The organism is Ligilactobacillus murinus, assembly GCF_003288115.1.
GTDB lineage: Bacteria > Bacillota > Bacilli > Lactobacillales > Lactobacillaceae > Ligilactobacillus > Ligilactobacillus murinus.
The window spans coordinates 982883-1040553 of record NZ_CP023565.1 but is presented as its reverse complement, the minus strand read 5'-3'; the positions used below and the strand labels follow the sequence as shown (position 1 = coordinate 1040553).

Genomic DNA, 57671 nt, shown 5'->3' with positions numbered 1-57671 from the left:
GTTTAGGTCGTGCTAAAGTGGCGATGCCAGGTGGCTGTGCGATCGGTTCACGTCCGATCGACTTACATTTGAAAGGTCTTGAAGCTTTAGGCGCAAAGATCGAGCGACATGACGGTTATATTGAGGCTTTTGCTCCAAATGGACTTCAGGGGGCAAACATCTACCTTGATTTCCCAAGTGTTGGGGCAACCCAAAATATCATGATGGCAGCTACTTTAGCCAAGGGAACTACGATCATCGAAAATGTTGCGCGTGAACCAGAGATCGTTGACTTAGCTAACATTTTGAACAAAATGGGGGCTAAAGTCAAAGGTGCTGGAACTGAAACCTTGAAGATCACAGGGGTCGAGAATTTACACGGTACAGAACATGCGATCATCCAAGATCGGATCGAGGCCGGGACGTTTATGGTCGCTGCGGCTTTGACTAAGGGAAATGTTTTGATCAAAGATGCTGTAGCCGAACATAATAAGCCTTTGATCTCTAAATTAGAAGAGATGGGTGTTCAAGTCTTAGAAGAAGAAAATGGTTTGCGCATCATTGGACCAGAACAATTGAAGCCAACCACGGTCAAGACTTTGCCACATCCAGGTTTCCCAACGGATATGCAACCACAATTTTCGATCTTGCAGCTAGCAGCTAAGGGTACGAGCATCTTGACTGAAACTGTTTTTGAAAATCGTTTCATGCATTTAGAAGAGATGCGTCGTATGAATGCTGACTTTAAGATTGAAGGTAATTCGGTCATTATTTACGGTCCAACTGATTTTTCAGGTGCTGAAGTAGCGGCAACTGATCTACGGGCTGCCGCAGCCTTAGTTTTAGCGGGACTTTTATCACGTGGGATCACTCAAGTTACACATTTACAATATTTGGATCGTGGTTATTATCACTTCCATCAAAAATTAGCTGCTTTAGGGGCAGAGATCAAACGGATCGACGATATTACAAACGAAGAATACGTTATTTCCAAGAAAAAGATCAAATAATAATTTTAAGGGCTGCAAGTTATTTTAGCAGCCTTTTTTAATAAAATATTTTAAAATTAACCTAATTTGATTGGGGAAACACGGTTTTTCAGGTGCAATTAATATGCTATAATTGGCTGTGTGTATTTTAAAATGAATTGAACTGAGATCAACTCTCAGTCCTACTTACATGTGTAATTAAGAACAAAAGGAGAAAATTTTATGGCTAAAGATATCGGTATCGATCTAGGCACGGCAAATGTATTGATCAATGTCAAAGGTAAGGGCATTGTGCTAAATGAGCCTTCAGTTGTAGCTGTCGATACGCAAACTGGCCGAGTCCTAGCAGTGGGTTCGGAAGCCTACAAGATGGTCGGCAGAACACCAAGCAATATTCGTGCGATCCGCCCATTAAAAGATGGGGTCATTGCAGACTTTGACATGACAGAACAGATGTTATCGTATTTCATCAAGAAGTTAAATGTTAAAGGTGTGATGTCTAAGCCGGCCATTCTGATCTGCTGCCCAACTAATACGACTGACATTGAGCGTAAAGCGATCCGCCAAGCGGCTGAAAAGTCTGGCGGTGGTGATGTTTATTTGGAAGAAGAACCTAAAGTAGCGGCTGTCGGTGCTGGGCTTGACATCTTCCAACCTTATGGCAATATGATCATTGATATCGGTGGTGGGACTAGTGATATTGCGGTCCTTTCCTTAGGTGATATCGTGATCAGTCGTTCTTTACGCAGTGCTGGTGATAAGTTGAATGCAAACATTGCTAATTACGTTCGTCAAGAATACAGTTTGATGATCGGTGAACATACGGCTGAAAAGATCAAGATCGAGATCGGCAGTGTGATCAAGGGACATCGCAACAAAGAAATGAATGTACGCGGCCGTGATGTTGTTAGCGGGTTACCAAAATCGATCCGCATCACCTCTGATGAAACGGTAGATGCAATGCGTGACACACTAGATGCCATGATCGCCGCTGCTAAAGAAGTGTTGAGTGAGACTCCACCTGAACTTGCATCTGATGTGATCGATCGTGGGATCGTGATCACTGGTGGGGGCGCCTTGCTTGATGGGCTTGAAACTTTATTTGCCGAAGAATTGACGGTCCCAGTAATGATCGCCGACACACCACTTGATGATGTGGCAGTCGGGTCAGGTCAATTGCTCGAACAGATCGAAAAACTAAAAAAGAGTAAATGATGAAGTTTTTTAGCAAGTTACTTATCTTACCGGTTAAGTTTTACCAAAAGGGGATCTCCCCCTTATTGCCACCGAGTTGTCGTTATTATCCGACCTGCTCAACTTATATGATCCAGGCGATCGAAAAACACGGCGCTTTATTGGGCTTGCTGATGGGATGTGCCCGTATTTTACGGTGTAATCCTTTCGTTAGAGGTGGCTATGATCCGGTTGGCGATCATTTTAGTTTACGTAGAAATAAAAATCCGAAAAAGTGAATTAACATAGGGGGATATACCTTGTCGAAAAAAGAACGTAATATTCAGATCATTGAAAATGAAAAGATGGTGAATGGTAATTTAGTCTTAGAATTGACGATCCAAGATGAAGTGATCGGTAGTGTCAAACAAGACGGAATGCGCTATATTGCCGTTTTATCCAATGGCGAAGAATTAAAGCTCAACTCAAGAAATGAAGCTGTTGACTATCTCTTGCGTGATTACCACTTACACCGCGGATAAGTTAATAAAAAAATAAGTTTGCCGACTGAGCCTTTCTTCAGTCGGCAAATTGTATATAATTAGTAAGAATCAAATAAAAGGAGTGACTTTTAATGGCGCGACAACAGTTCTTACGCCGTGATGAAGACGATGATGCTCGTATCGATTGGGGCATTATCTTTTCGGTCCTCGTGTTAGCTGTGATCGGGATGATCTCGCTTTATGTTGCCTTGACCCATGATATGAGTACGACTAGTGTGACACGTACGATGATCACACAAGCGATGTGGTACGTTTTAGGGATCGGTGCAGTGATCTTTATTATGCAGTTTGATGCTGAGCAGCTATGGAAGATCGCACCACTAGCCTATGGGATCGGGATCTTTTTACTGATCTTAGTGTTGTTTTTTTATAGTCGAAGAATGGCCTATTTGAATGGGGCTAAGAGTTGGTTTGCGATCGGTTCGTTATCATTTCAACCTTCCGAAGTGATGAAGCCTGCCTTTATTTTGATGATGGGGCGGGTCATTTCGCAACATAACAGTGAGTATCCTGAACACACGACGCGTTCGGATTGGTTATTGTTAGGTAAACTCTTTGCTTGGACGATCCCCGTGGCAGTTTTATTGAAGCTACAAAATGACTTTGGGACGATGCTCGTGTTCTTTGCGATCTTAGGAGGGATGATCTTAGTTTCAGGTATCACCTGGAAGATCATTGCACCGGTCGCGGGAGCCGTGACTGTTCTAGGTAGTTTGGCGATCTTTTTAGTTGTTTATGATAGGACTTTACTTGAAAAGATCGGATTTCAGGCCTATCAGTTCAAACGGATCGATTCATGGCTCGACCCTTCTGGGAGCACTAGTGGTAGTAGTTATCAACTCTGGCAAAGTATGAAAGCGATCGGTTCAGGGCAGCTATTAGGTAAAGGTTTCAATGTTTCCAATGTTTACGTGCCGGTACGTCAATCAGATATGATCTTTTCGGTCATTGGAGAAAACTTTGGCTTTATCGGTTGTTGTTTATTGATCTTTATCTACTTATTGTTGATCTTTCAAATGATCCAGGTGACTTTTGATACGAAAAATGAGTTTTATGCTTATATTTCGACTGGGGTCATCATGATGATCTTGTTCCACGTTTTTGAAAATATCGGGATGAATATCGGGCTCTTACCTTTGACAGGTATTCCGTTACCATTTGTCAGTCAGGGGGGCTCAGCGCTGATCGGAAACATGATCGGGATCGGTTTTGTGATGTCGATGCGTTATCACAATAAGAGTTATATGTTTAGTAATGGGACAGATTTTAGATAGGGTGAGTGTAAATGAAAAAATTTTATTGTTATGCACGTTGTAGTACCTGTAAAAAAGCCGAAAAATGGCTCTTGGAAAACCAAGTTCAATTTGACAAGCAAGATCTAGTAGCAGATCCGCCGACTAAAGAAGAGCTCCTAGCGATCTTTGCCAAAAGTGATCGACCATTGCGCTATTTCTTTAATACCAGTGGTCAAGACTATCGCAAGTTGAACTTAAAAGAAAAAGTTCCCACGATGACAAAAGACGAGGCAGCAAAAATGATGTCGGAAAATGGTAAACTCATCAAACGTCCATTGATGGTCGATGAAAATACCGTAACCTGTGGCTTTAAGCCTGAAGTTTATCAAGAAACTTGGCTTTAGTTGCCTAAAATACATAAAAGGCTAAAAATCATGTTAAAATACTGATTTTTAGCCTTTTATATTATCGTTGTTTGGCAAATTTTTTAGCTTCACCGACAAGATGGATGAAGAGCTTTAACGAATTTTCGTGGTCTTGGTAAAGGGTCTCAGGATGCCACTGAACACCTAAGAAATTAAAGTTTTTACCGACTGCTGCTTCCACGATCCCATCTGAGCTGTAAGCTACCGGGATCAATTCAGAAGAGATATCTTTTAACGCTTGATGGTGAAATGAATTGACGCGTGCTGAAGTGCCAAAGAAGTCTTGGATCAAATTGTCTTCTTTGACTTCGATCGAATGGGTCAGTGCTTGCCAAGGAGCCGTTTGATATTGGTTGTGTTTGACGGCTAGCTTATCATAGTCACTTAAGTCTTGGTAAAGACTGCCACCTAAAAAGACATTAGCAAGTTGGAGTCCGCGACAGATACCTAAAGTCGGAAGATCGCGTTCATAAGCTTGGCGTAAAAATTCGATCTCAAAAGCATCAAGGGTCGAATCGATCGCTCCTAATTTTAAGCTTGGCTCTTCATCGTAAAAATAAGGATCGATATCTTTACCGCCGGGAAGTAAAAGACCGTCGATCCGATCGATCAAAGCACTGATGCTCTCAAGCGAGCTTTTAGGGGGGATGATCACAGGTATCCCACCGGCTTTTTTTACGGCATCTAAGTAGCCTTGCCCGATATATGAGATAGGTAAGTTTGCGTGTTCGGGAATCAGAGCGCCGTTGAAATTTCCGATAATGCCAATGATTGGTTGCACGTTTATGCCTTCTTTCGTAATTATATTTTGAACAAGGTTTTCCAATTGAAAGTAATTCTCAATTAGACTACAATGAAGATAGTATATCTATTTAGTTTAGCGGAGGAATGAAAAATGTCAACTCTTGAAGTAAAAAATCTCCACGTTTCGATCGAGGGAAAAGCGATCTTGAAAGGTCTTGATCTCAAGATGCAGACGGGTGAGATCCATGCGATCATGGGCCCAAATGGAACTGGGAAGTCGACTTTATCAGAAGCGATCATGGGCAACCCTGCTTACACGATCACTGAAGGCGAGATCTTATTAGACGGTGAAAATATTTTAGATTGGGCGGTCGATGAACGCGCGCGCGCAGGGCTATTTTTAGCGATGCAATATCCAGCTGAGATCCCAGGGGTCACGAATGCTGAATTTATCCGCAGTGCGATCAATGCTCGTCTACCTAAAGATGAACCGATCTCGATCAGAAAATATCTAAAAGATCTTGAAGAAACGATGGCCTTTTTAGATATGCCATTTTCGATGGCAGAACGTTACCTCAATGAAGGTTTCTCCGGTGGGGAAAAGAAACGCAATGAGATCTTGCAACTGATGATGATCAAACCTAAATTTGCGATCTTAGATGAGATCGATTCTGGTTTGGATATTGATGCCTTAAAGGTCGTTTCTAAAGGGGTAAATGAGATGCGCAGTCCAGACTTTGGTTCATTGATCATCACACACTACCAACGACTTTTGAACTATATCGTGCCTGATGTCGTGCATGTTATGATGGATGGCCGGATCGTAACGACTGGTGGCCCTGATCTAGCTAAGCGTTTGGAAGCTGAAGGGTATGCTGGCCTCCGTGACGAATTAGGGCTTGATATCAAGCTAGCAGAAGACAAAGCTTAGGTGGTGGCAAAAATGAGTGCATTAACAACACAAGCCCAGGCACTAGTAGAGTTTGGTAAGCAAACTAACGAGCCGAACTGGTTTACCCAAAAAAGGACCCAAGCTTTAGAAAAAGCTCAAGAACTTGAGATGCCACGCTTTGAAAAGATCAAATACAAACGTTGGCCGATCGAAGTGACTAAGGCAGTGCAAGTGATCCAAAATAAACTTCCGGAAGCTAAGGCAGCTGAGATCACGATCAACAATAATGTTGTTGTTGAATTCGGGCAAACGACTGCTAAATTAGAGCTTGATCCAAAGTTAAAAGCTCAAGGTGTGATCGTTTGTGACTGGCAAACTGCTTTAAAAGAACATCCAGAATTCATCGAAGAGTACTTCATGGAAGCGATCAAAGATGACGAAAATCGCTTGAATATGCAACATGCTGCTAATGTTACCAGTGGGTTGTTGATCTACGTACCTAAAAATGTCGTAGTAGAAGAACCTTTGACGTCGTATTTCATTCAAGATGCCACGACAAAACAAGACTTTGTACACCATGTTTTATTGATCGCTGATGTCAACAGTGAGGTTTCATATTTGGAGAATTTGCAGACTTGTGGTGAACAAAAGACGACTGCTAGTGTGATCGTGGAAGTCTTTGCCAAGGCGGGCAGCCATGTGAAGTTTGCCAGTGTTGATCGCTTGGGTAAGAATACAACTGCTTATCTCAATCGGCGGGGACATTTGGAGCAAGATGCTAAGATCGACTGGTCGATGGGAATGATGAATGACGGTAATATCGTGGGGGACTTTGACTCTGATCTGATCGGTGATGGTTCTCATGCTGAAACCAAAGTCGTTGCGATCTCGACGGGCAAACAGGTTCAAGGGATCGATACTCGCGTGACTAATTACGGGAAACATTCGATCGGGCATATTCTTCAACATGGAGTTATTTTATCCCGGTCATCGCTGGTCTTTAACGGGATCGGTCACATCATTCATGGTGCTAAAGGAGCCGATGCGCAACAGGAAAGTCGGGTCTTGATGCTTTCGACTAAAGCACGAGGTGATGCTAACCCGATCTTATTGATCGATGATAATGCTGTTACTGCCGGCCACGCAGCCAGTGTTGGGCGGGTCGATCAAGACCAGTTGTATTATTTGATGAGTCGGGGCTTGTCAAAAGAGATCGCTGAGCGTTTAGTGATCCGTGGGTTCTTGGGGCCTGTTTTGACGGCCATTCCAAGCCGGAAAGTCCAAACAGAGCTTTCCGACATGATCGAAAGGAAGCTTATCGATGGACAAGATGAAAAATGAGATCTTGGCTGATTTTAAGATCTTAGATCAAACAGTCAACGGCGAGCCGTTAGTCTATTTGGATAATGCGGCTACGACTCAAAAACCACAAGCTGTGATAAAAAGTTTAGTGGACTATTATGAACATGACAATGCTAACGTCCACCGCGGCGTGCATACTTTGGCCCAACGAGCAACGAATGCCTATGAAGCTACACGCCAAAAGGTCAAAAAGTTGATCAACGCTGATAGTGAACGTGAAGTTGTCTACACTAAAGGTACAACAGAAAGTCTCAATTGGATCGCGCGGGGCTATGCCCAAAAATTCCTGCAGCCGGGAGACGAGATCGTTTTATCCTATGCAGAACACCATTCCAATATTGTTCCCTGGCAACAAGTCTGCGAAAAAACAGGGGCAAAGCTAGTCTATTTAGATCTAAATGCGGATGGTCAAGTTGACTTAAAAAAAGCCGAGCACCTGATCACTGAAAAGACCAAGATCGTATCGCTAGCTCAAGTGTCAAATGTCTTAGGCGCTGTCAATCCGATCAAAGAACTTGCTCAATTAGCGCATCAAAATGGCGCTATCATGGTCGTGGATGGGGCGCAATCAGTTCCGCATATGCCAGTAGACGTCAAAGAATTAGATATTGACTTTTTAGCTTTTTCCGGACATAAGATGCTAGGTCCAACGGGAACTGGGATCTTGTGGGGCAAGCTAGAATTGTTGAACCAGATGGCGCCCCTTGATTTTGGGGGTGAGATGATCGATTTTGTCGAATTAGAGCATTCAACTTTTAAAGAAGTTCCGTGGAAATTTGAAGGTGGGACCCAAAATATTGCGGGAGTGATCGCTTTGGGCAAAGCGATCGACTATCTAAAAGCAATTGGGTTAGCCAATATTGCACAGCATGAGACCGAGTTGATGGAATATGTCTTGCCTAAACTACAAGCGATCGATGGCTTTGAATTGTATGGTTCAGCTGATCCAGCTAAACATGCAGGGATCATTTCATTTAACCTTGCAGGACTTCATCCCCATGATACAGCAACAGCGCTTGATATGGAGGGCGTTGCGATCCGGGCTGGTCATCATTGTGCCCAACCGTTGATGAAAAAATTACAGATCGCAGCTTCAGCCCGGGCTAGTTTTTATCTGTATAACACTAAAGAAGATGCCGATAAATTAGTGGAGGCATTGATCAAAACAAGGGAGTTCTTTCGATGAGTTTATCCAGTTTAGATAATTTATACCGTCAAATGATCTTAGAACATGCTGATCGTCCCCATCATCATGGTAATCTTCCTGCAGCCGATAAGCAGATCGAATTGTGCAATCCGACTTGTGGGGATGTATTAGAGCTAGAAGTCAAACTAGATGATGAAGGTAAGATCGCTGATATTGCCTTTAATGGAACTGGCTGTACGATCTCACAGGCTTCAGCTTCAATGATGACCGATGAAGTGATCGGCAAGACGCCAGCGCAAGTCGGTGAGATGGTCGAGGCATTTTCAGAGATGATCACTAAAAATGAAGATAAGGATTATGAGGACTTATTAGGCGATGCTGTCGTCTTAGAAGGGGTCGCTCAATTTCCAGCCCGGATCAAGTGTGCAACTTTAGCCTGGAAAGCGATCTACCAAGCATTAGAGAAGGAGGGTAAAGCCCATGAGTGAAAATACAATGCCTGAATTGGGTGGCGAATACAAATATGGTTTTAAAGATGATATTGAACCACTTTTTACAACAGGGGAAGGCTTGACCGAAGATATCGTTCGTCAGATCTCAGCTGCTAAAAATGAGCCAGAATGGATGTTAGATTTTCGGTTAAAAGCCTATGAATTATACCGCAAGTTACCAATGCCTGATTTTGGCCCTGACTTGTCACCTCTTGACTTTGAACATATCAATTACTTTAGACGTGATTCTGATCGCGTGGCTCGTGATTGGGATGATGTGCCCGAAGAGATCAAAAAGACGTTTGATCGTCTTGGAGTTCCTGAAGCAGAACGTAAATATTTAGCAGGGTCTTCGGCACAGTACGAATCCGAAGTGGTCTATCACAATATGCGCAAGGATTTTGATAACTTGGGGATCGTCTTTATGGATACTGATTCAGCGGTCCAAGAATATCCCGAATTAGTCAAGAAATACTTTGGAAAATTGATCCCGCCAGCTGATAACAAGATGGCAGCTTTGAATTCAGCTGTTTGGTCAGGTGGGACATTTATTTATGTGCCAAAGGGTGTTAAAGTCTCAGTGCCGATCCAAAGTTATTTCCGGATCAACGCGGGTAATTCAGGGCAGTTTGAACGAACTTTGATCATTGTTGATGAAGGCGCAAGTATCAATTATGTGGAAGGCTGTACTGCGCCAAACTATTCTGAAGATAGCTTGCACGCAGCGGTCGTTGAGGTAAATGTCTTAAAAGATGCTTATTGTCGTTATACTACGATCCAAAATTGGTCCGATAATGTTTATAGTTTAGAGACTAAGCGGGCGCGAGCTTTGGAGAATGCAACGATGGAATGGGTCGATGGTAACTTAGGTTCAAAAGTTACCATGAAATACCCAAGTGTCTACTTAGATGGTCGTGGTGCGCGTGGGACGATGTTATCGATCGCTTTTGCGGGGAAAGATATTGACTCTGATACTGGAGCACGGATGATCCATAATGCTAAAAATACTTCGTCTTCGATCGTTTCGAAGTCACTTTGTAAAGATGGGGGGCGGGTCGATTACCGCGGACAAGTCCGCTTTGGCCGCCACTCAGATGGTTCATTTGCCCATATCGAATGTGATACGATCATCATGGATGATAAATCAGCCAGCGATACGATCCCATTTAATGAGATCTTGAACGGTAATGTTTCAATGGAACATGAAGCCAAAGTATCCAAGATCTCTGAAGAACAGCTCTACTACTTGATGAGTCGTGGGATCTCTGAAGAAAAAGCGACTGAAATGATCATTATGGGCTTTGTTGAGCCATTCACCAAAGAATTACCAATGGAATATGCGGTTGAATTGAACCGCTTGATCGAATATCAAATGGAAGACTCAGTGGGTTAGAGGAAAACACATCTTGGCGTTTAGCTGGGATGTGTTTTTTATATGGCATGATCAACTATAACTGTGCTATGGTATAAATAATATTTCTTGGGAAATACTAGAGGTGAGAAAAATAATAGTAGATGAGATCATGGAAAAGCTAGATACTAGTTTAGCGATAAATGCAAGTATGGAAGATGGTAAAAAGATAATGGATGCTGTTCAAGAAGAAATGGATGCAGTCGCTTGTTTTCAAATTGATGATGGGTTATATGAACAGCTAACGGTCAATACCTATTTAAAAATGTTTGCTAAATTATCAGCTACTTCAACTAAAAATTTGGGTGAAATTGAGAAAAAATATAGTGTGTCAGAGATTAGAAAGAAAAAAATAAAGCAACTTAATAATACTCAAAAGCGACTAGTAAGTTTAGCTAGAATGGATCTTCAAGCTAAAGAGATCTGTTTATTAAGTGAACCATTTCAAGGGCTAGATAAAGCAGGGCTTAATACTTGTTTAACAGGGGTGAAGAATTTAGCTCATAAAACAAAAATTATAGTTTTTTCGGCTTATTTGGATGAATTGCATAATCTAAATATACCAGTATATAGTTACGAGAGTGAAACTCAAAAATTACGGCTTGTAACAAAGAATGAACTTAAACTACTGATCAAAATAGATGGCAAGACGATATGTTTAGCATCGGATGAAATAGAGTATATTGAAAGTATCGCAGGTAAGGTACAGATAGTCGGGAAAGAGACATATAAAGGTAATTTAACGTTACGTGAATTAGAAAGTAAATTACCATATTTTTATCGTTGTCATCGTTCATATTTAGTAAATCTTGCTAGAATAAAAGCGTTAGTCACCTATGGGAAAAATAGCTATGGTGTAGTGTTGAAAAATAGAACAGAAATCCCAGTATCACGAACTAAAGTAAGAGAACTAAAAGAATTGTTGAAGGGTACAATTTAGGATGCTTTTGCTACATTTCAGCTAGAATCTATCAAAAAGCTGATTTTTTTGGTTATACTTTAAGCATCAATAATTTGGATGTGATCAAATGGATGTAGTACAAGTATCTGAGCTATGTAAGAAATATAAAAACAAATATCGAACTAAGATAGCTTTAGATAATATATCTTTTAGTGTAAAAAAAGGGGAGATATTAGGCATAATTGGGCCATCGGGTGTTGGGAAAACAACGCTTTTAAAGATATTAACGGGACAATTATTGCCTGACAGTGGACAGTTTGACATTTTAGGAGGGAAAATATCTCAAAAAACATATGAAAATTTAGGAATAATGATGAGCGATGGGTTGTATGAGACATTGAGCATTAAGTATAATTTGCAGCTATTTGCCGAGATTTTTAATATAAATAGTAAGAGAGTTGATCAATTGCTAAAAATAACTGACCTATATGAGTTACGGAATAAAAAAGTAACTAAACTTTCAAGTGGAGAAAAACAGCGCCTTTTATTGTGTAGAACACTATTACATCAGCCACAGCTACTATTATTAGACGAACCAACGAGTAGGTTAGATCCAAAAAATACCGTAGCTATTCATGAGTTACTAAGTAAATTGAAGCGGGAGGGTAAAACGATCATTTTAACTACTCACGATATGCTGGAAGCTGAACAGATCTGTGATCGTGTTATCTTTTTACATCAAGGCAGAGTAATCGAGATCGGAAGGCCATACGAGTTAAAGCTGAAATATAATCCTAAAGTGAAATATGAGTTGATGCTAAAAAATGGAGAATTTTTGAAGTTTACAGAAACTAGGGGAGACTTACTTCAGATCTCAGCCTTATTGGAAAATAAAAAAGTAGCCACATTACACACCTGTGAACCTACTTTAAATGACATTTTTTTGAAGTTAGTGAAGGGCGGTAAAGATAAATGAGGCAAGTTTTAGCTTTGATGGACCTAAAAATAAGGTTAGTATTTGCAAATATCCCTGTCTGTATGACATTGTTAATGCCAGTGGGGCTAACATTGAGCGCTAGAATGATATCAGGTAGTGATTTTTCAGAAGCTGATGGCTTATTTTCACTAGGAATGTCATTAAGTTTGAGTATAGTAATGGGAGCAGTATTGTTAGGAAGTTCTATGTTAGCTGAAGAAAAGGAAAAACACACTTTGAGGGTTTTGATGACTAGTGGGATTTCAGGAAAACAATATATCATAGGAAGTCTAGTTCCTTATACTTTGATCGTTGAGGGGATCAATTTAGTCTTACTTCCAATTTGTAATGTACGACTTTCTCTAATAAATTTCGTGTATTTTATTGGGATAACGCTTGTTACAACAGCGATCACGATGTTGTTAGGTTTTACGATCGGTATCATTTCTAAAAATACGACCGAAGCAAGTGCGTATGTGACGCCATTATTTTTGCTTCTAGGGATGTTTCCGATATTTGGATCGTTGAATGAATTTGTAAAAATGTTTACTGACTGGGTCTATATGGGAATCTTAGTTGATTACGTAAAAGATATTTATGATTATCATTTAGGTTTGCGCGATATTTTTGTGTTACTAGCCTGGTTTGGAGTAGACATCTGGGTGTTCATCAAAGCGTATCAAAAAAATGGATTAGATGAATAACTGATATATTTTGAAAGGGTCTGCAATGTTGTCAAAGGCATTAATGATCATATTTAAAGAGCTGGTGAGAAACGATTACTCATCAGTTCTTTTTTATTATAGAAGTTGTATTATTTCAATGGAAGTACTGGAGAATATCGAGCTAGCTATTATTTTTGGCTAAAGTTTTCCAATGATCTAAATAGATCGAGAAATATTTTACTGAATTCTTCTGATTTTTCTGTAGGTAAATTTTGAAGCTTCAAAAAGAGAAGTTCGGTATATGGAGTCGAATTGTCAGAGAATTGTGGCTTATCGTTAGTGAGTAATGTTGCAAGGTTTACCTCAAGTGCACTTGCAATATCAGAGAGCTTTTGGATGCTGATATTTTTTGCTGAACCATTTTCTAGTAAAGAGATATATTTAACTGATAACCCGCTACTTTCAGCCACTTGTTCCTGTGTTAGTCCTTGTTTTTTTCGATAAAATTTTATTGTTTGACCGATATCAATACGCTTGGCACTCATTTTAAATACTCTCCTATTATGTTTACTTTTAATAATAGAAAAATATTTCCTAGATTATAACTCAAAATATTTCTGTATTTTACGGAAATATAGTTCTTGATTATAATGATAAAAAGAAATATAATTCTTGTATTGACCAAATTAGAAGCTGTAAGAAGGTGGATACATGTCTAAGAGAAATTACGGTATCGATCTATTAAGGATAGTATCGATGTATATGATCGTTTTAAATCATGTCTTACTTAAAGGCGGTGTGATAGAACAAGCGACTAAGATCGGGATCGGTACTTTAAATTATGATCTAAGTTGGATATTAGATATTATTTGTTATGCAGCTGTAAACTGTTATGCATTGATATCTGGCTATGTTGGGATCAAAGCTAAGTTCAAGACCGTAAATATTATTAAGTTGTGGTTGCAGGTATTATTCTATTCTGTCGTGTTAAATATTGTGGTAGCAGGAGTGGTACCTAGAGCTGAGTTGAGTAAGAGCGAGATGATCCAAATGTTTTTTCCAGTATCTTATCAGAGGTATTGGTATTTTTCTGCTTATTTTGTACTATTTTTCTTTATGCCATTTTTAAATTACCTGTTGAAGAATTTAGATAAGAATATGTTGCAAAAATTGATCTTAGGATCGATCGTGTTTTTTTCGATCGGGGAGACGTTTATTTTTAGGGTCAAAGAATTTTTAGCACTCCAAAGTGGATATAGTTTTTTATGGTTGATGGTTTTGTACTTGATAGGGGGCTATATTAAGCTGTACGATTGGAATTTATGGAAACATGATCGACTGATTTTTATAGAAATGGTAGTACTATCATTTGTCGTTTTACTACTGCTTGGTGGCGAAGAAGGACATGGACGACTACTGATCAATTATCCAGCCCCGACGATGCTATTTATGGCGATCGCACTATTAAACTATTTTAAAGACTTAAGGCTTCAGCCATCTCAGATCAAATGGATAAAGGTATTTGCTCCGTTGACTTTTGGAGTATACCTGATCCATTTACAACCGATGGTGGCTGTATATATTCTCCAAGGAAGGTTAGCGACGCTTGCGTTTGAATCGCCTTGGTTATTAGTTGTTGATGTCATTTTTGTGAGCTTTATGATCTATTTATGTTGTTCAGTGATCGAATGGGGCAGACAAAAGCTATTTTATTTGATGGAAGTAGAGACCTTAGCAGAAAAATTAAATAACATCTTGTTAAAGCTTATATACGCTAGCAAAAAATTATGAGAGGGAGTGTTGTTGTATGAAAACATGGGGTAAAAAAATAAGTGTTTATATCTTTTTTATGTTTTTAAGTGTTTTTTTTGTCTTTTTTCTATATAAAACAAGACAGTTAGGGATCGACTCTGATGGAAGTTTTCATTTTTCTAGAGTCGAGGAAATATATCAAAATTTAAAAGCAGGTGAGTTGTTCACCTTTATTGCAACGCATACATTCCACAATAGTGGTGTTGGTTCATTTTTATTTTATCCAACAGTTTTTTTGTATCCTTGGGCGTGCTTACGATTTTTCCTTGATCCGATAACATCATTTTATGTGTGGTATGGTCTTTTTATGTTTTTAACGCTTAGTATTGCATACTATTCGATGTATGGCTTTTCACGAAGCAAGCTTAGAGCACTCATGTTTGCTCTGTTTTATACAATAGCGATCTACCACCTATATTTGGGTGTTAGAAATTATGTTTTAGGTGAATTTATTGCATATACATTTGTCCCACTGGCATTATATGGATTTTATGAAGTGATCTGGGGGGATCATAAAAAGTGGCCATTATTAGGAATAGGTGTTGCACTATTACTATATAGCCATTTGATAAGTGTCGTGATCACAGTAATACTTATGTTCGTATTATTTACTAGTAAATTGGTCGTTGATATCAAATTTCCTAAAGTCAGATGGATGGCGCTCTTTAAAAGTATCGGTTTAGCATTAATATTATCGCTTTGGATCATTTATCCATTTTTTACAGACTTTATGCATACAAAATTGGGAACACCTAGTTTTGGTTTTGCTTTTTTGTATAGTATGCAAGACCTCTGGGCAGCTTCTTTGGAGAATCATGCTACTAATCGAGGTGTTGGAATAATATTTTTAATGGCAGCGCTCAGTGGTTGGTATTTTGTAAGAAATAAGAAACAAGAATTTTGGATCTATATTCTAGGGTTGATATTTATAGCTTTATCGACTAATTTATTCCCATATACAGAGTTAGCCCGAATAGATGGTTTATTTTTCTTAGGGATGATCCAATTTCCATATCGTTTTTTGACCTATGCGTCTTTATTTATGGCAACTACCTTATCTTTGATATTTGAACGAGTATTTAATAAATTTCAAGCACATAAAAAAATGTTGTTCTTTTGTGTGCTAGGTGTAATGATGTGTCTTTATATTCAAACACTAACACCAGTATTAGACAGGATCTATGATGCCACGCCAGAAGCGCGACTAAAAAAGGGAAATATTACAGATCCAGTGCCTGCAGGGGCTATTTTGGATAAAGATAATTACTATGATATGTATACTTATCGAGTACTTTATGGCGAGACAGACTATTACCCGAAAGCTTCGTTTGATGGAAATGTAACGACACCTGATTCAAATGTGCAAAAGAAGATATTAGATAGATCTCAAAGTATTATGTTGCATAAAGCAAAAATAGCGAATAAAGATATTACTATAGATCCAAGCGTAGCACCTAACGAACTTGTTTACCAAGTAAAACTTCAAAGGTCAGCACTAGTTGATCTACCCGTTGTGAATTATCCTAGTGAAAAAGTATATGTTAATGGCAAAGAATTCCCATACTCTGTAAGTGATCGCGGAACAGTCCAAGTAAAACTTGCTCAAGGGAAAAATCGCGTGGTAGTTCGATATGTAATGAAACAAACATATTATATTTTATGTGGTATTGCGGTAATAACATGGGTAGTTATCGGTATTACTACACTTCTAAAAAATATCAAAAAAGTAGAAACGAATAGAGGGAGTAGAAATTAAGTCGTAAAAAATTTAATAAGAAGCGCTAAGTTCTAGTAAGATAAGGCAGAACTTAGCGCTTTTTTAGTCTGATAAACTTTAAAGCTTTGTAGCACACAATCTTTTTAATTGGTATTATACTGAAGTCGAATTTATATGAGTGCCAAACCAAGGAGAAGGTGATATTATGCAATCAAAACCAGTAATAACGATCTCAGAGCTAACAAAAAACTATGAGGGATTTCATTTGCATATTGATGAGCTAAACATCGATGCTGGAAGTTTTGTGGGCTTGATCGGAGAAAATGGCGCAGGAAAATCGACATTGTTGCAACTTTTGTTGAATCAAATAAGAAGTGACACAGGCAGTATAAGAATTTTGGGGTCAAGTTATCAAAAAAATGAACAACAGATCAAGCTAAAACTAGGGGTAGTTTTAGAAAAAAACTTTTTCCCGCTTTCTTTTTCAGCAAGTCAGATCAAAAAGATGATGAGAGATATCTATCCTAGTTGGGATGAAGCACTATTTTTGACTTTACTACAAAACTTTGCTTTACCGCCCACTAAAAAACTAAAGGAATTTTCGCGTGGGATGACAGTCAAATTGAATTTTGCAGTTGCCTTAGCGCACCATCCCCAAATACTTTTTGCAGATGAGGCTACTAGTGGTCTTGATCCGATCGTTAGAAGAGAGATCTTGGCCCTGTTAGAGTCTTATGTACAAAAGCAAAAAATGACTGTTGTCTTATCTTCCCATATCTTAAGTGATCTGGAGCAAGTGGCTAGTCATTTTGTGTTTATTCACAATGGTGAGATCTTACTCCAAGAAAACAGAGCTGACCTACTTAAACGCTTTATCGTGACCACTAAAAAGCATAAGCAGTGTTATCAGCTCAAACAAGCAGAGACGACAAAATATTTAGTAGAAGTCACGGGTAAAAAAACGACGGATACTCGTTATGCTACGTTAGAAGAAATTTTACTATTTTTAGTAAAAGGGGTGAAGATCGATGAAGGGACTACTATATAAAGATTTTCAACTTATTTTGAATAAATTTAGCTATATGCAGCGTGTTTTTCTTTTGCTAGTAGCAATTTTAATGATACTTTTTTTAAAAGAAGCTGGAACTTTATTTTTAGCAATGATCTTACCCTTAGCTCTAGCAGCGTTACCGACAAGTTTATTAGTGGCTGACCATGAGAGTGGGTGGGAACGATTCGTTGGAGTTTTTCCGATCGCAAAAGAAAAAATAGTGCTAGCTCGTTACTTATTTTGTTTCATGTTGACGGCTTTAGTGGGTGGGGGAGTTTTTTCTTTGTGCTTAGTGGCACATGCTATTTTTGGACAATACAGTTTAGAGCTTCATCTGATCATTATTGGAGTTGGTTTGCTGTTTGGCATGCTGTATATCGTGATCTTGTTGCCTTTTATTTATGCTTTTGGAACTTTTGGCAATACAATCGTAAATATAATTTTTTTGGCACTGATCATGGGTGGTGTTTATGCGTTGCAAAAAACAAGTTTTGGTGTAACTTTTACTGTCTGGCTTGCAAAAACTAATAATGTTTTGTTGATAATGGGCGCAGTGCTGGTGCTTCTCATAGGTACACTTATCTCATTAAAAATCGCCACGATCATTTATGGACGAACATTTATTGATTAGGAAGGAAGGTCATCATGAAAAAGAAACTTTATCATCAACTAGCACTTGTATTAGCGGTCCTCTCAGTTATTTTGGCACTAGGGCTACTCATCTGGGGTGAAAGAGGAACGGTTTTTATCGCAATTATCCCAGTCTTGTTGGCAGGCATACTAGAGAAAATGAGTAAGTGCTAATACACAAATGACATAAAAAGTATATAGGACTATAATTTATAGCTTCCAGAGAGACTGAATTTCTGGAAGCTATTTTTTGGTCGAGAAATCTCCGTCATAAAATAATTATCTACGTCATTTTAGGGTGAAATGACGTAGATAAATTGAAAATGACATAGATAATTTGAATCGTTTTTTATTTTTATCTACGTCATTTAGTGGTAGAATGACGTAGATAAATCAAAAATGACGTAGAAAGGGGAATTGGAATGAGAGTTTATGATTATAAAAATGAGCCAAAAAAATATTTGACTCCAGAAATTGTTATGCTGATAAATAAGCTATACGAGCACAAAGGAAAACAGGAACTATTTATCGAAGCTAATGCTGATGATTTAGAGATACTTTTGGAAGTTGCCAAGATCCAAAGTACAGGTGCTTCAAATCGAATTGAAGGGATATTTACAACTGATGCGAGACTAGAAGAGATCGTGAAAGAAAAAGTCAAACCTAAAAATCGTTCAGAGCAAGAGATCGCAGGTTATCGTGAAGTATTGCAAACGATCCATGAAAACTATGAATATATTGAACCGACGAAAAATATTATTTTACAGCTTCATCGAGATCTATATTCTTTTGCTGGGGATGGTGGTCACTTCAAAACGAATGATAATCAAATAATGGAGATAGATGCAACTGGAGAAAGAAAAATTCGCTTTAAACCGGTCTTGGCTTTTGAGACACCTCGTGCGATCGAAAATTTGAGTGAAAACTTTCTTCAGGCGATCAGGGAGCCCCAGATCTCCGCACTGATACTTATTCCGATGTTTATTTTAGATTTTCTGAGTATTCATCCGTTCAATGATGGTAATGGACGGATGAGTCGTTTGTTGACACTATTACTTTACTATCGAGCAGATTTTATTGTTGGAAAATACGTGAGTTTAGAAATGCTGATCGAAAAAAGTAAGGAAACTTATTATGAGGCGTTACATGATAGTTCGATCGATTGGCATACTAACAAAAATGATTATGGTCCGTTCATAAAGTACTATCTAGGGATCTTATTGAAGGCCTATTCGGAATTTGAAGATCGTGTAGAACACTTATGCTATCGACATTTGAGTAAACCCGAGCGTATTGAAGCGATAGTTGAACGGTCGGTTGGTAAGATAACTAAAAAAGATATTTTACTTCAGGCGCCTGATATCAGTAAGACTACGGTTGAGAGGACGTTGTTGGAACTGCGCAAAAAAGGAAAGGTCACAAAGATCGGTCGCGGGCGGGCAACAGCCTATATAAAATCTACGTCATTTTAGGGTGAAACGACATAGATAAATCAAAAATGACGTAGAAAAAGCTGGTGAATACCCATCAGCTTTTTTGTAATGTTAGTCACAGCTATCTTTACCGAACAAAATAAAGTTTCTGTGAGAAAATTTTAGGGAAACTTATATAAAAGTATTTGGTTCAAATTGCGTATCTTATAAGTGTAGGACAAAAAACCCCACTCAGTCTACAGACTAAGTAGGGGAAAAACTAGCTTTGACTAGGTTTTTTATGTGCGATCACGACAAGTAAAGTCAGTGCGATCACGACTTCAATGATGATATAAACTAACCGTAAGGCGATCTTTGTTCCGCCGAGCCAAATATCAAAGACCACAGAGAAGACAACAAGTGCGATCATTAGATACCACTGTGAGCGATCAAAAGCAGTCCCGTATTTGAGTTCACGTCGTCTGATCGAAGGTAACAAAGCACCAAGTCCGATCAAAACGACGATCGAGACGATATTGATGACTAGTTCGTACCACCATGTATGACTAAATTGTTCCACGTCTTGTGGAGCGACCCCAAGTAGGGTAGCCAATGCCGTAACGAGTAACAATAAAAGTCCAGCCAAATAGGCTAATTTATCATTTTTGATAAAGACATATTTGGAGGGATATTTGCTAGAATTTTTGCGGATCCGCATGAAAGCATAGAAGATCCAACAAGTTACCCCAGGAGAGATGATCCCGTTTAAGTTCAAAAGCCAGTTGAAGACATCGTTCATCTCAGGTAAAAATACCCCTAAAAACATAATGAAGGCACATAAAGTACAGGTCAAAATGTAACCGTTGATCGGAAGGCCATCTTTAGTCGTTTTACGTAAGAATTCAGGCATGTATTTATCACCGGTATCTGAGATCAACATCCGTGTCATCGCATCTAATAAAACTGCTAGTAAAGCACACATATAGACGACCGAAGTCCAAGCGTAGACATACATGAAGATATCACCGAGCCCAAATTGTTCGCCCAAAGCTCTAAAAGCATAGTAAGAGCCATTCATCTTAAGGTCATTTGGTAAGTGATAAGCATTAAAGTAGATACCCAAAGCAAAAGAGACAAAGATCGTTAGAAAGGCTGTCATAACAGCTAAGGCGATCATCGCTTTAGGGAATTCACGCTGTGGTTTACGCATTTGGGTCACATATGGTGCGATCAATTCGCTCCCGTTAACAGCGTAGATCAACATCCCGACAGTTGTCCAATATTTCAGATCAAAATTAGGAATGATCGTATGTACATTCATCGGTTGTGTTGCCATGTGACCACCATTTTTAGCTAAGCCAACAAAGGCTAAAACAACAAAGAGGATCGTCATGACAAACATCATACCGCCACCGATGACGCTTAGAAATTCCATGGAGTTAGCTAAGCGCCGTTGAATAATGATAAAGATAATGAAAATAATAAAAGTCCAAAGAGTAAATTCTGCATTTGACATGGTGTCTTGGAATTTGCCTGAACCAGTAAATGCCCAACCAAAGCCAACAACGACTGAGTTAGCTGAGTCAACGACATATGGTACTGAAGCAGCCCAATAAGTCCAAGCCGTAAAATAACCAAGAAATTCACCATTAGTTCCGCGGATCCAAGAGCTAAGCCCGCCACCTTCTTTATTGAAGACCGAACCGAGTTGCCCGACCATTAGAGAATAGGGAATAACATACAAAAAAAGCATCAAGATCCAAGATGTGATAACTGTCATACCTTGATTTTTAAAGTTATACATAATATCATCAAAGCCGATGACGGTCACAAAAGCCATCAATGTCAAGATCGGCCAACTGATATATTTTCCGTGTGTCTGTGTATTGTCCATGAAAATAAACCTTCCTTTTTAGATAAAATAATCATACTCACAAAGGATATCTTAATCAAAGATAAGTTGCAAGACTGAATCTGATATAGGCTGTAAATAGTCTTTGGTAGATCGTGGACGTACCAAAAATGAATAAGTATAATAATAGTAAATGAGAAAAGGGATGCGAGATTAATGTTGATCGATTTTTTAAATGAATACTATCAAGCTGATCTAGAAACGATCCATGATGTAGCGGGAAACATGCATTTGACAGGTCACAGTGAGCGGTTTGTTTGTGATCTATTCGTTAAGATCTTCAAGGATAAAGCCAAGTTTTATGCAGAGCAACATGTAAATCAAGTCTATTGTCCAGATATTTATCTTGATAATGTGATCTATGAGGATAATTATGTTATCGTTTTGAAAGATCGCGTGATGAATGACGTTGAAAAAGAAGATCTAACGCCAGCTAAGGCTTACCAATTTGGTGAGAAATTAGCTTTATTTCATGCTAGCTTAACAGGAGAAGTGACCGTGCCTAATGATAAACGTGCGCTATCACAACGTTTGGAAGAACAAGTGGCTAAATTTACTGGCACAGCATACGAAACTGAAGTAAATGAGGTCTTTTCACGCTTAGAAGAAGACCTTGCTCCAGCTGACACAGACTATGAGCTATTACCCAAAGTCGTCTTGCACGGTGATTTTAGTATCCGTAACTTGATGCTTTATGGTGAGCATGAAGTTTTGCTCGATTTTGAACGGGCGCATATGGGAGTAGCTTACGAGGATCTGATAAAGTTTTTCTTCAATGAAGTAAACGAGCTTGATCTACGCAATGAATTTATCGCAGGCTATCGTAGCCAAAAAGAACTTGAGATCCCTAATTATAGTTTGCAACGTTGCCTTTTGTTCTTATGTGCTTTAGATATTTTGGAATTTCATTTGACTCATGAGAAGCAAAAATTTGGTCAAATGGCCCATGAAATGTTTGAAACCATCAAACAGGGGACCGCTGTTCTTGAATTGTGAGCATATTTTACGCACTGAGTTATTTTTTGCTTAAATACATGACAAGAAAAGGTTTTTCGTGGTATCATTTTCTTAGTTATTGGAGACAAAAAGACCGCTGTTAAGGCTGATTTGTGGACAATAAAAAGCCGTATAATAATATTATATATAAGAGGATGGATATACCATTATGGCAGATAAAAAATTGCACATTGCATTGCTTTTTGGCGGAAACTCGTCTGAACACGATGTTTCAAAGCGTTCCGCACACACAGTTTACGACGCATTAGATAAGGACAAATATGAAGTTTCAGTCTTCATGTTCACTAAGGACGGTTTCTTACTTGGTAACGAAGATTCAATGAAGATCTTTAATGGTGCTGTGGAAGATGAAGTGGTTGCCGAAGCGATCAAAGATGTTGATTTTTCCAACCCATTAGCTAACTTACAAAACCTTTCAGAAGTTAAAGATGTTGATCTTTTCTACCCAGTTATTCACGGTAACATGGGCGAAGACGGTACTGTTCAAGGCTTGTTCCGTTTACTGAACAAACCTTATATCGGTAGTGGGATCGCTTCTTCAGGTGTTTCCTTTGATAAGGATCTAACAAAGCAACTCTTGACTTTACATGGGATCCGCAATACTAAATATGTGGTGGTCACACCTGAAACACGCGCTGATCATCCATATGAAAAATGTGCTGCCAAATTAGGTGAAACATTATTCATCAAACCAGCACGCCAAGGTTCTTCCGTTGGGATCCACAAAGTTGCTAACAAAGAAGAATTTGAAGCAGCTTTAGATGATGCTTTCCGTTATGACTACAAGGTCTTGATCGAAGAAACGATCAATAGCCCACGTGAAGTTGAATGTTCCGTATTGGGTAACCGTGAAGCTAAAGCATCTAAATTAGGTGCAGTTGTAGTTCCTGAAGGCGATGACTTCTACGATTACAACAACAAATTTGTGGATGCTTCCGGCGTGGTCTTTGAGATCCCAGTTGAATTACCAGAAGATCTAACAAAAGAGATCCAACAAATGTCCTTAGATGCTTTCCGCGTATTAGACAACCGTGGTATGGCTCGGATGGACTTCTTAGTTGATGAAAACAATGTTCCTTACTTTGGTGAAGTTAACACCTTGCCAGGTTTCACAAACATTTCATTGTATCCACAACTTTGGGCTGTTTCTGGTATCAACTACAAGGCCTTGATCGATGAATTGATCCGTTTAGCGATCGCTGAATTTGATGACAATGCTAAGTTACACTATGACTTCCAAGAATTAGGTTCTGAAAAACTTGGTACAGGTCTTTTAACAGACGAAGACAAGAAATAATCATTATATTTGACAAGGGGGATGCGGTTTTGCCGTATCCTTTTTTGGTAGGGGGGAGAAATTTTGAAAAAATTGGATCAAAACTTAGTGATCCTAGGTTGTATTATTGTATTTTTGAACAGTTTGATGTTGCGCTGGCCGCTCTTTAGTCTTTTGAGTCTGATACTCTTACCACTTTTAGCGCCGACTTTGACAAAACAAACCGACAAGAACTACTTTGCCAAATTATTTTATATCGTTATTTTGGTATTTTTATGGTTGCCATTTAGTGCGCTAAGTTTTAGTTTGGAGCGCTTGAATCAAGTAGCCCTTTCGCTTTCGCTCAGTGCTTGGATCTTTACTTACCGCCAGCTCATATTGGGGATCGGATCGATGCTTTTTTTAGTGCTTTATTATCTAGCTTTACGTTCATTTTTAGGGATCGTCCCGTACTTTACGACGTCGGCTTCATTTAAGGAAACACTCAAGCAAAGTTTTTCCAAAACTAAGCACCATATTTGGCATTATGCTAAATATATTATATTAGGCGGGATAAGTCTTTTACTCGTTGATCTATTAGGTCTATGGGCGACAACTTTAGTAACGACTCCAAGAATAGCTGTTCTTTATGCGGTCAGTTTTTGGACGTTAAAGCAAGTCTTAGTATTAAGCCTAGTCTTTTGGAGCGTAAAAAGCGAGTTGCCCAAGAGATTAGCTGTGGTTTTACCAGCTAAATGGAAAAAGTGGGGTGCAGGAGTTTTGGTGCTCTTAGCATTGGGGATCCAGGTGAATTTAGCACATAAGGCTTTAAATGTTGACCCGGGCACGTTACCACTCGTGATCTCACACCGCGGAGTCGATGGCAAAAATGGTGTCCAAAATACATTACCTGCACTAAATAAGACAAAACACGCTGCCAAACCAGCCTATGTTGAATTAGATATCCAAGAGACTGCTGATCGCCGCTTTGTAGTGAGCCATGATGAAGATCTCCGTAAATTAGCACATAAGAACTTAGTGATCGCTGATAATTCTTTGGAGCAACTGACCCAAGTCAAGCTTAAAGAAAATGGACATGTAGCTTATGTGGCCAGTTTTGACAGCTATCTGAAGCAAGCTCAAAAACTAAAGCAGCCACTTTTAGTAGAATTAAAGGTCAACCAAGGAACTGGGGAAAAATTTAGTGCGTATTTTTGTGAAGTATATGGGAGAAAGTTAACTAAAAAAGATGCTGTTCATTCGATGGATCTAAGTGCGATCAATGAATTAAAACAACGTATTCCTAAAATGCAGGCGGGTTATATTTTGCCATTTAATCTCTTTAGTTTAGCAGAAAATAAGGCTGATTTTTATTCCCTTGAATATAAGACAGCGACTAAAAACTTTATCAAAACAGCACATGCTAATGGCAAAAAGGTCTATCTTTGGACGGTCAACTCGCCCCAACAAGCTTTGATGGCTTGGGTCTTAGGGGCTGACGGTGTGATCACCGATGAGCCAAGTAAGGTCGAAAAAAGTTTAGCTGATCACAGTTCAAAAACATATTTGAAAGCCAATTTAAAATTATATCTAAAGGAGATGATCTAATGCCACGATGTGATTGGGCGGATAGCGATCCCAAAATGCAAGCTTATCATGATAAAGAGTGGGGCCACCCTGAGCATGATGAGCAGAAACTGTTTGAATTGATGAGTTTAGAACTGATGCAAGCTGGCTTGAGTTGGCAAACTGTTTTGAACAAGCGGCCAGCTTTGCGCGAAGTCTTTTATAATTTTGATATCCAAAAGGTCAGTCAGATGGATCAAACCGATGTCATACGCTTAATGCAAGATACACGCATTATTCGTAATCGTTTGAAAATAGAAGCGATCATCAATAATGCTAAAGTGGTCTATCAACTAAAACAAGCAGGCTTAAGCTTAGATGAATTATTGTGGCAGACAGTTGACTATAAGCCGTGTATCAACCACTTTACCAAACCAGAGCAAGTTCCCGCTAAGACGCAAACGTCACTTGAGTTAGCTAAAAAATTAAAAAAGCAGGGCTTTAAATTTTTAGGACCAACGATAGTTTATTCGCTGATGCAAGCAGCCGGGCTGGTCAATGATCATTTAGTCGGTTGCCAAGCATAAAGAAAAAAGCTTCGTTGTCCCATATTTTGGGATAACGAAGCTTAATTATTATTTTCTTTTGTCTTTTTTGTTAAGAGCAGGTTTGTTTTCTAAGTCTGTTCTAACTACTAAAACATCACAATCAGCTGTGCGAGTCACGTATTCAGTTACCGAACCGATCAAGAGACGTTCAACAGCATTCAAACCAGTTGCCCCGATCATGATGAGATCGATATTTTTTTCTTCAGGAAGATCCTTAGCAATAACTGCCTTTGGAGCACCATACTCTACTGAATAAGAAATGTTCTTAAGACCTTGTTCTTTAGCTTGATTTGCGTAACCGTCCATTGTCTTCTTCGCGGTTTCAGTCACTTGTTCGACCATTGCCGTATCGAAACTGGAGATGTTTTGGAATGCACGGGTATCAACTACATGGACCAAATATAAATTAGTATCATCACCGTTACGCTTAGCGACTGCAACAGCTTTCTTGAACGCTAATTCGGATTCATGCGAGCCATCGACCGGCACAAGAATGTTTTTATATCTTTGTAACATCAGGATCACCCTTTCTTCTTTATCAATTTTATTTTACTTTATTTGTTTGAAAAATGAAAGCAAGAACAACTATGGCATGCGTAAGTACGTTGGCATTAAGAGCGACATGATAAAGACTAAGATCGCATCTAAAATGAGCATTGTGATCTGAAAAATAAGGATGCCAAAGAAAGCAGCAATGATCGTTAAACCACCTAAGATCGTTAAGATATATGCCCATAATGTCATGGCTTTTTTTAAGGCAGGATCATCTTTTGGAGAAAAGACACCAAAGAGCGTTTTAGTGCGGTGGGTGAAGAGATAAAAGCCCATGTAAAGTAAGATCAAGCCCAAAATGATCGTTAGACCTAAAGTTAGCATTTCTTTCACGTGACAAAAATTCCTTTCTCTAAATAAAGCTAGCGGTCAAGATAAGATCCCGACCGCTAGCCAAAGCTTTTAACTTTAGAATATCCGATAATGCCGTTAATCATCCTTGTAGTTGAACCCGCGTGTAAGCAGGAAAATGTATCCCTAGTCTAACTTTTGACTCCCAGTAAAGGTCTGCCAGCTATTAGACATTGCGAATAACAAAAATTAAAGTTGTTCGGTCAACCTTACATTTATAGGATAACGCGTACATCTCAGAAGTTCACTATCATAGTAGCATATTTTTTTTAGGAATGCAATGAAACCAAATGAAGCGTTATCAAAACGTTTAGCTTTTAAATTTGTTCAAACGTTCATATTGTTCTTGCAAGGCTTTTTCATAACGACTGTTGTCTTTAGGTGCATAATAATGTTTATTTTTAAGCTTATCTGGGAGATATTGTTGCTTTACCCAACCATGTGGATAATCGTGAGGATATTTATACCCAATTCCGCGACCTAATTTTTTAGCGCCTTGGTAATGGGCATCCCGTAAATGATCGGGCACATCTCCGTAGTTTCCTGCTCTAACATCGGCTAATGCGGCATCGATCGCCATGATCGCCGAGTTTGATTTAGGTGAAAGACAAAGTTCGATCACGGCTTGGGCTAGGGGGATCCTTGCTTCAGGTAGCCCGATCTTTTCCGCAGCTGTGATCGCTTGGACCGCATGGGAACAGGCATTGGGATTAGCGAGTCCGATATCTTCATAAGCGATCGTCAATAAGCGCCGGATGACCGAAGGTAGATCGCCTGCTTCAAGGAGGCGTGCCATGTAGTGCAAAGCGGCATCTGTATCTGAACCACGGATCGATTTTTGAAAAGCCGAGATCACGTCATAATGGGCATCGCCATCTTTGTCTTGCACCAAGGCTTTACGTTGAACGCATTCTTCGATCGTTTGTAGATCGATCGTGATCACGCCTAGATCATCAGGAGCGGTCGACATTACGGCCAACTCAAGTCCATTCAATGCACTACGTAGATCGCCATGAGTAACACGAGTCAAATGCAGGCGAGCTTCGTCGGTCAAAACGACATTTTGCTCACCAAGCCCGTTTTCTTTATCAGTGAGCGCACGTTTGATCGCTTGGGCAATATCTTCTTCGGTCAAGGGTTTGACTTCAAAGATCTGAGTTCGACTGCGAATAGCAGGATTGATCGTGATGTAAGGATTTTCGGTCGTGGCGCCGATCAAGATGATACTTCCTTTTTCCAAATGAGGCAAGAGAAAATCTTGTTTTGGCTTAGTTAAGCGGTGGATCTCATCGAGTAGTAAGATCACGGTCCCGCTGATCTTAGCTTCCTCAGCGACCATTTCGAGTTCTTTTTTCGAGTCTGTGGCGGCATTTAGCATGCGAAATGCGTATTTAGTTGAACCAGCGATCGCACTAGCAATACTAGTTTTGCCGGTTCCTGGTGGCCCATATAAGATCATTGAAGACAATAATTTAGCAGCGACCATCCGTGCTAAGATCTTACCGGGGGCGACAAGATGTTGTTGGCCCACGATATCTTCGAGTTTTTTCGGACGCATCCGATAGGCTAATGGTTTCAAAAACACTCATCCTTTCGTTTGCTCAATAGTAGTATTATAGCAAATCGACACCAGCTGACAAGCAAATAGCGATCGCAGGATAGCAAGGGATTTGTTATAATAATAAAAATGAGAACTGTAAAGGATGAACAAGATGAAATTTGATGAAATCGGTGATCAAATTATTGATTCAGATCTGACAGAAGCGTTGCATGCTTTCACATTCCAAGTGATCCGACGCTGGCAGATCTTAGATAGACAAAAAAATTTAAATATACAAGAGCTTTCCTTGGTTGGAACAAAAAATGAATATGTTACCGTCCAAGAGACAGCGTTGACACTAAAAACAAAAGCTAATCTTTCGTTAGATGGTGTTTTAACGGATATGGAATTACAAAATCAAGCTTTACGCAAACGCTTAGGTAGCCAGGTCGTCTTGTGGCCATTTTCTGAAAAATTACATGTAAGTTTAGCTAAAGGGGTTGGCAGTAAGATCCGCTTAGCCTTACCCGAACAGTTATTTACTGAACTCTATGCAGCTAAATTCAGTAAATCAAAGATCTCGTATGTGACTTTTAGAAACCAAGTCTATCACAAATTGTTGGAAGAATTTAACCAAAAAAAAGCATTCTTGATCTATTTATTTGGTGCGACCCCTTATGCTTGGGAAACCAAAGTAAGTGAGGACCAAGTGTCACCTAAGCGCAGTGTGGCTGCTCAAGCTAAGTTAGCCACTGATAAAAATCCTGGGATCAAGCTCAGCGGGACTTATCAAGAACCAAGTGAGATGCAGACTAAGGGTGTCCACTATTTGGAATTTGATCTCTTAGACTTTGATCCATTCCACGAAAATGGTGTTACAGCCCACCAGTTGCGCTTACTTGAAGTGATGGCAGGCTATTTCTTATTGAATGAAAGTACGACTACTCCAAGTGACCTCCAAGCTGCTGAAGCTTTGGCAAAAGAAGTGGCGCAGGAGAATCCGTTTGCTAAGAGCCAGATCTTCGTACAAGCCCATACTTTCTTGAAACAATTGGATCGATTCGCTAAAAAATTTGGTTATGCCAAGTGGCAAGGAACCTTTGATGTTTTAAAGAAACGACTAGAAACACCGGCTGAGACTCCAAGCACACGTTTGTTAAGAACACAGGGCAAACACGAAACGTTGGCTGACTACGGTGCTTTTTTAGCTCAAAATTATCAAGAAGCAGCATTATTAAAAGTACCAAGTCGGGATAAAAATACGCAAACGATCTTGGATGAAGCGATCATTTCAGGTCTTAGTTACCAAGAAGTGATGCCAAGTCAAGGGATCGTTGAGTTGAATGGAAAGCTACTTAAACGTGGGATCCAGACGACAAAAGAAAGTGCGATCATGACCGAGCTTTGGCAACAAAAGCAATTGGCTAAACAATATCTTAGTGGCCAGGCAGTCAATACGTCCCAAGCATGGATCGTCAATAACCGCCAAGAGCTAAAGCAACTATACCCAACATTGAAGGGCAAAGCTGTGATCGTTAAAAATGCGCTCGGCGATTCTAAAGCGCAGACGCAGTTATTTAGATTACCACCGACCCAAGCAGAATTGACACATGCCTTTGAAAAACAGGCTAAAGAGACTGATCAAGTCATGATCGAGCAAGTCGTTCAAGGGTCGGTCTACCGTGCCTTAGTCGTCAATGATGAGATAATAAGTTTAGTTGAGCGGATCCCAGCCAATGTTGTTGGTGATGGACATTCAACTTTAAAGGAATTGATCAACCGTAAAAATACGCGGGCACGAGCTGAATTTGAAACGATCACACTAGGTGAGGTCGAACGTGAGACCTTAAAAGCACAAAGCTTGAAACTAGAAAGTGTCATTCCACGGGGGATCCAGGTCCTCTTGCGTTATGATGCGACTTTCAATACTGGTTCACAGGCTTACGAGGTCTTAGATGAGATCGATAGTTCGTATTTGACTGAGCTCAAACGTTTAGCGCAAGCGTTGCAACTTCATGACGGAGCTTTAGACGTCATCATTCCAAACATCTATCAACCATACGCGGAACAAGCACAGTTGACTTTCTTGAATGCGCATGCTTACCCAGCCTTAGCGTTGCATGAATATGTCTTATTACAGCCAAAAAGACGACCGATCGCCCAAAAGGTCATTGAACGCTTCAATTAGAAAAAAAGTGTGAGACGGTGCGGTCTGCACTGTATAAATAACGATGGACCCATCACGATGTAAAATTTTACATCATGATGGGTCCATCGTTATTTACTAGATGTTTTAGTTTACTCAAATAATTTATGCAAGCGTTCGAGCGGGGATTTTGTGTGTTTTGGCGCTACTTCTGGTTTAGTTGTTTTAGGGTAACGCTTGGCGACGTCAACTTCTTCAACATGAAGAGCGGTATTTTTATCACAAACGACGACCGCTAGATCTTTTGACCCATGCGCCAACGTTTGATCAGTGTTACAGGTGAAGGTAACATTTGCTTCTTGGGCGATCTGCATCAATTCGCTTAGAAGCGGATTTTCTACTTGACCGTTGATGATAACGTGTAGTTCGGGATGAAGGGTCAATTCCTGCTTAAGATCAGCGAGATATTCGGGCTCTTTGAGCTGTTCAAAAGTTAAAGTTAGATCGACCCGTTCCCGGAAGGTCCCGAGATACTTACGCTTTTCATCAGGTTTGAGTTGGGGTGTACCATACATCCCTTTATTCATATGATTTTGCAGTTCATCTGATCCACTCATCTTATAACCACCTTTCTATGGTAAAGTATAGCAAATTTTTAAATAAAATAAAAAGAGCCCAGCCAAAACTGAGCTCTGAAATAATATCGAAATTGATATTAAAGTTTGTTGTAGTATTCAACAACGAGTGATTCGTCGATGTTTGCATCGAGTTCGTCACGTTCTGGTAAACGAACTAATGAACCTTCCATTGTGTTTTCGTCAAAGGAAACAAATGGCACACGACCAACGATTGCTTCCAAAGCTTCTTTAACAACTTTCAAGTCTTTTGAACGTTCACGCAAGGAGATAACTTGGCCTGGTTTTACTTCGTATGAAGGGATATCCACGCGCTTGCCACCAACTGTGATGTGACCGTGGTTTACCAATTGGCGAGCTTGGCGACGAGTTGTAGCCAAACCTAAACGGTAAACAACGTTATCCAAACGACGTTCCAACAGTACCATGAAGTTGTCACCGTGCTTACCTTCGCGGATCTTACCAGCCTTTAAGAAAAGGTTAGCAAATTGGCGTTCAGATAAACCGTATGTCATACGAAGCTTTTGCTTTTCACGCAATTGCAAACCGTATTCAGATAACTTACGACGGTTGTTTTGACCATGTTGGCCTGGTGCGTATGGACGACGAGCTAATTCTTTACCTGTACCTGAAAGAGAGATCCCTAAACGACGGGAAACTTTCCAGGAAGGACCTGTATAACGAGACATTAAAAATTCCTCCAATATTTTGTTTGGAGTAAAATAATGTGTGAGTTTAGTATTCGTGCATTTTATTTTGCGACTTTCACCCTTGCAGCCGAAGGGGTACTTGGCGAACCAAATTGGCAATAAAATGTTGACGAGCTTACCGCTCACTGCTGCATTATTTTACACAAACGCTATTGTAGCAATTATCACAGCTGGTGTCAAGTGAAAATAAACCAGCTATTTTTGTACAAATGGAGTATAATATTTGTTTAAGATAACTTAATATACTGGGGGAGAAAAATGTTTAAACGTCCTGAATTGTCAAATTAAGTTAGAAAAAAACTACATGCTCATTTGTAATGTACTTCATGAATACTTCTAGTGGGGTTTTGTAGTTTAAACTTTTACGTGGAATATTGTTTCTATAGCTAGCTACTTGTTGGACATAGTCAGTGGGGAGATCACTGAGATTCATATCTTTTCCTAGTCCGTCTTTCCTAAGTAATCCATTCGTATGTTCATTTAGTGCACGTTGGTTAGGAGCACCTACATCGGCAAAGTAGGTACTGATATCATGCTTATTAGCGATATCTTTCCACTTAGAAAATTCCTTACCATTATCAAAAGTGATCGATTTAAAGAGTCCTTTAGGAGTAACAGAAAGTAAAGCATCAAGTTTCTCAAAGATAGCTTTATCCGTCTTATGGCGTGTATTCAAAATGATGACAGCCTTAGACTTTCGTTCAACTAATGTCATTACTGCACCACGATGTTTTTTACCTTGGATCGTATCAGCTTCAAGATGTCCAAATTCATTATGGTAGTTGGGATAGTCCTGATGCCGCTCTGAAAGAGCCCGACCTAGTCGTCCAGCTTTTCCACGGCGTTCAACGTAACCATTTGGATGTCTTTTTCCTTTCATTGGGAGCGAGGTCACATCTAAAACGTTAGAACGCTTGAAGATGCGATAAAGCGTACGCATTGAGCAACTGATATGTTTTTCATTACGTCCGATGATCGTATCAGGAGTCCAACCTAGACTAACTTTTTCCTTGATGTACTCAAGCTCATCATTAGGTAATACGATGAGTTTACGGCCGGATTTAGATTTATTAGCCCGATAGTTTTCATAGTATTCAGAGATCGAATTCCCAGCATCTAAAAAACGATATACTCGATAAATAGTTTCAGCACTACGTTTTAAGGTTTTAGCTACAATATAGGCTTTAACACCTTGATTCCAAAAATTTTGTATGAAGGACAGTTCGCTTATGGTAAGATGATTATAGGTCATTTGTGATTTTCCTTTACTTTTGTTTGTTGGTACTCAAAAGTCTATCACAAATGGCTTTTTATTTTTCTAACTTAATTTTACAAACTGCGCGTTTTATTTTATTGTGCCTAGCACTCGTGCTAGTGGGAGTATTATTGACACAAAGCGTATTTGCTAGCCCAAAATATACCACTAAATGGGAGAAGATCAATGCACCGGTCAATTTGCCGATCTTGATGTATCATAGTGTGGAAAATAAGCCGGGAAATGGTTTGTGTGTACCACCTGAGCAGCTAGAACAACAGTTGAAATATTTACATGAGCAGGGCTATTATACAGTCACACCAGCTGAAGCGTATAAGATCTTGGTGCAAAATAAAGTACCAAAAAAGCACAAGAAACTTGTGATGGTGACTTTTGATGACGGATATGAGAATAATTATACCGCTGCCTATCCGCTTTTGAAGAAATATCATATTCACGCAACGATCGGTTTGATCACAAGCAAAATCGACACCCAAGGGATGCTAACTTTAAAACAAATCAAAGAAATGAAGAAAAGTAAGTGGGTCAGTTTTGTTAGCCATACTCAAAATCACCAAGAATTGGATCGACTCGATGAAGCAGGACAAAGAGAAGAGATGCAAGCCTCACGGACTTGGTTGAAGCAAAATCTACATCAAAAGCCAGACTTGTTGGTCTATCCTGTAGGTCGCTATAATGAAGTTTCACCAAAAGTAGCTAAGGAAAGTGGATATAAGCTAGCTTTGACGACTCAACCAGGGCCAGCTAATGCAGAACAGGGGAAATATGAATTGCATAGACAACGGGTAGTTCCAGACATGACTCAAGAAGCTTTTGCTAAACTATTACAGCCATAGGATCAACTAAGTAGCGTATGTAGTGTGCTTGATGATTTTTTCAAAGTAAGCTAAGTTGATTTATGTTATAACTACTACGCACGGAGCTCTCCTCTTTTTTGAGGGGAATTGTAGAACCGTAGCTGATTTTTGCTATTTTTTTATTTATAGCTATATACAAACAAGAAGCTGTGACATCAGTAAAAAGACATCTCCAAATTCTAAACGTTGGAATTTGAAAGATGTCTTTCTTTATCTTGAAAATACTGGTTCTTATTAATATACAATACGAAAAACTGCTTATGTCACAGTCTTCTTCGTTATTTATCCCGCCATTTAATAGTCATTTGGATCGGCAGTCAAGGGACCGTATTCGTCCATTTGACTATCACGATAATCCCACCATTCATTTTCGTAACCCACAAATCCAGCTTGAGTCATTGCATCGTTTAAGATGGTGTAGTATTTTTCTTGCTCAGCGGTCCGTTTAGCGTTACGAAAAGCTGAGCAAGAAAAGTCATCAAATGCTGTTTGCATCGGCATATCATTGCCTTTACGATCGGTTAAAGTCAAATCAAAGGTCACACCTTTTTGATGACTGAAATTTGGATCAGGTTTTGCCACGAAATTTGGGTCAGGGTAGACTTCAAAGAGACGCCTTTGGGCTGAGACTGGACGGTAGGCATCCCAAATTTTAAGGCGGTACCCTTTTGCTTTGACAAGTTCACTAGCTTTAGCCAGCTTATGGGCTGTTCCAGTGCGAGCGATCGCCGTAGTGAAATCATAGATGATTTGTCCAGTAAAATTATCGGTCGTAGCATATTTTAGATCAACAAAGATCTCAGGATCGAGTTTTTGGATATTGGTAAAACCAGTTAGATGTTTTTCCATAATTTCCTCCATTTTAAAGATGTTTACATAGCGTTTCGACAAATTCACTTAGTAAAACTTCATCTTCAATGCTAAAGCGATCTAATTTAGGCGAATCAATATCTAAAACACCGATTTTTTTACCATCTTTGATCAGGGGCAAGACGATCTCAGAATTTGAAGCTGAATCACAAGCAATATGTCCTACAAATTCATGGACATTGGCGACGCGTAAGACGTTACCTGTTTGAAAAGCGGTACCACAAACGCCAGCTCCGTTTTTGATATGCATACAAGCAACTTTACCTTGGAAAGGTCCAAGATCAAGCTGATCGGTCGTTTCATTATAGAGATAAAAACCGACCCAGTTGATGTCTTTTAGTGTATCGTTCAATAAAGCAGAAGCATTAGCGAGATTAGCGGTCTGGTTAGTTTCATTTTCCAATAGGGCATCGATTTGTGCACTTAAAATAGACATTTTATTTCCTCCATATCGATCGTAGCGTTTAATAGTGTATCAATATCAGTAACTATGATATAATTAGCTTTAGATTTTATACGTAATTGCCGATTCTGGCAAGTGATAAAGATTAAGCTAGCAATTTAAAGGGTGGGACATCAGATGGTAGTAGTTTTAGTTACAATTGTATTAGTTGCGGTCGCAATCTATGCAAGCGTACTTTTCTTTCAGCGTTCATTTGAAGAACGGATCACAAAAGCTAAAAGTAGCATAGAAGAGATCCTCGATTCACCACTTGAGGAAGAACTCGCGGAAGTTAAAAAAATGACATTATCAGGAGATAGTTTAAGTGGATTTGAAGCAGTAGAACACTCCTATTATGCTTTGGTGAACCAACAATTACCTGAGATCTCAGAGCATTTGAATAAGTTGCAAGCTGAATTAGAGCATTATCGCTTTTGGAAGATCAATGGTGAGCTTAAGCAAAATGAAGCTCGATCAGCTAAAGCCAAGCAACAATATGAGCAATTAAAGCTTGAATTAGCTGAGATCGAGCAGACTGCTGAGATCCACAAAAAAGCGATCGGCGAACTCAAAGAAGAGTATCAAAAGATCAGAAAGACTTTATTGGCAAAGAATTTCTCTTACGGGCCAAGTATCGATGAGCTAGAAAAAGAATTAGCAACGTTAGAAAAAGATTTTGACGAGTATTCTAAGGTGACTGAAGAAGGGGACTATGCTAAATCAAGTGAACTTTTAGAAAAGCTCAAGCAACAAACGCGTTTGTTGAAGATCGCGCTAAAAAAATTGCCACCGATCTATCGTAATTTAAAGAATATTTTCCCAGAACAGTTGCAGGAATTAAAAGCTGGCTATTCAAAATTGCAAACTGAAAAATATGGCTTTAAAAAGGATCTGGCTAAGCACTTAGAAGCTATCGAGCAAAAGTGTAAAGAAAATGAAGCTAATTTAAAGCAAGCCGATGTACCTAAAGCTGAAGCCCTTGATCAACAGATCGCTGATATGATCGATGAAGCTTATGACATCATGGAAAATGAGTACAACGCTAGACTTAAGGTGACGCGGCAAGAAAAGCATTTAGCGGATTTTATCGAACATGCCAAGCATCAAGAAAAAGAGTTATTGATCGAATTAGATCGTTTGAGTCAAAATTACACGCTCAACCATAATGAAATGGAAGAAGCGCATGCGTTAAATGAACAATTAAAGAAGATCGCCAAACGCTTTACCGCTTATATGCAAGCTAAACCAAAAGATGTGATCATCTATTCTGAAGTTTTAAATCAGCAAACAGCTGATCTGGAAGCATTAAAGAAGATCGAGCTCAAACAAAAAGAGCTCGGTGAAAGCGTGGCTGATCTCTTTGAAGAAGAAAAAGAAGCGCAAGCGGCAATTCAAGGCTTTGATAATGATATCCACCGTTTGAAACGTGAGATCGAGATCTTGAATTTACCAGGTCTTCCCAATGATTACATTGAATATTTCTTCAAGGTCGGACGTGAGATCGAAAGTTTGGATCAAGACTTAAATAAGATCCAGATCGATATGGAACAGATCGCCCGTGATCTGATCAATACGCAATCAGATCTTGACGTTTTGGCGCAAAAGACCCAAGAGATCATCGATAGTTCGACTTTGACCGAAGCAATGTTGCAATATTCCAACCGCTATCGCACACGCTATCCGGAGGTCGCCTCTGCATATGCCCATGCAGTCGAGCTTTTCAATAAGAATTATGACTATATGGGGGCCTTAGATGTGATCTCTGAGGCACTCGAGACCGTTGAGCCAGGCTGTTATAAACGGATCGAAAACGACTATAAGGCGGGAAATAACCGGCGCGAAGTTATCTAAATATCTACTGAGGACTAAAGCTAAGTTGCACAACTAAGCTTTAGTCCTTATAATTTGTAATGGCAAATTAATTTGTACTTTTGGTGATTATAAATTACAATAAGTAAGTTAAATTATTAAAGAGGGGTCAGCATGATATATTTTGATAACAGTGCAACGACAAAAGTTCACCCAGAAGTTTTAACGACCTATACGAAAGTCAGTGAAGCTATCTGGGGCAATCCTTCATCGTTACACAAAATGGGTGAAAATGCCTATAATCTACTTGAACAATCTAGAGCACAGATCGCAGAACTCCTTGGGTGTCAAAAAGAAGAGATCTTTTTTACTAGTGGGGGTACGGAAGGCGACAATTGGGCGATCAAAGGCACAGCACTTGAAAAAGGGATCTATGGTAAACACTTGATCACGACACAAGTTGAACATCCAGCAGTGCTCAATTCGATGAAACAGCTCGAAAAGTTGGGCTTTGAAGTCACCTATCTACCAGTTGATGAAAATGGGCGAGTATCTGTTTTAGATCTAAAGCAAGCTTTACGCAAAGATACTATCTTAGTCTCAGTTATGGCAGTCAATAACGAGGTCGGAACGATCCAACCGCTAAAAGAGATCGCACGCGTTTTAACTGATCATCCTAAAGTTCATTTTCATGTCGACGCAGTTCAGGCGGTAGGTAAAGGGCTAACTGATCTGATCATGGATGAAAGAGTCGATCTAGTAACTTTTTCTGGTCATAAATTCCATGCTCCTCGTGGTGTGGGCTTTTTGTACAAGAAAGCTGGGCGAAAATTAGCACCACTTTTATCTGGTGGTGGCCAAGAGAAGAATTTACGCAGTAGTACAGAGAATCTTCCGGCGATCGCTGCAATGGCTAAAGCCTTACGCTTGTTGCTGGAAAATGAAACAAAAAATGTTGCGCATGAACAAGCGATCCGACAAAAGATCTTTGAGCATTTACAAGCGTTTGATAAAGTGACGCTTTTTTCACAGTTAGATGATAAGTTTGCGCCACATATCTTATGTTTTGCGATCGCAGGCGTGCGCGGTGAAACAATCGTCCATGCGTTTGAAGATCAAGGCGTCTTTATCTCAACGACTAGTGCGTGCTCATCTAAAAAAGGTCAAGTTTCATCGACCTTACACGCCATGCAAGTCGATGATAAGATCGCCACATCGGCTGTACGCGTCAGCTTAGATGAAAATAATACAATGGCGCAAGCAGATAAATTCAATCAGATCTTCGATGATATCTATCAAAAATTTTTAAAGATCAATTCGTAAAAACAGAAAGGAAGCAAGATGCAATATACAGAAATTATGGTTCGTTACGGCGAACTTTCAACTAAGGGTAAAAACCGACGTAACTTTATCGATCGCTTGGGTTTCAATGTCCGGCAAGCAATGCATGATTTTCCAGAATTAGTGGTCAAAGCTCATCGTGATCGGATGCATATCCAATTAAATGGCGAAGACTCGACTAAAGTCATGGAACGTTTGAAACAAGTTTTTGGGATCCAAAACTTTTCACCTTCGATCCGCGTTGCTCGCGATGTCGAAGAGGTCAAGAAAGTCGCTACACAAATGGTGGCTGAACGCTTCCACGAGGGGATGACTTTCAAGATCAACACGCGTCGCTCTGATCATAACTTCCAATACGATACCAACGAATTAAATGATATGTTGGGGGGCCACATCTTAAAGACGGTCCCAGGGATCAAAGTCAAGATGAAAGAGCCTGATATGATCTTACGAGTTGAGGTTCGAGCTAATGGGATCTATCTTTCTTCTGAAACGATCGATGGTGCCGGTGGTCTTCCAGTCGGGACAGCAGGCAAAGCTATGTTGATGCTTTCTGGTGGGATCGACTCGCCAGTTGCCGGTTACTTAGCGATGAAACGTGGCGTGGATATTGAAATGGTCCACTTCTTTAGCCCGCCATATACCAGTGAGCAAGCTTTGAATAAGGCTAAGGAATTGACTGCTAAGTTGACCCCATATGTCGGTCGGATCCAATTTATCGCAGTACCGTTTACTGAGATCCAAGAAACGATCAAAGAAAAAGTCCCATCTGGTTACTTGATGACGATCCAACGGCGCTTTATGTTGCGTTTAAGTGAAATGATCGCCAAAAAACGTAATGGTTTAGCGATCTTTAACGGGGAAGCTCTAGGGCAAGTTGCTTCACAAACATTGGAAAGTATGGCTGCGATCAATGATGTAACGACGATGCCTGTTTTACGTCCAGTAGTTTCGATGGATAAAAATGAGATCATCAAGATCGCTCAAGATATCGACACCTTCGATCTTTCTATTCAACCATTTGAAGATTGCTGTACGATCTTTGCGCCACCTGCGCCTAAGACTAAACCAAAGATCGATAAGGCACGTTATTACGAAGAACGCCTTGATGTTGAAGGTTTGTTGGCTCGTGCAATGGAAAATATCACGATCACAGATGTCAAGATCGGTGATGAATTTATGAACGAAAAACAAGCAGATTTCGCAGAGTTACTGTAAAAAGCGCTTGACGCGTCCGTATTTCAAGGCTAAAATACATCTATAAGCTTTGAACAAGAGGATTTGATCGCAAACTGTTTTCAGAGAGAAGCGGGTGGGTGTGACGCTTTAACAGCCGATCAGATAGTAGCTTGTGAGCTGTCCTACTGAAACTAAGTAAGTAAGACCGGATATCTATTCGTTAACGCAGATCAAAGAGGGGTAAAAACCCAATTTAGGTGGTACCACGGCACTGTCGTCCTAAGCGGATGGCGGTGCCTTTTTGTTTAGATCCGGTCAAGATAAGAAAGGAAGATAATAATGGCACGTGACATCGAAATGTCAACCAAATACGATCCTAGTCAAGTTGAACCAGGACGTTATCAAAAGTGGGTCGATGCTGGTTTGTTCAAGCCAAATGGCGATCAAAAAGCTAAACCATATTCGATCGTGATCCCACCACCAAACGTAACCGGTAAGTTACACTTGGGCCATGCTTGGGATACAACGTTACAAGATATGTTGATCAGACAAAAGCGGATGCAAGGTTTTGATACCTTATGGCTTCCTGGGATGGACCATGCTGGGATCGCAACGCAAGCTAAAGTTGAAGCGCGTTTAGCTGAAGAAGGGATCTCCCGTTACGATCTAGGGCGTGAAAAGTTTATCGACAAAGTTTGGGAATGGAAAGACGAATATGCTGATATCATTCATGCACAATGGGCTAAATTAGGTCTGTCTTTGGATTACGACCGCGAACGTTTTACTTTAGATGAAGGATTATCCCACGCTGTTCGCCGTGTCTTTGTAAAATTATATGAAAAAGGCTTGATCTACCGTGGTGAATACATCATCAACTGGGATCCAAAGGCGCGGACGGCTTTATCCGATATCGAAGTTATCCACCAAGATGATGAAGGGGCCTTTTACCATGTAAAATATCCATTCGTTGATGGAACGACATTCAATGGTAAAGACTACATCGAGATCGCAACGACGCGTCCAGAAACGATGATGGGTGACGTGGCTGTGGCAGTGAATCCAAAAGATGAACGCTACAAAGACTTAGTCGGTAAAAAAGTACTCTTACCACTCCAAGGACGCCATATCCCGATCATCGCCGATCAATATGTTGATCCTGAATTTGGGACAGGGATGGTGAAGATCACTCCAGCACATGACCCTAATGACTTTGAAGTCGGTAACCGTCATGACTTAGAACGGATCAACACGATGAATGATGATGGAACGATGAACGAACGGGCTGGTAAATACAACGGAATGGATCGTTTTGATGCCCGTAAAGCGATCGTTAAAGACCTTGAAGACCAAGGCTACATGTTAAATATCGAAAAGATCACGCACAGTGTGGGTCACTCAGAACGGACGGGTGTTCCAGTTGAAGCTCGGTTATCGACCCAATGGTTCGTTAAGATGAAACCATTAGCCCAAGCAGCTTTGGCTAACCAAGATTCTGATGATCGGGTCGACTTTGTGCCAGAACGTTTCGAAAAGACCTTTACCCAATGGATGGAAAACGTTCATGATTGGGTCATTTCACGTCAATTATGGTGGGGACATCAGATCCCAGCTTGGTATAACAAGCATACGGGGGAAACTTATGTTGGTGAAAAAGCTCCAGCTGATATCGAAAACTGGGACCAAGATCCTGATGTTTTAGATACTTGGTTCTCTAGTGCTTTATGGCCATTTTCAACGATGGGCTGGCCAGATATGGATGCACCTGATTTCAAGCGTTACTTCCCAACTAATACGTTAGTCACAGGTTATGATATCATTTTCTTCTGGGTCTCACGGATGATCTTCCAAAGTATCGAATTTACGGGTCGTCGTCCATTTAAGGATGTTTTGATCCACGGTTTGATCCGGGATGAACAAGGACGTAAGATGAGTAAGTCACTTGGTAATGGGATCGATCCAATGGATGTGATCGATAAATATGGCGCTGATGCTTTACGTTGGTTCTTATCCAATGGTTCAGCCCCAGGTCAAGACGTTCGTTTCTCCTATACGAAGATGGATGCAGCCTGGAACTTTATCAACAAGATCTGGAACGCAAGTCGCTTTGTGATCATGAACCTTGATGAAGATACGACAGCTACTTTGCCAGCTAAAGCAGAATGGCAACTAGCTGACAAGTGGATCTTGAGCCGCTTAAATGATACTGTCAAAGAAGTGACTCGCCTCTTTGATAACTATGAATTCGGTGAAGCAGGGCGTGCACTTTACAACTTTATCTGGAATGATTTCTGTGATTGGTACATCGAAATGGCTAAGGAAAACTTGACGGGTGATGATGCTAAGGCTAAGCAAAATACGCAAAGCATTTTATGCTATGTCTTAGACCAAACATTACGTCTCTTACATCCGATCATGCCATTTGTAACTGAGCAAATTTGGCTAGAAATGCCACATGAAGGTGAATCTTTGGTCACAGCTGCTTACCCAGTTGACCACCCAGAATTTGATGATCAAGCTGCAAAAGAACAAATGGACAACTTGATCGAATTGATCAAAGCAGTGCGTAACAACCGAGCCGAAGTTAATGCACCAATGTCTTCAGCGATCGATATCTTGATCAAGACGACTTCTGAAACGACTAAAGCAGTCTTTGAAAACAACCAAGAATATATCGAACGCTTCTGCCATCCAAAACATCTTGAGATCGGTTCTGATGTGACAGCTCCAGCCTTAGCGATGACTTCTGTGATCACAGGCGCTGAAGTTTACTTGCCATTAGCTGATCTGATCGATCTAAATGAAGAGATCGCGCGTTTAGAAAAAGAAGCTAAGAAATTAGTATCTGAAGTGACACGTGGTGAGAAGAAACTTGGCAATGAACGCTTTGTTTCTAATGCACCAGCTGAAGTTGTTGCTAAAGAAAAAGAAAAATTAGCGGGTTACCGTGAAAAATTAAACGCAACTAACGAACGGATCAAAGCTCTAAAAGCTCAAGTTGATTAATTTTTAAACAACGCTTGCCTTTTACGGTGAGCGTTTTTTTTGTGATTTGTGTTATACTTGAAATGAGATATTTTTAGGTAAATGAGGCGAAAAGATGCAGATCAAAAGCTACACTGAGGCGATCGAATTTATTCATGGACGTCGCAAATTTACAAAGTCCCCTGACTTAGAACGGATGCGTCGTTTTGCTCATTATTTGGGCGATCCACAAAAAAAGACCAAGTTCATCCACGTTACGGGGACTAATGGCAAAGGATCGACTGTTGCTTTTTTAAGTGAACTTTTGCAAAGTCAAGGGTTTAGGGTCGGGACCTTTACTTCGCCTTATATCACGCGTTTTAACGAACGGATCGCGCTTGATGGTGAACCAATCAGTGACCAGATGTTGGTCGAACTGTTAAATGAATTATTACCGGTCATTTCACGGCTTGATGAAGAATATGCTGGTGAAGGGCCTAAGGAATTTGAAGTTGTCACAATGCTGATGTTTTTATATTTTGCTAAAATGGCACCTGATTATGCGGTCGTTGAAGTGGGGATCGGCGGTCTTTATGATTCGACTAATATTTTGATCCCTGAGTTAGCGGTGATCACTGAAGTTGCGCTAGATCATACTCAGATCTTAGGTGATACTTTAGCTAAGATCGCCACGGCAAAAGCAGGGATCATCAAACAAGCTCGGCCGGTCGTCGTTGGAAAATTAGTGCCAGAATGTTTGGCTGTTATTAAGGCACAGGCTGTAAAAAGAAATGCTCCTTTGTATCAGGCAGGAGTAGATTATACGTTTTTACCTGAAAAAAGCGCTAGTGTTTGGGGTGAAAGCTTTACATATCAAGGCTTTGGGATCAAGGCTAAGCTGGCGATCTCATTATTGGGGCAATATCAAGTTGCCAATGCTAGTTTGGCTGTAAGTGCATTTTTGGTCTTGGCTAAAAGAGAGGGCTTTTTGCCAACGCTAAAAGAGATCAAAACTGCTTTAAAACAGACGACCTGGGCTGGACGTTTTGAAAAGATAAATGATGAGCCGTTGATCGTTTTGGATGGAGCACATAATGCTGATGCGATCCAGCAATTAGTTCAAACATTAAAACATAATTTTGCCGATAAACAGATCTATGTTATCATTTCGGTCTTGGCTGATAAGCAGGCTAAGACTATGGTAGCGCAATTAGAGCAGTTACCAAATGTCGAGCTGTTTACGGTCAGCTTTGATGCGCCACGTGCAGTCAGTCATGAGCAAGGCCGTTTTTATGAAGCGTGGCCAGAAGCTTTGGCTGAGGTCATGCAAGAGATCTCAAGCGATGATATGCTATTATTTACGGGTTCGCTGTATTTTGTGTCGGAAGTAAGAAATTATTTTATTTAGATCGTGAGGATATAAGATGGATTTAAAATTAGTGATCTTTGACATGGATGGTGTCGTATTTGATTCTGAAAAAGTATATTTTGAAGCTAATAAGCTAGCGGCTGAAAAACTCCAAATGCCAAATTACACTTTAAAGTATTATAAGCAATTTATCGGAGCAGGGACAGAACCGATGCTTGCCCAGATGGCTAAAGATTATGGTAGTCGTGAGTTAGTCGACCGTTTTTATCGGATGAGTATGGATAATGTTTATCCGATCGTAGAAGCCGGAAAATTAGAATTAAAACCTGGCTTTAAAGAATTGACTGCTTATTTGGATGAACAAAATATCCCTTATGTCATCGCTTCAAGCAATTTCAAAAAAGATATCGAATACTATTTGGAAAAGACTAATATTTCAGGGCGCTTTGCTGATATCGTTTCGGCTGACGATGTGACCCATGCTAAGCCAGCACCAGAGATCTTTGAAAAAGCATGGGAAAAAGCTGGCTGTCCAGCTAAAAATGAAACTTTGATCATTGAAGATTCATTGAATGGTGTCAAAGCAGCTAATAATGCTAAGATCCCAGTCGTTATGGTGCCAGATATCATCTTGCCGACCGCATATGAAAAAGAGCATACCGTGGCGATCTTGCCTGATCTAGTTGCTGTGCGAGATCTCATCAAAAAATAAATGATTTTTAGCTCCGTTTGCGAATTTTATAAAGTAAGGGGGCTTGAAAATGAATTTAAAAAATTTAACAGATAAGAGCGTTTTAAGTGAATTATTGGAATTTTTGTTGGATAAGCAATTAGCGGATCAAGTAGTCGAGCGCTACTTTGCACAGACTGATGCTCTAGCGCAGCTTCAGTATTTTGGAGTCACTGATTTAAATAAGTTGACTGCTGACGCTAAACTTCAGTATTATTTATTGCTTTTATGTGAATTTGCTAAGCGCTATGCTTTAAAACCACCGTTAGAATTGGGGCAGATCTGTTCTAGTAAGGTGATCGGTGAGTATATGAGTGCTAAGTTGGCAATGCGTAAACAAGAAGTGCTGTGGGGCGTTTATTTAGATACTAAAAATCAGGTCTTAGCCCAAGAAGAGATCTTTGTGGGGACGCTAAATGAAGCTACAGTCCATCCAAGAGAGATCTTGAAATTGGCACTAAAGTACAGTGCGGCCCGTTTTATCGTGGTCCATAATCATCCTAGTGGGCAGGTGACGCCTTCCCCAAATGACATCGCCTTGACTAGACGTTTACAGGCGTGTGGCGAGCTTTTAGGGATCGCTTTATTGGATCACATTATTGTTGGTGGGCATACATATTTGAGTATGCGTGAAGAAAAAATATTAATTAGATAGGTGGATTTTATGTTACAAGGAACAGTACGTCGCTTTAATAAGGATAAAGGTTACGGTTTTATTACCCCTGATAATGCGCCAAAAGAGGATCTTTTTGTCCACTATACAGCGATCGAAAAATCAGGTTACAAGATCTTAGAAGAAGGTCAAAGAGTCGAATTCGTTGAAGTTGAGGGTAAAAAGGGGTTTCAAGCAGCTTTAGTCACGATCCTATAAAGGTTAAGATATTTAAAAAAATTAGTTGAAATGAAAATTTATCTAGATTAAATAAAAATTAAGCTTTGATTTATGATATAATACTGAAATTGAAGATGATCAATTTCAACAATTTATAAAATTTTTTTCAAAAAAGGATCAAAAGTTTTTCTTTTTAATTGTCATTGCCAAGGTAAAAACATGAAAATATGTTGGAAACACAGCGATTCAATGTTACAATTAAAATATCTTGAATTAAGTACTCATTTAGAGTTTGCGAAGGGATGAAACAACGTGTTCGGAATCGGAACAAAAAATATCGGGATCGATTTAGGGACTGCTAATACGATCGTTTATGCTGAAAATAAGGGGATCGTGTTACGCGAACCTTCTGTCGTAGCTAAAAATACTAAAACTGGCGAAGTCGTATCTGTTGGTTCAGAAGCGCGTGATATGATCGGGCGCACACCAGCAAGTATCGTAGCGATCCGTCCAATGAAAGACGGTGTCATTGCGGATTATGATACAACTGTTTCCATGATGAAATACTATATTGAAAAAGCTGTTGGTAGTAAGACTGCTAAGCCATATGTTATGGTTTGTGTACCTAGTGGTGTAACTGAAGTTGAAAAGCGTGCTGTGATCGATGCTACTCGAGTTGCGGGAGCTAAAGATGCATACGTGATCGAAGAACCATTTGCAGCTGCGATCGGTGCTGGTCTACCAGTTATGGATCCAACCGGTAGCATGGTCGTTGATATCGGTGGTGGGACGACTGACGTTGCCACGATCTCCTTAGGTGGGATCGTATCCAGCCGTTCGATCCGGATGGCTGGTGACAAGATCGATGATTCGATCATCTACTATGTACGTAAAAATTACAACTTGTTGATCGGTGAACGTACAGCTGAACAATTAAAGATCAACGTTGCATCTGCTTCTGTTGAAGCTGCTAAGGAATTAGATAGTCAAACGATCCGTGGACGTGATCTAGTAACGGGTCTACCTAAGACGATCGAGATCCGTCCAGAAGATGTAGCTGAAGCGATCCAAGAAGTAGTGCAAGAGATCATCACAGCTATCAAAGAAACATTAGAAGAAACATCTCCTGAGATCGCGGCTGACGTGATCGACCATGGGATCGTTTTGACTGGTGGGGGTGCGTTATTACGCCACTTACCAGATGTGATCTCTGAAGCAACAAAAGTACCTGTATTCGTGGCGCAAGATCCACTTGACTGTGTGGCTGTTGGGACAGGCGAATCACTTAAAAGCATTGATGTAATGAAGAAAAGATAAATAGGCGGTTAAAGTCTAGAGTTAGGAGGTTGGGGTTTAGTCGTCCAGCCTCTTAATTTTTAATGTGGATCTTATCGAGTTCAGGAGGTTTTTTATGCAAAAGTTTTTTTTCAATAAAAAACTTGTTATTACACTGGTCGCTTTGATCATCAGTTTTTTACTGATCGCATTTTCGATCACAGTGCGTAATAATCGATCGATGCCAACATTTGTGCAACAGTTTGGCAATGAAGCTTTCGGTCTAGTTGACCGGGTCATTAGTTTTCCAGTTGCTGGAGTTGCACATGTAGGGGGCTCTGTTTCTGATCTACTCAACACGTATGAGGAAAATCAAAAGCTAAAGCAACAGATCGATAGTTTGGCAGCCGATAAAGTTGAAAATCAGACCTTACGTAAGGAAAATAAACAATTAAAAGAACAGTTGAAATTAGATGAAAGCTTGACTGATTATTCAAAGATCAGTGCCCATGTTTTATCTCGGACACCTTCTTCTTGGCAAAATCAGGTCATAATCTCGAAGGGATCATTTGCGGGTGTGACTAAAAATGCTGCTGTTTTATCACGTAAGGGTTTAGTCGGACGTGTTGTTGAGGTCAATAAGACTAATAGTAAAGTCGAATTGCTCACGACGCAAAATGATTCAGCCAACCGTTTTGCGGTCCAACTAGAAAGTGACGGTGAAGTGATCAACGGATTGATCACTGGCTATGACAAACAAAAAAATCAGTTGATCATGGGACAGATCACATCTAAGAAAAAGATCAAGAAGAATACAGAGGTCATTACTTCTGGGATGGGTGGTAATACACCTAAGGGCTTATTGATCGGAAAAGTTGTCAAAACAACAGACGATGATGATGGTTTAGCAACAAAAGTTTATATCGAGCCAGCTGCTGATATGACAGATCTTAATGTTGTGACTGTGGCTAAACGTGCAGACTAGGGGGCATAGTAATGGCAAATTCCAAGCTAAAATATTATTTTCCGCTAGGGTTGATCATTTGCATCGTTTTGGACGGGACGCTTAGTAGCTTATATGCCCAGTATTTTTTTACAAGTTCACTTTCGATCGAGAGTCGTTTGACTTTGCTATGGCTAGTAATGGCGATCTTCTATGGCGAAGTTGACCGTTTGATGTTGTGGGCATTTATTGCTGGAGTGTTTTTTGACATGTACTACACGGGGATCTTAGGGATCTTTATGATCATTTTTCCTTTGATCGTTTATTTGAATCGAGAAGTGTATCGTTTTTTCAATTCTAACTTTATTGTGGTACTATTAATATATCTGATAGATGTTACGCTTGTTACGGCTGTAGCATATTGGGCCAACTCATTGATCGGTCTGACGACAACTGGTTCAGCTGATTTTGTGGTGCAGACTTTAGGGCCGTCACTAGCGTATAACTTGGCGGTATTTTCGCTATTATTTATCCCAGTCAAAAATTTCTTTGAGAAGTATTCTTCTCGATAAATAAGGAAGGTGCAAGCTGATGCAGGCAGCTGTGTTAAAGGGCTACAAAGATGGATATGAACTGATCATACGTGATAATGCAGATTTTGATCAAGCTCTATCCGAATTAAAAGACCTATTTCGAAAATTACAACTAGATACCGTCGGTGAAGAAAAACAGATCTCATTTACGGTCAATACCAAAAGACGCTTGTTGAGTGCAAAACAAAAGCAAAAGATCGAAGCGTTAGTTGGCAATTATCCTCGTTTTTCGATCTATAAGTTTGTTTCCGATGTGGTAGATACTAAAGATGCACTTGAATTTATGGAGGAACATACAGTTCATGTCAATAGTGATACGATCCGTAATGGTCAAGTCAAGTTGATCAAAGGCGATGTCTTGTTTCTAGGTAATATCCATAAGGGCGGTATTTTACAAGCGACCGGAAGTATCTTTGTTTTAGGAAATGTCGAAGGGATCTTACATGCTGGCTACAATGATAATGTGATCGCAGTTATCGCTGGGAATTTTAAACAGGCCCAACAAGTTCGGATCAGTGATCTAGTGGATATCATCGAGCCAGATATGCAAGCTGATAGAGTCGTTGCTTATGTCAATGACCTGCATGCTTTAAGTTATACGACGCTTGCTGAATTAAAAACACTTAGGCCTAAAATTTTTACACAAATAGGAGGGTTTTAAATGGGAAAATCGATCGTTATTACATCGGGGAAAGGCGGTGTTGGTAAGACAACGACGACTGCTAATCTCGGAGCTGCTTTGGCTTTGATGGGCAAAAAGGTCTGTTTAGTCGACCTAGATATCGGTTTAAGAAACCTAGATGTTATTTTGGGCTTAGATAATCGCATCATTTACGACATTATTGATGTGGCGCAAGGTAGAGCTAAATTACCCCAAGCTTTGATCAAAGATAAGCGCTTTGGTGATAATTTATTCCTGCTACCTGCAGCTCAAAATACAGATAAATCAGCACTTGAACCAAAAGAAGCCAAGCAGATCGTTGATGAGTTACGCTCTGAATTTGACTATGTGTTGCTCGATTGTCCAGCTGGGATCGAGCAAGGCTTTGCTAATGCAGTAGCTGGCGCTGATGAGGCGATCGTAGTCTCGACCCCTGAGATCTCAGCAGTTCGTGACGCTGATCGGGTAGTAGGATTGCTTGAACAACAAAATTTAGAAGAACCACCGATGCTTATTATCAATCGGATCAAGAAGAAGATGATGCATGATGGTCAGATGATGGATGTGGATGAGATCACGCGTCATTTGTCGATCAAATTGATCGGGATCGTCTTTGATGATGATAATGTAATTGGTTTTTCTAATAAAGGCGAACCTGTTATCTTAGATGAAAAGAGTGAAGCATCTAAGGGGTATCGCAATATCGCACGTCGCTTAGAGGGTGAGACGATCCCGTTGATGACACTTAAAGAAGACGAACAAGGTGGCTTTTTTAAGAAGATGAGTTCTTGGTTCAAACGCAAATAAGCGAATTTGTTGTTGACAGTTTTACCGATAAATGGTAATCTTTATGAAAAATTATTTAACGATATTGAGCGGAAGAGTAGAAAATGTTTACCTGAAAAAGAGATTATCCGGCAGCTGAAAAGGATAGAGGTGGTATTTTTGAACCACATCCGTGAATTGGTACACTGAACATAAACAGTAGGTGTATCCGGTCAGAAGTCCGTTACACTTGAGTTAAGTTAACTCACTGAGACTCCTTTTGCGAGAAAGGAGTAAATATGAGGTGGAACCGCGTAAAACGCCCTCTTGGATTATTCCAAGAGGGCGTTTTACTTTTACCAGTAAGTTAAAAAATGGAGGAATTTGGGATGAATTATATCATGGAAGTCATGCCCTCGTTGTTTTCAGGGATGGGAGTGACCTTATCAGTATTTTTTTGGACCTTAGTTGGCTCATTGCCTTTGGGGTTGATCGTTTCCTTGGGGATGATGTCACGGTTTAAGATACTTCAAAAAATATTAGGTATCTATGTATGGCTGATGCGGGGGACACCGCTGTTATTGCAATTGATCTTTGTTTTTTATGGACTCCCTCTGTTAGGAACAGGGATCGTATTACCACGTTATGAAGCTGCGTTAGTGGCCTTTATTTTGAACTATACAGCCTATTTTGCTGAGATCTTTCGGGGGGGCCTACAATCGATCGATAAAGGGCAATATGAAAGTGCTAAAGTTTTACGTTTGAGTTACTGGCAAACGATCCGCAAAGTCGTAGCTCCACAAGTGATCAAGATCGTGATCCCTTCCATTGGTAATGAAGTGATCAACCTAGTCAAAGACTCAAGTTTAGTTTACGTGATCGGTCTAGGTGATCTCTTGCGGGCCGGTAATGTTGCGACAAGTCGTGATGTGACTTTAGTACCATTATTATTGGTGGGAGCGATGTATTTGATGATGACGGCCTTTTTCACTTATGTTTTGAAAAAGATCGAACAGCACTATAGTTATTGGAAATAAGGAGTGATCAACATGTTAGAACTAAAAGAAGTAACTAAAAAATTTGGCGATAGGACGATTTTAGATCATGTTGATCTAACTGTAGAAGATGGCAAGATCTTATGTATCGTAGGCCAATCCGGTGGTGGTAAGACCACACTTTTACGCTGCATCAGCGGGCTGGAACAAATCGATAGTGGGCAGATCTTGGTGGATGGGATCGCCTTTGATCCATATGTCAATAGCACTAATGATGCGGTGATCGGTGTTGTCTTCCAAGAATATAATCTCTTTCCACATTTGACCGTGTTACAAAATGTGATGTTAGCCCCAATGATGGTCTTAAAAAAAGACAAGAAAAAAATGCAAACAGAAGCCCAAGAACTTTTGCAAAAGTTAGCACTTGAAGATAAGGGTAATCTTTATCCTTGGCAATTGTCTGGCGGACAAAAACAACGGGTCGCGATCGCACGCGCTTTAGCGATGAAGCCACGGATCTTATGCTATGATGAACCCACTTCAGCTTTAGATCCGGGTTTGCGAGACACTGTCAAAGAGATCATTTTGGATCTGAAAAAAGACAAAATGACACAGATCATCGTCACACACGATATTGATTTTGCTGAAGAGATCGCTGATGATATTTTACGTGTAAAACCACTGGCTAATTAAAGGAATTGAGATAGATGAAACGATATTTAAAATTACTAGCGCTTGGTTTAGGTCTAAGTCTCTTATTAGTCGTTTCGGGCTGCAATGATGTCAAAAAAAGAGCAGATACGGTCGATACTTGGCAACAGATCGAGCAAAAAAAGCGGGTCGTGATCGGACTAGATGATAGTTTTGTACCGATGGGCTTTCGTCAAAAAGATGGCAAGCTCGTTGGATATGATATCGATCTAGCTAAGGAAGTCTTTAAATTATATGGGATCACGCCTGATTTCCAGACGATCGATTGGTCAATGAAAGAAACTGAATTGCGTAACCAAACGATCGATCTGATCTGGAATGGTTATACGAAGACGGATGAACGAGCTAAAAATGTGGCTTTCAGTCAGCCATATTTAAAGAACGAACAATATTTAGTAAGTAAAAGAAGCCAACAGATCATAAATGATAGTGCCATGAAAGGAAAGATCTTAGGCTTACAAAGTGGATCTTCAGGCTATCAAGCCTACTTGGATGAACCAAAAGTTTTAAAACAATATGTAAAAGAAACGATCCAATATGATACATTCAACAATGCTTTCATGGATCTAGATGCTGATCGGATCCAAGGCCTATTGATCGATAGTGTTTATGCCAACTACTATATTGCACACAAAAAAGATCCAGCTAGTTATCGGAAAGAAAATGCTGGGTTTGCGTCTGAATCTTTTGTAGTCGGGTTACGCAAAGGGGATAAGACCCTTCAAAAGAAAATCAATGAAGCGTTTAAAGTTTTAAAGGAAAATGGAACGTTAGAGCGTTTAGATCGTAAATGGTTCGGTGAAAATGCCAACTGACCCTGACAGCCTTAAATCTAAGGTGTATACTAGGTTAATGATCATATAATGAGAGGTAGAATTTAATAATGAACACATTAGTTAGTGTGCTGATAGTGATATTACTATTGAACGTTATTACAGCGATCATCACAGTTTTTAAAGAAGAACGTGATATTACAGCAACTTGGGCTTGGTTATTGGTGCTCAATTTATTGCCAGTGATCGGTTTTGGGATCTATCTACTAGTTGGTAAAAAGATCTCCAAAGAAAAGATGTTTGACCTAAAGATGCAAGAACGGCTTGGGATCGCTCAGCTCGTTGAATTGCAAAAAGAACAATGGCAAGATGAAGAACTCTTACCAAAAGGATTGCGTACGCCAGAAGTACGCCAAACGGTCCGCTTGTTGCTTGAAACTGATCAAGCGATCTTGACCAAAAATAATAAAGTCGATATTTACGATGATGGTCATGATAAGTTTGCTAAACTACTAGCCGATATTGATGCTGCAAATCATCACGTTCACTTAGAATATTATTCCTTTTTCAGTGACCGGATCGGTAATAAGATCTTAGCCAGTCTTGAAGCAGCAGCTAAGCGTGGTGTTAAAGTCCGCGTGATCTATGATAGCATGGGCTCGCGGGGGCAAAAACGGCATTTCTTTGATAAATTGGAAAAGCTTGGTGGCGAGGCTGAGCCATTCTTTGCTTATAAGAAAGCTTGGATCCATAGTCCACGGATCAATTATCGTGAGCACCGTAAATTAGCGATCATTGATGGTAAGATCGGCTATATCGGTGGCTTTAACATTGGTGATCAATATCTCAGTCGTTCTAAGAAATTTGGTCATTGGCGCGATACGCATCTCCGCGTTGTCGGTAATGCTGTTATTGCCATGCAATCACGCTTTTTGATGGATTGGAACGCAACGATCAAGAATATTCGCGGTAAAGAACCAGTTAAATATGATGAAAGTTTGTTCCCATTGCAACGACAAAAGGGAAATGTTGGGCTACAGGTCATTTCCTCAGGACCGGATAGTGAAGTTGAAGCGATCAAGAAGGGTTATCTTAAATTGATCAGCGGGGCAAACGACTACATTTACATTCAAACGCCGTATTTGATACCAGACGATTCGGTGTTAGAAGCGTTAGTCGTAGCTGCATTATCTGGGGTCAAAGTCAAGATCATGATCCCTTGTATGCCAGATCATGCTTTTGTTTACCGAGCAACTGAATATTATGCTAAAGTTTTGGTCGACAGCGGTGTCGAGGTTTACACCTATGATGATGGTTTCTTACATGCTAAGACATTTGTCGTCGATTCACAGATAACTTCAGTTGGTTCAGCTAACCTTGACTTTAGAAGTTTTAAATTAAACTTTGAAGCAAACGCTTTTGGATATGATCGTAATTTGGCGCTTAAACTAAAGGAACTTTTTGAAGCTGATCTAGCTAAGTGTACAAAATTAACACCAGAATATTTTGAACGTCAGTCACGTTGGCGTAAATTTAAACAATACTTTTCAAGATTGTTGTCACCGATCTTGTAGGTAAAAGGAAAGAAAGATGAAAAAACACAGAAAAAAGATCATTATTGGGATAATTGGACTATTATTGTTGATCTATGTAGGAGTAAATGGTTATCTTGTTAATTATGCTTTTGTGCGTGATTCAGTCAGGCTGGGGGCACCAGCACCTAAAAAGGCTGAACTTTTGAAGAAAGATCAAGCCTGGTTGGCCCAGACTAAGCAACAAACTTGGACAGAAAAGTCAGCTGATGGTAAGTTGATGTTAAAGGCGCGCTATGTACCTGCTAAAAAAGTGACAAATGAGACGATCGTGATCGCTCATGGTTATCGTGAAAATAGCTTGCTGATGGCAAGTTACATTCGGATGTTTCATGATCTAGGCTACAATGTCTTAGCGCCTGATGATCGCGGAGCAGGTAGAAGTGAAGGCCGCTATATCACTTTTGGTTGGCAAGATCGGCTAGATTATCAAAATTGGCTCAAGCAGCTTATTGCTAAAAAGGGACAAGATTCTAAGATCGGTCTGTTTGGAGTGAGCATGGGTGGTGCCACTGTTATGATGATGAGTGGTGAAAAACTACCTAAACAAGTCAAAGTCATCGTTGAAGATTGTGGTTATTCATCGATCAACGAAGAATTAGGGACTCAATTGAGTGCGCAATTTGGTCTACCTAAAGAACCGATCTTGACGACAGCTAGTTGGATGGCCCAGCCATTTATCGGATTTAATTTCAAAAATGGAAGTGCAACTGAGCAACTAAAACAAAATAAATTGCCGACCTTATTTATTCACGGAAGTAAAGATCGTTTTGTTCCAACGGAAATGGTGTATGAGAATTATCAAGCTAGTGCTGGTAAAAAGAAATTATGGGTCGTAAAAGGTGCAGCCCATGGAATGTCTTATTATCAAGATCCAACGGTATATACTGATAAGGTTGGAGCTTTTGTCGCCAAATATATGAACTAAAAAAGAACAGCCCGATTTTTGGGGCTGTTCTTTTTTAGTTCATCATTACTTTTAGAAGAAAGCACTAAGTGAGCCGAGGATCACACTACCCAGTGTGAAGATCAACATGAGCCAAACGACGACCATGGTGATCTTTTGAAATGTTGTGCGCTTCTTTTTTTCTTTCACGGTACTCGACACCTTTCCGATTTTTACTATACTATACCTTTAAAGGTCAGTTGCTGTCAAATTTCACAGTACAAGTGAGCTATCATTTTCTTTTGCCGAAGCGTTAAGATTTCTTTGTTTTTGATGGGTCTATAATTGATTTGTAGCAAAAATGCTTGGTATAATGGGGGTAATATTTTTAATTGAGGATGGTAGTGATGTTTACAGCGATCGCAACATGGTATATCATGCCAATTGTCATTTTGATCATTTGGATGGCATTGACATTTTTAAAGAAGAATTTCGCTAAATATTGGCCTAAACGCCTAAGGATCATTGATATCATGATGCTTGTATTATTACTAGGGATCCACGGGCTTTCGGTCACTTTAACGGGGCTTTCGTTATTACCGTTTTTAGCATTTGCGGCTAGTGCTTTTGGACTAGTTTTGACAGTGTATTTAGTGTATACCGAAGATGATTTTCGGGTCCGCCGTTTTTTTGTGATCTACTGGCGGACTTTAGATATTTTTATCGTGGGGATGTACATTATTTTATTGTTGATCGAGATCGCAAGCTTTTTAGGTATTATGTGAGTTTAAATGCAAACAAGCTAATATTTAGTAAATATCTAAAACGTTTTATAAAAATCGCGAATTTGTTAGCTATTATTGTGGTTCAAAGTGTGGAACTATGGTAATATCTAATTGTATAACATATTTTAGTACATATTTTGGTGATCGTTTTTAGATCACAGTTATACATTGGGATCAAGAAAGATGAAAGCTGTAGGAATTAGAAAATGACGGAATTTAATCATGTGACTGTGTTATTAGAGGAAGCAGTTGAACAACTCAATATCAAACCAGACGGCGTATACGTCGATTGTACTTTAGGTGGTGGAGGTCACACTAGTTTAATTTTGTCAAAGCTTTCAGATAAGGGCAAATTGTTCTCGTTTGACCAAGATCAAACCGCGATCGATTATAATACCAAACGTTTACAAAATGAGTTAGCTAGCAAAAAGTTGACCTTTATCAAAAGTAACTTTCGTGATCTAAAGGAACGTTTAGCAGAGCAACAGATCGCTAAAGTTGACGGGATCTTATATGACCTAGGTGTTTCTTCTCCCCAATTTGATGTAGGTGAACGTGGCTTTAGTTACCAACACGATGCAACTCTAGATATGCGGATGGATCAAAGTCAAGCTTTGACTGCTAAAACGGTGATCAATGATTGGTCTTACCAAGAACTAGTTCGGATCTTCATGCGCTATGGGGAAGAAAAATTTGCTAAATCGATCGCTCGGCGGATCGAATCCGCTAGACAACAAGCACCGATCGAAACCACCGGTCAATTAGTTGAACTGATCAAAGCTGGGATCCCGGCTAAAGCCCGACGCAAGGGGGGACATCCAGCTAAGAAAGTTTTCCAAGCGGTCCGTATAGCTGTCAATGATGAGCTAGGTGCCTTGGAAGAATCTTTAGATCAAGCTTTTGAAGTGCTTGATGTTGGTGGGCGGATCAGTGTGATCACGTTTCAGTCGTTAGAAGATCGTTTAGTTAAAACGATGTTCAAAGAAAAAGCGAGTTTACCTGAACTTCCCGCTGGATTACCCGTTATTCCGGCTGAACTTGAACCAGAATTTAAATTGATAACACGCAAGCCGATCTTACCGTCAGCAGCGGAACTTGAAGCTAATCATCGGGCGCACTCGGCTAAATTAAGAGCAATTGAAAAATTAAAGTAAAGGATGTGAGACTTTGGCACAAGCAGCAAGAAAACTTGAAACACCTCAAGTAACACAGACAAAAACTAAGCTAGATCAGCAACCACAAAATACAACTGGGCAATTGCGAAAAATGTATTTTAAGCAAGAACGCAATGCAGCGATCGCTTTAGGTGTGTTGTTAGTGGTCATGTCATGTTTGGTGATCTGGTCGAATACAGCTGTGACCAAGACCCAAGCAACGATCCAAGATATCAATCAAAAAGTCTCAACTTTGCAGACTTCAAATGCTAACATGAAAGAGGAGATCAGTGAACTGTCTAGCCGGACACGTTTGATGGGGATCGCCAAGGATGTTGGTTTACAAATGAATGATAAAAACATAAGGAATGTTACCAAATGAGTACTAAAAAACGGCAGATAAATGTAAAACAAGACCCGCGAAATCGCAGTTATTTTGGAAGAGCGTTATTTTTCATCGTCATCATCGTCTTTCTTACATTTATTGGTCGTTTTTTTTATGTGGGTTTGACACACACGGCTCACGGAAAAAATCTGACCAAATTAGCACTGGCGATGTATGCCGAACAAACTGAGATCAAAGCAAAACGTGGGACGATCTATGATGCACAAAATCAACCGATAGCAGAAGATACGACGACTTATTCGATCTATATCGTCTTGTCTAAATCGGCGAAGACGCTTGAAGGTAAACCAGATTATTTGCAAGATTCACAAAAGGCTAAAGCTGCTAAGGTCTTGAGTCAAAATCTAGGGATGAATTACGATGATCTACTCAAGCTCTTTGATGCTGACGATGGTCTCTATCAAGTTGAGCTTGGGAGTAAAGGTAAGCATATTTCAATGGAGACTAAAAAGAAGATCGAGGCCGCTAAGATCAGTGGGATCAAATTTACACCTGCTCAAGCCCGGTTATATCCTAATGGAGTTTTTGCGTCCCACTTAGTTGGGTTAGCGGAAAATGAACAGTCTCACTTAGTTGGGGTCATGGGCTTAGAAAAAGTT

The 57671-nt window shown here is 39.9% G+C and carries 60 protein-coding genes and 2 other annotated features (2 of these 62 running past the window's edge); of the genes, 48 read left to right on the top strand and 12 right to left on the bottom strand.

From position 1 onward, the window contains the following. The 6 genes from murA to CPS94_RS05145 form a co-directional block, all read left to right on the top strand. Positions 1–989: the 3' portion of a UDP-N-acetylglucosamine 1-carboxyvinyltransferase gene (gene murA, locus CPS94_RS05170; RefSeq protein ID WP_112194641.1), read on the top strand. The gene continues 319 nt to the left of window position 1, outside the view; only the last 989 of its 1308 coding nucleotides appear in the window; the start codon falls outside the window, past its left edge; it ends in the stop codon at positions 987–989. 201 nt (positions 990–1190) lie between these two features. Beyond that, positions 1191–2183, top strand: coding sequence for a rod shape-determining protein (gene mreB, locus CPS94_RS05165; RefSeq protein ID WP_004049149.1), 993 nt, complete (start codon positions 1191–1193; stop codon positions 2181–2183). Beyond that, positions 2183–2440, top strand: a complete 258-nt coding sequence (gene yidD / locus CPS94_RS05160) for a membrane protein insertion efficiency factor YidD (RefSeq protein WP_112194643.1) — start codon at positions 2183–2185, stop codon at positions 2438–2440. The genes mreB and yidD overlap by 1 nt, the downstream gene beginning before the upstream one ends. Positions 2441–2461: 21 nt before the next feature. Beyond that, positions 2462–2683 (top strand): DUF2969 domain-containing protein, encoded by a 222-nt coding sequence (locus CPS94_RS05155; RefSeq protein ID WP_056959772.1) that lies wholly within the window; start codon positions 2462–2464, stop codon positions 2681–2683. A 92-nt stretch (positions 2684–2775) separates the two neighbouring features. Beyond that, entirely contained in the window at positions 2776–3978 is a 1203-nt protein-coding gene (locus CPS94_RS05150) for an FtsW/RodA/SpoVE family cell cycle protein (RefSeq protein WP_112194645.1), read from the top strand. A gap of 11 nt (positions 3979–3989) precedes the next feature. Next, positions 3990–4343 (top strand): arsenate reductase family protein, encoded by a 354-nt coding sequence (locus tag CPS94_RS05145; RefSeq protein ID WP_112194647.1) that lies wholly within the window; start codon positions 3990–3992, stop codon positions 4341–4343. Positions 4344–4404: 61 nt separating this feature from the next. On the opposite strand, the gene CPS94_RS05140 is transcribed toward CPS94_RS05145, so the two are convergent. Continuing rightward, positions 4405–5145, bottom strand: coding sequence for a gamma-glutamyl-gamma-aminobutyrate hydrolase family protein (locus CPS94_RS05140; protein WP_112194649.1), 741 nt, complete (start codon positions 5143–5145; stop codon positions 4405–4407). 114 nt (positions 5146–5259) lie between these two features. Between CPS94_RS05140 and sufC the strand changes: the two genes are divergently transcribed. The 8 genes from sufC (at position 5260) to CPS94_RS05100 (ending at position 12992) form a co-directional block, all read left to right on the top strand. After that, positions 5260–6039 carry a Fe-S cluster assembly ATPase SufC gene (gene sufC, locus CPS94_RS05135; protein WP_112194651.1) on the top strand — a complete coding sequence of 260 codons (780 nt, stop codon included), beginning with the start codon at positions 5260–5262 and terminating at the stop codon, positions 6037–6039. A gap of 12 nt (positions 6040–6051) precedes the next feature. Further along, a complete protein-coding gene (gene sufD / locus CPS94_RS05130; RefSeq protein ID WP_112194653.1) occupies positions 6052–7341 on the top strand; it encodes a Fe-S cluster assembly protein SufD in 1290 nt (429 codons plus the stop codon). Then, entirely contained in the window at positions 7322–8548 is a 1227-nt protein-coding gene (locus CPS94_RS05125) for a cysteine desulfurase (protein ID WP_112194655.1), read from the top strand. Before sufD ends, CPS94_RS05125 begins: the two co-directional genes overlap by 20 nt. Next, positions 8545–8997: a Fe-S cluster assembly sulfur transfer protein SufU gene (gene sufU, locus CPS94_RS05120; protein WP_112194657.1), complete on the top strand. Its 453-nt coding sequence runs from the start codon at positions 8545–8547 to the stop codon at positions 8995–8997. Before CPS94_RS05125 ends, sufU begins: the two co-directional genes overlap by 4 nt. Next, a complete protein-coding gene (gene sufB, locus CPS94_RS05115) occupies positions 8990–10393 on the top strand; it encodes a Fe-S cluster assembly protein SufB (RefSeq protein ID WP_056959760.1) in 1404 nt (467 codons plus the stop codon). Before sufU ends, sufB begins: the two co-directional genes overlap by 8 nt. 130 nt (positions 10394–10523) lie before the next feature. Continuing rightward, on the top strand, positions 10524–11351 hold the full coding sequence (locus CPS94_RS05110) for a response regulator transcription factor (RefSeq protein ID WP_112194659.1): 828 nt from the start codon (positions 10524–10526) through the stop codon (positions 11349–11351). Positions 11352–11439: 88 nt separating this feature from the next. Next, the gene (locus CPS94_RS05105) at positions 11440–12288 is read left to right on the top strand and encodes an ABC transporter ATP-binding protein (RefSeq protein ID WP_112194661.1); all 849 of its coding nucleotides are present in this window, start codon (positions 11440–11442) and stop codon (positions 12286–12288) included. Positions 12289–12380: 92 nt separating this feature from the next. Continuing rightward, complete coding sequence (locus CPS94_RS05100) at positions 12381–12992, top strand: ABC transporter permease (protein ID WP_162626410.1); 612 nt, start codon at positions 12381–12383, stop codon at positions 12990–12992. Positions 12993–13141: 149 nt separating this feature from the next. On the opposite strand, the gene CPS94_RS05095 is transcribed toward CPS94_RS05100, so the two are convergent. Then, entirely contained in the window at positions 13142–13498 is a 357-nt protein-coding gene (locus CPS94_RS05095) for a helix-turn-helix domain-containing protein (RefSeq protein ID WP_112194665.1), read from the bottom strand. A gap of 166 nt (positions 13499–13664) precedes the next feature. On the opposite strand from CPS94_RS05095, the gene CPS94_RS05090 reads away from it, so the two are divergent. The 6 genes from CPS94_RS05090 to CPS94_RS05070 all read left to right on the top strand — a co-directional run bounded on the left by CPS94_RS05090 (position 13665) and on the right by CPS94_RS05070 (position 19635). Continuing rightward, on the top strand, positions 13665–14744 hold the full coding sequence (locus tag CPS94_RS05090) for an acyltransferase (RefSeq protein WP_112194667.1): 1080 nt from the start codon (positions 13665–13667) through the stop codon (positions 14742–14744). Positions 14745–14760: 16 nt separating this feature from the next. Further along, the gene (locus CPS94_RS05085; RefSeq protein WP_112194669.1) at positions 14761–16521 is read left to right on the top strand and encodes a glycosyltransferase family protein; all 1761 of its coding nucleotides are present in this window, start codon (positions 14761–14763) and stop codon (positions 16519–16521) included. A gap of 166 nt (positions 16522–16687) precedes the next feature. Further along, complete coding sequence (locus CPS94_RS05080; RefSeq protein WP_112194671.1) at positions 16688–17530, top strand: ABC transporter ATP-binding protein; 843 nt, start codon at positions 16688–16690, stop codon at positions 17528–17530. Next, entirely contained in the window at positions 17511–18164 is a 654-nt protein-coding gene (locus tag CPS94_RS05075) for an ABC-2 transporter permease (RefSeq protein WP_112194673.1), read from the top strand. The genes CPS94_RS05080 and CPS94_RS05075 overlap by 20 nt, the downstream gene beginning before the upstream one ends. Positions 18165–18178: 14 nt before the next feature. Continuing rightward, positions 18179–18337, top strand: coding sequence for a hypothetical protein (locus CPS94_RS11325; RefSeq protein ID WP_162626409.1), 159 nt, complete (start codon positions 18179–18181; stop codon positions 18335–18337). 248 nt (positions 18338–18585) lie between these two features. Further along, a complete protein-coding gene (locus tag CPS94_RS05070; protein ID WP_112194675.1) occupies positions 18586–19635 on the top strand; it encodes a Fic family protein in 1050 nt (349 codons plus the stop codon). Between the two features lie 220 nt (positions 19636–19855). On the opposite strand, the gene CPS94_RS05065 is transcribed toward CPS94_RS05070, so the two are convergent. Continuing rightward, a complete protein-coding gene (locus CPS94_RS05065) occupies positions 19856–21469 on the bottom strand; it encodes an APC family permease (RefSeq protein ID WP_112286392.1) in 1614 nt (537 codons plus the stop codon). Positions 21470–21643: 174 nt separating this feature from the next. Here CPS94_RS05065 and CPS94_RS05060 point away from each other — a divergent pair, with 174 nt between their 5' ends. The 4 genes from CPS94_RS05060 (at position 21644) to CPS94_RS05045 (ending at position 25912) form a co-directional block, all read left to right on the top strand. Further along, entirely contained in the window at positions 21644–22483 is an 840-nt protein-coding gene (locus CPS94_RS05060; protein ID WP_112194679.1) for a phosphotransferase, read from the top strand. 169 nt (positions 22484–22652) lie between these two features. Next, positions 22653–23801, top strand: a complete 1149-nt coding sequence (locus CPS94_RS05055) for a D-alanine--D-alanine ligase family protein (RefSeq protein ID WP_112194681.1) — start codon at positions 22653–22655, stop codon at positions 23799–23801. 63 nt (positions 23802–23864) lie between these two features. Continuing rightward, entirely contained in the window at positions 23865–25367 is a 1503-nt protein-coding gene (locus CPS94_RS05050; RefSeq protein ID WP_112194683.1) for a glycerophosphodiester phosphodiesterase, read from the top strand. Continuing rightward, positions 25367–25912, top strand: coding sequence for a DNA-3-methyladenine glycosylase I (locus CPS94_RS05045; protein ID WP_112194685.1), 546 nt, complete (start codon positions 25367–25369; stop codon positions 25910–25912). Before CPS94_RS05050 ends, CPS94_RS05045 begins: the two co-directional genes overlap by 1 nt. A 48-nt stretch (positions 25913–25960) precedes the next feature. Here the strand turns inward: CPS94_RS05045 and CPS94_RS05040 are convergent, their stop codons facing one another. The 3 genes from CPS94_RS05040 to CPS94_RS05030 all read right to left on the bottom strand — a co-directional run bounded on the left by CPS94_RS05040 (position 25961) and on the right by CPS94_RS05030 (position 28415). Beyond that, entirely contained in the window at positions 25961–26449 is a 489-nt protein-coding gene (locus CPS94_RS05040; protein WP_089135232.1) for a universal stress protein, read from the bottom strand. A gap of 69 nt (positions 26450–26518) precedes the next feature. After that, positions 26519–26809: a hypothetical protein gene (locus tag CPS94_RS05035; protein WP_153551187.1), complete on the bottom strand. Its 291-nt coding sequence runs from the start codon at positions 26807–26809 to the stop codon at positions 26519–26521. Positions 26810–27146: 337 nt separating this feature from the next. Continuing rightward, positions 27147–28415, bottom strand: coding sequence for a replication-associated recombination protein A (locus tag CPS94_RS05030; protein ID WP_112194692.1), 1269 nt, complete (start codon positions 28413–28415; stop codon positions 27147–27149). Positions 28416–28548: 133 nt separating this feature from the next. On the opposite strand from CPS94_RS05030, the gene CPS94_RS05025 reads away from it, so the two are divergent. Further along, positions 28549–30564, top strand: coding sequence for a bifunctional glutamate--cysteine ligase/glutathione synthetase (locus tag CPS94_RS05025; protein WP_112194694.1), 2016 nt, complete (start codon positions 28549–28551; stop codon positions 30562–30564). A gap of 110 nt (positions 30565–30674) precedes the next feature. On the opposite strand, the gene CPS94_RS05020 is transcribed toward CPS94_RS05025, so the two are convergent. The 3 genes from CPS94_RS05020 to CPS94_RS05010 all read right to left on the bottom strand — a co-directional run bounded on the left by CPS94_RS05020 (position 30675) and on the right by CPS94_RS05010 (position 33119). Next, positions 30675–31139: a YueI family protein gene (locus CPS94_RS05020; protein ID WP_112194696.1), complete on the bottom strand. Its 465-nt coding sequence runs from the start codon at positions 31137–31139 to the stop codon at positions 30675–30677. Between the two features lie 98 nt (positions 31140–31237). Further along, the gene (gene rpsD, locus CPS94_RS05015) at positions 31238–31846 is read right to left on the bottom strand and encodes a 30S ribosomal protein S4 (protein ID WP_112286391.1); all 609 of its coding nucleotides are present in this window, start codon (positions 31844–31846) and stop codon (positions 31238–31240) included. A 310-nt stretch (positions 31847–32156) separates the two neighbouring features. Next, positions 32157–33119 carry an IS30 family transposase gene (locus CPS94_RS05010; RefSeq protein WP_004048827.1) on the bottom strand — a complete coding sequence of 321 codons (963 nt, stop codon included), beginning with the start codon at positions 33117–33119 and terminating at the stop codon, positions 32157–32159. A gap of 134 nt (positions 33120–33253) precedes the next feature. Here CPS94_RS05010 and CPS94_RS05005 point away from each other — a divergent pair, with 134 nt between their 5' ends. Further along, entirely contained in the window at positions 33254–33979 is a 726-nt protein-coding gene (locus tag CPS94_RS05005; protein WP_238145388.1) for a polysaccharide deacetylase family protein, read from the top strand. Positions 33980–34294: 315 nt separating this feature from the next. Here the strand turns inward: CPS94_RS05005 and CPS94_RS05000 are convergent, their stop codons facing one another. Together CPS94_RS05000 and CPS94_RS04995 are read right to left on the bottom strand one after the other, a co-directional pair. Continuing rightward, a complete protein-coding gene (locus CPS94_RS05000) occupies positions 34295–34849 on the bottom strand; it encodes a M15 family metallopeptidase (protein WP_112194700.1) in 555 nt (184 codons plus the stop codon). Positions 34850–34862: 13 nt separating this feature from the next. Beyond that, positions 34863–35306 (bottom strand): GAF domain-containing protein, encoded by a 444-nt coding sequence (locus CPS94_RS04995; protein ID WP_004049025.1) that lies wholly within the window; start codon positions 35304–35306, stop codon positions 34863–34865. Between the two features lie 144 nt (positions 35307–35450). On the opposite strand from CPS94_RS04995, the gene ezrA reads away from it, so the two are divergent. From ezrA to CPS94_RS04905, 18 genes are all read left to right on the top strand, one after another. Continuing rightward, on the top strand, positions 35451–37163 hold the full coding sequence (ezrA, locus tag CPS94_RS04990) for a septation ring formation regulator EzrA (RefSeq protein ID WP_112194702.1): 1713 nt from the start codon (positions 35451–35453) through the stop codon (positions 37161–37163). Positions 37164–37295: 132 nt separating this feature from the next. Further along, a complete protein-coding gene (locus tag CPS94_RS04985; RefSeq protein ID WP_112194704.1) occupies positions 37296–38444 on the top strand; it encodes a cysteine desulfurase family protein in 1149 nt (382 codons plus the stop codon). 18 nt (positions 38445–38462) lie between these two features. Then, positions 38463–39680: a tRNA uracil 4-sulfurtransferase ThiI gene (gene thiI, locus CPS94_RS04980; protein WP_004049019.1), complete on the top strand. Its 1218-nt coding sequence runs from the start codon at positions 38463–38465 to the stop codon at positions 39678–39680. A gap of 40 nt (positions 39681–39720) precedes the next feature. After that, positions 39721–39926, top strand: a binding site (T-box leader). Between the two features lie 54 nt (positions 39927–39980). Next, positions 39981–42644 (top strand): valine--tRNA ligase, encoded by a 2664-nt coding sequence (locus CPS94_RS04975; protein ID WP_004049017.1) that lies wholly within the window; start codon positions 39981–39983, stop codon positions 42642–42644. 94 nt (positions 42645–42738) lie between these two features. Continuing rightward, complete coding sequence (locus CPS94_RS04970) at positions 42739–44010, top strand: bifunctional folylpolyglutamate synthase/dihydrofolate synthase (RefSeq protein ID WP_004049015.1); 1272 nt, start codon at positions 42739–42741, stop codon at positions 44008–44010. Between the two features lie 16 nt (positions 44011–44026). Then, a complete protein-coding gene (locus tag CPS94_RS04965) occupies positions 44027–44683 on the top strand; it encodes an HAD family hydrolase (protein WP_004049012.1) in 657 nt (218 codons plus the stop codon). A 49-nt stretch (positions 44684–44732) separates the two neighbouring features. Beyond that, on the top strand, positions 44733–45356 hold the full coding sequence (gene radC, locus CPS94_RS04960; RefSeq protein ID WP_004049009.1) for a RadC family protein: 624 nt from the start codon (positions 44733–44735) through the stop codon (positions 45354–45356). A gap of 9 nt (positions 45357–45365) precedes the next feature. Then, on the top strand, positions 45366–45572 hold the full coding sequence (locus tag CPS94_RS04955; protein ID WP_004049007.1) for a cold-shock protein: 207 nt from the start codon (positions 45366–45368) through the stop codon (positions 45570–45572). Positions 45573–45845: 273 nt separating this feature from the next. Beyond that, complete coding sequence (locus CPS94_RS04950; RefSeq protein WP_004049006.1) at positions 45846–46850, top strand: rod shape-determining protein; 1005 nt, start codon at positions 45846–45848, stop codon at positions 46848–46850. A 94-nt stretch (positions 46851–46944) separates the two neighbouring features. Then, positions 46945–47793 (top strand): rod shape-determining protein MreC, encoded by an 849-nt coding sequence (gene mreC, locus CPS94_RS04945; protein ID WP_004049004.1) that lies wholly within the window; start codon positions 46945–46947, stop codon positions 47791–47793. A gap of 11 nt (positions 47794–47804) precedes the next feature. Then, positions 47805–48323 carry a rod shape-determining protein MreD gene (gene mreD / locus CPS94_RS04940; protein ID WP_112286390.1) on the top strand — a complete coding sequence of 173 codons (519 nt, stop codon included), beginning with the start codon at positions 47805–47807 and terminating at the stop codon, positions 48321–48323. A 19-nt stretch (positions 48324–48342) separates the two neighbouring features. Then, on the top strand, positions 48343–49005 hold the full coding sequence (locus tag CPS94_RS04935) for a septum site-determining protein MinC (RefSeq protein ID WP_004049000.1): 663 nt from the start codon (positions 48343–48345) through the stop codon (positions 49003–49005). Continuing rightward, positions 49006–49812: a septum site-determining protein MinD gene (minD, locus tag CPS94_RS04930; protein ID WP_004048998.1), complete on the top strand. Its 807-nt coding sequence runs from the start codon at positions 49006–49008 to the stop codon at positions 49810–49812. It abuts the gene before it with no gap. A 55-nt stretch (positions 49813–49867) separates the two neighbouring features. Further along, positions 49868–50100, top strand: a binding site (T-box leader). A gap of 59 nt (positions 50101–50159) precedes the next feature. Next, positions 50160–50807: an amino acid ABC transporter permease gene (locus CPS94_RS04925; protein ID WP_112286389.1), complete on the top strand. Its 648-nt coding sequence runs from the start codon at positions 50160–50162 to the stop codon at positions 50805–50807. A gap of 12 nt (positions 50808–50819) precedes the next feature. Beyond that, positions 50820–51458 (top strand): amino acid ABC transporter ATP-binding protein, encoded by a 639-nt coding sequence (locus CPS94_RS04920; protein WP_004048996.1) that lies wholly within the window; start codon positions 50820–50822, stop codon positions 51456–51458. A gap of 14 nt (positions 51459–51472) precedes the next feature. Next, positions 51473–52291, top strand: a complete 819-nt coding sequence (locus tag CPS94_RS04915) for an amino acid ABC transporter substrate-binding protein (RefSeq protein WP_004048995.1) — start codon at positions 51473–51475, stop codon at positions 52289–52291. A 68-nt stretch (positions 52292–52359) separates the two neighbouring features. After that, the gene (cls, locus tag CPS94_RS04910; protein WP_112286388.1) at positions 52360–53823 is read left to right on the top strand and encodes a cardiolipin synthase; all 1464 of its coding nucleotides are present in this window, start codon (positions 52360–52362) and stop codon (positions 53821–53823) included. 16 nt (positions 53824–53839) lie between these two features. After that, positions 53840–54769, top strand: coding sequence for an alpha/beta hydrolase (locus tag CPS94_RS04905; protein ID WP_112286387.1), 930 nt, complete (start codon positions 53840–53842; stop codon positions 54767–54769). A gap of 51 nt (positions 54770–54820) precedes the next feature. Here the strand turns inward: CPS94_RS04905 and CPS94_RS04900 are convergent, their stop codons facing one another. Next, positions 54821–54937, bottom strand: a complete 117-nt coding sequence (locus CPS94_RS04900; protein ID WP_039936114.1) for a DUF4044 domain-containing protein — start codon at positions 54935–54937, stop codon at positions 54821–54823. Positions 54938–55134: 197 nt separating this feature from the next. On the opposite strand from CPS94_RS04900, the gene CPS94_RS04895 reads away from it, so the two are divergent. The 4 genes from CPS94_RS04895 to CPS94_RS04880 all read left to right on the top strand — a co-directional run. Beyond that, the gene (locus tag CPS94_RS04895; RefSeq protein ID WP_004048992.1) at positions 55135–55512 is read left to right on the top strand and encodes a DUF3397 family protein; all 378 of its coding nucleotides are present in this window, start codon (positions 55135–55137) and stop codon (positions 55510–55512) included. A 206-nt stretch (positions 55513–55718) separates the two neighbouring features. Beyond that, the gene (gene rsmH / locus CPS94_RS04890) at positions 55719–56666 is read left to right on the top strand and encodes a 16S rRNA (cytosine(1402)-N(4))-methyltransferase RsmH (protein WP_089135100.1); all 948 of its coding nucleotides are present in this window, start codon (positions 55719–55721) and stop codon (positions 56664–56666) included. Between the two features lie 13 nt (positions 56667–56679). Further along, the gene (ftsL, locus tag CPS94_RS04885) at positions 56680–57048 is read left to right on the top strand and encodes a cell division protein FtsL (protein WP_004048989.1); all 369 of its coding nucleotides are present in this window, start codon (positions 56680–56682) and stop codon (positions 57046–57048) included. Beyond that, on the top strand, positions 57045–57671 hold the 5' portion of the coding sequence (locus CPS94_RS04880; protein ID WP_112286386.1) for a penicillin-binding transpeptidase domain-containing protein. It continues 1521 nt past the right edge of the window; only the first 627 of its 2148 coding nucleotides appear in the window; its start codon is at positions 57045–57047; its stop codon lies beyond the right edge, outside the window. Before ftsL ends, CPS94_RS04880 begins: the two co-directional genes overlap by 4 nt.

Coding starts and splice junctions, on each gene's coding strand:
- mreB (WP_004049149.1), top strand. CDS start 1,191: ATGGCTAAAGATATCGGTATCGATCTAGGCACGGCAAATGTATTGATC.
- yidD (WP_112194643.1), top strand. CDS start 2,183: ATGAAGTTTTTTAGCAAGTTACTTATCTTACCGGTTAAGTTTTACCAA.
- CPS94_RS05150 (WP_112194645.1), top strand. CDS start 2,776: ATGGCGCGACAACAGTTCTTACGCCGTGATGAAGACGATGATGCTCGT.
- CPS94_RS05145 (WP_112194647.1), top strand. CDS start 3,990: ATGAAAAAATTTTATTGTTATGCACGTTGTAGTACCTGTAAAAAAGCC.
- sufC (WP_112194651.1), top strand. CDS start 5,260: ATGTCAACTCTTGAAGTAAAAAATCTCCACGTTTCGATCGAGGGAAAA.
- sufD (WP_112194653.1), top strand. CDS start 6,052: ATGAGTGCATTAACAACACAAGCCCAGGCACTAGTAGAGTTTGGTAAG.
- CPS94_RS05125 (WP_112194655.1), top strand. CDS start 7,322: ATGGACAAGATGAAAAATGAGATCTTGGCTGATTTTAAGATCTTAGAT.
- sufU (WP_112194657.1), top strand. CDS start 8,545: ATGAGTTTATCCAGTTTAGATAATTTATACCGTCAAATGATCTTAGAA.
- sufB (WP_056959760.1), top strand. CDS start 8,990: ATGAGTGAAAATACAATGCCTGAATTGGGTGGCGAATACAAATATGGT.
- CPS94_RS05110 (WP_112194659.1), top strand. CDS start 10,524: ATGGAAAAGCTAGATACTAGTTTAGCGATAAATGCAAGTATGGAAGAT.
- CPS94_RS05105 (WP_112194661.1), top strand. CDS start 11,440: ATGGATGTAGTACAAGTATCTGAGCTATGTAAGAAATATAAAAACAAA.
- CPS94_RS05095 (WP_112194665.1), bottom strand. CDS start 13,498: ATGAGTGCCAAGCGTATTGATATCGGTCAAACAATAAAATTTTATCGA.
- CPS94_RS05090 (WP_112194667.1), top strand. CDS start 13,665: ATGTCTAAGAGAAATTACGGTATCGATCTATTAAGGATAGTATCGATG.
- CPS94_RS05085 (WP_112194669.1), top strand. CDS start 14,761: ATGAAAACATGGGGTAAAAAAATAAGTGTTTATATCTTTTTTATGTTT.
- CPS94_RS05080 (WP_112194671.1), top strand. CDS start 16,688: ATGCAATCAAAACCAGTAATAACGATCTCAGAGCTAACAAAAAACTAT.
- CPS94_RS05075 (WP_112194673.1), top strand. CDS start 17,511: ATGAAGGGACTACTATATAAAGATTTTCAACTTATTTTGAATAAATTT.
- CPS94_RS11325 (WP_162626409.1), top strand. CDS start 18,179: ATGAAAAAGAAACTTTATCATCAACTAGCACTTGTATTAGCGGTCCTC.
- CPS94_RS05070 (WP_112194675.1), top strand. CDS start 18,586: ATGAGAGTTTATGATTATAAAAATGAGCCAAAAAAATATTTGACTCCA.
- CPS94_RS05065 (WP_112286392.1), bottom strand. CDS start 21,469: ATGGACAATACACAGACACACGGAAAATATATCAGTTGGCCGATCTTG.
- CPS94_RS05060 (WP_112194679.1), top strand. CDS start 21,644: ATGTTGATCGATTTTTTAAATGAATACTATCAAGCTGATCTAGAAACG.
- CPS94_RS05055 (WP_112194681.1), top strand. CDS start 22,653: ATGGCAGATAAAAAATTGCACATTGCATTGCTTTTTGGCGGAAACTCG.
- CPS94_RS05045 (WP_112194685.1), top strand. CDS start 25,367: ATGCCACGATGTGATTGGGCGGATAGCGATCCCAAAATGCAAGCTTAT.
- CPS94_RS05040 (WP_089135232.1), bottom strand. CDS start 26,449: ATGTTACAAAGATATAAAAACATTCTTGTGCCGGTCGATGGCTCGCAT.
- CPS94_RS05035 (WP_153551187.1), bottom strand. CDS start 26,809: ATGCTAACTTTAGGTCTAACGATCATTTTGGGCTTGATCTTACTTTAC.
- CPS94_RS05025 (WP_112194694.1), top strand. CDS start 28,549: ATGAAATTTGATGAAATCGGTGATCAAATTATTGATTCAGATCTGACA.
- CPS94_RS05020 (WP_112194696.1), bottom strand. CDS start 31,139: ATGAGTGGATCAGATGAACTGCAAAATCATATGAATAAAGGGATGTAT.
- rpsD (WP_112286391.1), bottom strand. CDS start 31,846: ATGTCTCGTTATACAGGTCCTTCCTGGAAAGTTTCCCGTCGTTTAGGG.
- CPS94_RS05010 (WP_004048827.1), bottom strand. CDS start 33,119: ATGACCTATAATCATCTTACCATAAGCGAACTGTCCTTCATACAAAAT.
- CPS94_RS05000 (WP_112194700.1), bottom strand. CDS start 34,849: ATGGAAAAACATCTAACTGGTTTTACCAATATCCAAAAACTCGATCCT.
- CPS94_RS04995 (WP_004049025.1), bottom strand. CDS start 35,306: ATGTCTATTTTAAGTGCACAAATCGATGCCCTATTGGAAAATGAAACT.
- ezrA (WP_112194702.1), top strand. CDS start 35,451: ATGGTAGTAGTTTTAGTTACAATTGTATTAGTTGCGGTCGCAATCTAT.
- CPS94_RS04985 (WP_112194704.1), top strand. CDS start 37,296: ATGATATATTTTGATAACAGTGCAACGACAAAAGTTCACCCAGAAGTT.
- thiI (WP_004049019.1), top strand. CDS start 38,463: ATGCAATATACAGAAATTATGGTTCGTTACGGCGAACTTTCAACTAAG.
- CPS94_RS04975 (WP_004049017.1), top strand. CDS start 39,981: ATGGCACGTGACATCGAAATGTCAACCAAATACGATCCTAGTCAAGTT.
- CPS94_RS04970 (WP_004049015.1), top strand. CDS start 42,739: ATGCAGATCAAAAGCTACACTGAGGCGATCGAATTTATTCATGGACGT.
- CPS94_RS04965 (WP_004049012.1), top strand. CDS start 44,027: ATGGATTTAAAATTAGTGATCTTTGACATGGATGGTGTCGTATTTGAT.
- radC (WP_004049009.1), top strand. CDS start 44,733: ATGAATTTAAAAAATTTAACAGATAAGAGCGTTTTAAGTGAATTATTG.
- CPS94_RS04955 (WP_004049007.1), top strand. CDS start 45,366: ATGTTACAAGGAACAGTACGTCGCTTTAATAAGGATAAAGGTTACGGT.
- mreC (WP_004049004.1), top strand. CDS start 46,945: ATGCAAAAGTTTTTTTTCAATAAAAAACTTGTTATTACACTGGTCGCT.
- mreD (WP_112286390.1), top strand. CDS start 47,805: ATGGCAAATTCCAAGCTAAAATATTATTTTCCGCTAGGGTTGATCATT.
- CPS94_RS04935 (WP_004049000.1), top strand. CDS start 48,343: ATGCAGGCAGCTGTGTTAAAGGGCTACAAAGATGGATATGAACTGATC.
- minD (WP_004048998.1), top strand. CDS start 49,006: ATGGGAAAATCGATCGTTATTACATCGGGGAAAGGCGGTGTTGGTAAG.
- CPS94_RS04925 (WP_112286389.1), top strand. CDS start 50,160: ATGAATTATATCATGGAAGTCATGCCCTCGTTGTTTTCAGGGATGGGA.
- CPS94_RS04920 (WP_004048996.1), top strand. CDS start 50,820: ATGTTAGAACTAAAAGAAGTAACTAAAAAATTTGGCGATAGGACGATT.
- CPS94_RS04915 (WP_004048995.1), top strand. CDS start 51,473: ATGAAACGATATTTAAAATTACTAGCGCTTGGTTTAGGTCTAAGTCTC.
- cls (WP_112286388.1), top strand. CDS start 52,360: ATGAACACATTAGTTAGTGTGCTGATAGTGATATTACTATTGAACGTT.
- CPS94_RS04905 (WP_112286387.1), top strand. CDS start 53,840: ATGAAAAAACACAGAAAAAAGATCATTATTGGGATAATTGGACTATTA.
- CPS94_RS04895 (WP_004048992.1), top strand. CDS start 55,135: ATGTTTACAGCGATCGCAACATGGTATATCATGCCAATTGTCATTTTG.
- rsmH (WP_089135100.1), top strand. CDS start 55,719: ATGACGGAATTTAATCATGTGACTGTGTTATTAGAGGAAGCAGTTGAA.